At 40.8% G+C, this 52,778-nt stretch carries 54 protein-coding genes, 2 tRNA genes and 2 rRNA genes; 1 reads left to right on the top strand and 57 read right to left on the bottom strand.

Features of this window, described 5'->3' with window-relative positions:
* The 46 genes from PQ511_RS21975 to metG form a co-directional block, all read right to left on the bottom strand.
* A 16S ribosomal RNA gene (locus PQ511_RS21975) occupies positions 1 to 101 on the bottom strand; the annotation flags it as partial.
* A 434-nt stretch (positions 102 to 535) separates the two neighbouring features.
* Positions 536 to 2,029 (bottom strand): lysine--tRNA ligase, encoded by a 1,494-nt coding sequence (gene lysS / locus PQ511_RS21980; RefSeq protein WP_273854075.1) that lies wholly within the window; start codon positions 2,027 to 2,029, stop codon positions 536 to 538.
* Between the two features lie 369 nt (positions 2,030 to 2,398).
* Positions 2,399 to 2,611 carry a helix-turn-helix transcriptional regulator gene (locus tag PQ511_RS21985; protein WP_273854076.1) on the bottom strand — a complete coding sequence of 71 codons (213 nt, stop codon included), beginning with the start codon at positions 2,609 to 2,611 and terminating at the stop codon, positions 2,399 to 2,401.
* Positions 2,563 to 3,087, bottom strand: a complete 525-nt coding sequence (gene folK / locus PQ511_RS21990) for a 2-amino-4-hydroxy-6-hydroxymethyldihydropteridine diphosphokinase (protein WP_273854077.1) — start codon at positions 3,085 to 3,087, stop codon at positions 2,563 to 2,565. The genes PQ511_RS21985 and folK overlap by 49 nt, the downstream gene beginning before the upstream one ends.
* Positions 3,080 to 3,445, bottom strand: a complete 366-nt coding sequence (folB, locus tag PQ511_RS21995) for a dihydroneopterin aldolase (protein ID WP_273854078.1) — start codon at positions 3,443 to 3,445, stop codon at positions 3,080 to 3,082. The genes folK and folB overlap by 8 nt, the downstream gene beginning before the upstream one ends.
* A gap of 16 nt (positions 3,446 to 3,461) precedes the next feature.
* Complete coding sequence (gene folP / locus PQ511_RS22000; protein WP_420541748.1) at positions 3,462 to 4,277, bottom strand: dihydropteroate synthase; 816 nt, start codon at positions 4,275 to 4,277, stop codon at positions 3,462 to 3,464.
* Between the two features lie 75 nt (positions 4,278 to 4,352).
* Positions 4,353 to 5,207, bottom strand: a complete 855-nt coding sequence (gene pabC, locus PQ511_RS22005) for an aminodeoxychorismate lyase (RefSeq protein ID WP_273854079.1) — start codon at positions 5,205 to 5,207, stop codon at positions 4,353 to 4,355.
* Positions 5,198 to 5,782, bottom strand: coding sequence for an aminodeoxychorismate/anthranilate synthase component II (gene pabA / locus PQ511_RS22010; RefSeq protein ID WP_273854080.1), 585 nt, complete (start codon positions 5,780 to 5,782; stop codon positions 5,198 to 5,200). Before pabA ends, pabC begins: the two co-directional genes overlap by 10 nt.
* A gap of 18 nt (positions 5,783 to 5,800) precedes the next feature.
* Complete coding sequence (locus PQ511_RS22015; RefSeq protein ID WP_273854116.1) at positions 5,801 to 7,189, bottom strand: anthranilate synthase component I family protein; 1,389 nt, start codon at positions 7,187 to 7,189, stop codon at positions 5,801 to 5,803.
* A gap of 240 nt (positions 7,190 to 7,429) precedes the next feature.
* The gene (cysK, locus tag PQ511_RS22020) at positions 7,430 to 8,356 is read right to left on the bottom strand and encodes a cysteine synthase A (protein ID WP_273854081.1); all 927 of its coding nucleotides are present in this window, start codon (positions 8,354 to 8,356) and stop codon (positions 7,430 to 7,432) included.
* An 87-nt stretch (positions 8,357 to 8,443) separates the two neighbouring features.
* Entirely contained in the window at positions 8,444 to 9,325 is an 882-nt protein-coding gene (gene hslO / locus PQ511_RS22025; RefSeq protein ID WP_273854082.1) for an Hsp33 family molecular chaperone HslO, read from the bottom strand.
* A 198-nt stretch (positions 9,326 to 9,523) separates the two neighbouring features.
* Positions 9,524 to 10,309, bottom strand: coding sequence for a type III pantothenate kinase (locus PQ511_RS22030; protein ID WP_226660118.1), 786 nt, complete (start codon positions 10,307 to 10,309; stop codon positions 9,524 to 9,526).
* Positions 10,310 to 10,501: 192 nt separating this feature from the next.
* Entirely contained in the window at positions 10,502 to 12,445 is a 1,944-nt protein-coding gene (ftsH, locus tag PQ511_RS22035; protein WP_273854083.1) for an ATP-dependent zinc metalloprotease FtsH, read from the bottom strand.
* 70 nt (positions 12,446 to 12,515) lie between these two features.
* Positions 12,516 to 13,055, bottom strand: coding sequence for a hypoxanthine phosphoribosyltransferase (gene hpt, locus PQ511_RS22040; RefSeq protein ID WP_098445932.1), 540 nt, complete (start codon positions 13,053 to 13,055; stop codon positions 12,516 to 12,518).
* 21 nt (positions 13,056 to 13,076) lie between these two features.
* Entirely contained in the window at positions 13,077 to 14,462 is a 1,386-nt protein-coding gene (gene tilS, locus PQ511_RS22045) for a tRNA lysidine(34) synthetase TilS (RefSeq protein WP_273854084.1), read from the bottom strand.
* 91 nt (positions 14,463 to 14,553) lie between these two features.
* Positions 14,554 to 15,528, bottom strand: a complete 975-nt coding sequence (locus PQ511_RS22050) for a protein kinase domain-containing protein (protein ID WP_273854085.1) — start codon at positions 15,526 to 15,528, stop codon at positions 14,554 to 14,556.
* Positions 15,497 to 16,225 carry a VWA domain-containing protein gene (locus PQ511_RS22055; protein WP_273854086.1) on the bottom strand — a complete coding sequence of 243 codons (729 nt, stop codon included), beginning with the start codon at positions 16,223 to 16,225 and terminating at the stop codon, positions 15,497 to 15,499. The genes PQ511_RS22050 and PQ511_RS22055 overlap by 32 nt, the downstream gene beginning before the upstream one ends.
* A 60-nt stretch (positions 16,226 to 16,285) precedes the next feature.
* Positions 16,286 to 18,745, bottom strand: a complete 2,460-nt coding sequence (gene spoIIE / locus PQ511_RS22060) for a stage II sporulation protein E (protein WP_273854087.1) — start codon at positions 18,743 to 18,745, stop codon at positions 16,286 to 16,288.
* A gap of 492 nt (positions 18,746 to 19,237) precedes the next feature.
* Positions 19,238 to 19,312 (bottom strand) — tRNA-Glu (locus PQ511_RS22065).
* A 12-nt stretch (positions 19,313 to 19,324) separates the two neighbouring features.
* Positions 19,325 to 19,401, bottom strand: a tRNA-Met gene (locus tag PQ511_RS22070).
* Positions 19,402 to 19,613: 212 nt separating this feature from the next.
* Complete coding sequence (locus PQ511_RS22075; protein ID WP_273854088.1) at positions 19,614 to 20,093, bottom strand: S1 domain-containing RNA-binding protein; 480 nt, start codon at positions 20,091 to 20,093, stop codon at positions 19,614 to 19,616.
* A gap of 74 nt (positions 20,094 to 20,167) precedes the next feature.
* A complete protein-coding gene (locus tag PQ511_RS22080) occupies positions 20,168 to 20,551 on the bottom strand; it encodes an FtsB family cell division protein (protein WP_273854089.1) in 384 nt (127 codons plus the stop codon).
* A 12-nt stretch (positions 20,552 to 20,563) separates the two neighbouring features.
* A complete protein-coding gene (gene yabQ / locus PQ511_RS22085) occupies positions 20,564 to 21,154 on the bottom strand; it encodes a spore cortex biosynthesis protein YabQ (RefSeq protein WP_273854090.1) in 591 nt (196 codons plus the stop codon).
* Positions 21,151 to 21,459 (bottom strand): sporulation protein YabP, encoded by a 309-nt coding sequence (gene yabP / locus PQ511_RS22090; protein ID WP_273854091.1) that lies wholly within the window; start codon positions 21,457 to 21,459, stop codon positions 21,151 to 21,153. Before yabP ends, yabQ begins: the two co-directional genes overlap by 4 nt.
* A 126-nt stretch (positions 21,460 to 21,585) precedes the next feature.
* Positions 21,586 to 21,846: an RNA-binding S4 domain-containing protein gene (locus PQ511_RS22095; protein WP_098445923.1), complete on the bottom strand. Its 261-nt coding sequence runs from the start codon at positions 21,844 to 21,846 to the stop codon at positions 21,586 to 21,588.
* A 15-nt stretch (positions 21,847 to 21,861) separates the two neighbouring features.
* On the bottom strand, positions 21,862 to 23,319 hold the full coding sequence (yabN, locus tag PQ511_RS22100) for a bifunctional methyltransferase/pyrophosphohydrolase YabN (RefSeq protein WP_273854092.1): 1,458 nt from the start codon (positions 23,317 to 23,319) through the stop codon (positions 21,862 to 21,864).
* 3 nt (positions 23,320 to 23,322) lie between these two features.
* Positions 23,323 to 24,915 carry a putative polysaccharide biosynthesis protein gene (locus tag PQ511_RS22105; protein ID WP_273854093.1) on the bottom strand — a complete coding sequence of 531 codons (1,593 nt, stop codon included), beginning with the start codon at positions 24,913 to 24,915 and terminating at the stop codon, positions 23,323 to 23,325.
* 196 nt (positions 24,916 to 25,111) lie between these two features.
* Positions 25,112 to 25,642, bottom strand: a complete 531-nt coding sequence (gene spoVT / locus PQ511_RS22110; protein ID WP_226660107.1) for a stage V sporulation protein T — start codon at positions 25,640 to 25,642, stop codon at positions 25,112 to 25,114.
* A gap of 151 nt (positions 25,643 to 25,793) precedes the next feature.
* On the bottom strand, positions 25,794 to 29,327 hold the full coding sequence (gene mfd, locus PQ511_RS22115) for a transcription-repair coupling factor (RefSeq protein ID WP_273854094.1): 3,534 nt from the start codon (positions 29,325 to 29,327) through the stop codon (positions 25,794 to 25,796).
* Positions 29,328 to 29,536: 209 nt separating this feature from the next.
* Complete coding sequence (gene fin / locus PQ511_RS22120) at positions 29,537 to 29,767, bottom strand: anti-sigma-F factor Fin (RefSeq protein ID WP_273854095.1); 231 nt, start codon at positions 29,765 to 29,767, stop codon at positions 29,537 to 29,539.
* 58 nt (positions 29,768 to 29,825) lie between these two features.
* Positions 29,826 to 30,383, bottom strand: coding sequence for an aminoacyl-tRNA hydrolase (gene pth / locus PQ511_RS22125; RefSeq protein ID WP_273854096.1), 558 nt, complete (start codon positions 30,381 to 30,383; stop codon positions 29,826 to 29,828).
* A gap of 121 nt (positions 30,384 to 30,504) precedes the next feature.
* Entirely contained in the window at positions 30,505 to 31,155 is a 651-nt protein-coding gene (locus tag PQ511_RS22130) for a 50S ribosomal protein L25/general stress protein Ctc (RefSeq protein ID WP_273854097.1), read from the bottom strand.
* A 77-nt stretch (positions 31,156 to 31,232) separates the two neighbouring features.
* The gene (locus PQ511_RS22135; protein ID WP_226660102.1) at positions 31,233 to 32,183 is read right to left on the bottom strand and encodes a ribose-phosphate diphosphokinase; all 951 of its coding nucleotides are present in this window, start codon (positions 32,181 to 32,183) and stop codon (positions 31,233 to 31,235) included.
* 105 nt (positions 32,184 to 32,288) lie between these two features.
* A complete protein-coding gene (gene glmU / locus PQ511_RS22140) occupies positions 32,289 to 33,656 on the bottom strand; it encodes a bifunctional UDP-N-acetylglucosamine diphosphorylase/glucosamine-1-phosphate N-acetyltransferase GlmU (protein ID WP_273854098.1) in 1,368 nt (455 codons plus the stop codon).
* 194 nt (positions 33,657 to 33,850) lie between these two features.
* Positions 33,851 to 34,141: a septation regulator SpoVG gene (gene spoVG / locus PQ511_RS22145; protein ID WP_098445913.1), complete on the bottom strand. Its 291-nt coding sequence runs from the start codon at positions 34,139 to 34,141 to the stop codon at positions 33,851 to 33,853.
* Positions 34,142 to 34,340: 199 nt separating this feature from the next.
* Positions 34,341 to 34,715 carry a RidA family protein gene (locus PQ511_RS22150; RefSeq protein ID WP_273854099.1) on the bottom strand — a complete coding sequence of 125 codons (375 nt, stop codon included), beginning with the start codon at positions 34,713 to 34,715 and terminating at the stop codon, positions 34,341 to 34,343.
* A complete protein-coding gene (purR, locus tag PQ511_RS22155) occupies positions 34,712 to 35,566 on the bottom strand; it encodes a pur operon repressor (protein WP_273854100.1) in 855 nt (284 codons plus the stop codon). The genes PQ511_RS22150 and purR overlap by 4 nt, the downstream gene beginning before the upstream one ends.
* Positions 35,567 to 35,627: 61 nt before the next feature.
* Entirely contained in the window at positions 35,628 to 36,497 is an 870-nt protein-coding gene (gene ispE, locus PQ511_RS22160; protein ID WP_273854101.1) for a 4-(cytidine 5'-diphospho)-2-C-methyl-D-erythritol kinase, read from the bottom strand.
* Positions 36,498 to 36,658: 161 nt separating this feature from the next.
* Positions 36,659 to 36,841 carry a small, acid-soluble spore protein, alpha/beta type gene (locus PQ511_RS22165; protein ID WP_098445909.1) on the bottom strand — a complete coding sequence of 61 codons (183 nt, stop codon included), beginning with the start codon at positions 36,839 to 36,841 and terminating at the stop codon, positions 36,659 to 36,661.
* Positions 36,842 to 36,975: 134 nt separating this feature from the next.
* Positions 36,976 to 37,233, bottom strand: a complete 258-nt coding sequence (gene veg / locus PQ511_RS22170; protein ID WP_098445908.1) for a biofilm formation stimulator Veg — start codon at positions 37,231 to 37,233, stop codon at positions 36,976 to 36,978.
* Positions 37,234 to 37,499: 266 nt separating this feature from the next.
* Positions 37,500 to 38,378 carry a sporulation peptidase YabG gene (gene yabG / locus PQ511_RS22175; RefSeq protein WP_224591293.1) on the bottom strand — a complete coding sequence of 293 codons (879 nt, stop codon included), beginning with the start codon at positions 38,376 to 38,378 and terminating at the stop codon, positions 37,500 to 37,502.
* 169 nt (positions 38,379 to 38,547) lie between these two features.
* On the bottom strand, positions 38,548 to 39,423 hold the full coding sequence (gene rsmA / locus PQ511_RS22180) for a 16S rRNA (adenine(1518)-N(6)/adenine(1519)-N(6))-dimethyltransferase RsmA (protein WP_273854102.1): 876 nt from the start codon (positions 39,421 to 39,423) through the stop codon (positions 38,548 to 38,550).
* A complete protein-coding gene (rnmV, locus tag PQ511_RS22185; protein WP_273854103.1) occupies positions 39,420 to 39,977 on the bottom strand; it encodes a ribonuclease M5 in 558 nt (185 codons plus the stop codon). Before rnmV ends, rsmA begins: the two co-directional genes overlap by 4 nt.
* 145 nt (positions 39,978 to 40,122) lie before the next feature.
* Entirely contained in the window at positions 40,123 to 41,394 is a 1,272-nt protein-coding gene (locus PQ511_RS22190) for a G5 and 3D domain-containing protein (protein WP_273854104.1), read from the bottom strand.
* 162 nt (positions 41,395 to 41,556) lie between these two features.
* Positions 41,557 to 42,327: a TatD family hydrolase gene (locus tag PQ511_RS22195; protein ID WP_273854105.1), complete on the bottom strand. Its 771-nt coding sequence runs from the start codon at positions 42,325 to 42,327 to the stop codon at positions 41,557 to 41,559.
* A gap of 279 nt (positions 42,328 to 42,606) precedes the next feature.
* Positions 42,607 to 44,547 carry a methionine--tRNA ligase gene (gene metG, locus PQ511_RS22200; RefSeq protein WP_273854106.1) on the bottom strand — a complete coding sequence of 647 codons (1,941 nt, stop codon included), beginning with the start codon at positions 44,545 to 44,547 and terminating at the stop codon, positions 42,607 to 42,609.
* A 513-nt stretch (positions 44,548 to 45,060) separates the two neighbouring features.
* Here metG and abrB point away from each other — a divergent pair.
* Positions 45,061 to 45,339, top strand: a complete 279-nt coding sequence (gene abrB / locus PQ511_RS22205) for a transition state genes transcriptional regulator AbrB (protein WP_098445902.1) — start codon at positions 45,061 to 45,063, stop codon at positions 45,337 to 45,339.
* Between the two features lie 51 nt (positions 45,340 to 45,390).
* Here the strand turns inward: abrB and rsmI are convergent, their stop codons facing one another.
* From rsmI to rrf, 11 genes are all read right to left on the bottom strand, one after another.
* Positions 45,391 to 46,257, bottom strand: coding sequence for a 16S rRNA (cytidine(1402)-2'-O)-methyltransferase (rsmI, locus tag PQ511_RS22210; RefSeq protein ID WP_273854107.1), 867 nt, complete (start codon positions 46,255 to 46,257; stop codon positions 45,391 to 45,393).
* Positions 46,178 to 46,519: a GIY-YIG nuclease family protein gene (locus PQ511_RS22215; protein ID WP_273854108.1), complete on the bottom strand. Its 342-nt coding sequence runs from the start codon at positions 46,517 to 46,519 to the stop codon at positions 46,178 to 46,180. The genes rsmI and PQ511_RS22215 overlap by 80 nt, the downstream gene beginning before the upstream one ends.
* A complete protein-coding gene (locus PQ511_RS22220; protein ID WP_273854109.1) occupies positions 46,506 to 47,243 on the bottom strand; it encodes a tRNA1(Val) (adenine(37)-N6)-methyltransferase in 738 nt (245 codons plus the stop codon). Before PQ511_RS22220 ends, PQ511_RS22215 begins: the two co-directional genes overlap by 14 nt.
* A gap of 87 nt (positions 47,244 to 47,330) precedes the next feature.
* Entirely contained in the window at positions 47,331 to 47,675 is a 345-nt protein-coding gene (yabA, locus tag PQ511_RS22225; protein ID WP_098445898.1) for a DNA replication initiation control protein YabA, read from the bottom strand.
* Positions 47,676 to 47,691: 16 nt separating this feature from the next.
* Positions 47,692 to 48,519, bottom strand: coding sequence for a PSP1 domain-containing protein (locus tag PQ511_RS22230; protein ID WP_098445897.1), 828 nt, complete (start codon positions 48,517 to 48,519; stop codon positions 47,692 to 47,694).
* 4 nt (positions 48,520 to 48,523) lie between these two features.
* Positions 48,524 to 49,510, bottom strand: a complete 987-nt coding sequence (holB, locus tag PQ511_RS22235; protein WP_273854110.1) for a DNA polymerase III subunit delta' — start codon at positions 49,508 to 49,510, stop codon at positions 48,524 to 48,526.
* A 22-nt stretch (positions 49,511 to 49,532) separates the two neighbouring features.
* Entirely contained in the window at positions 49,533 to 49,862 is a 330-nt protein-coding gene (darA, locus tag PQ511_RS22240) for a cyclic di-AMP receptor DarA (protein ID WP_273854111.1), read from the bottom strand.
* Between the two features lie 30 nt (positions 49,863 to 49,892).
* Positions 49,893 to 50,534, bottom strand: a complete 642-nt coding sequence (gene tmk, locus PQ511_RS22245; protein WP_273854112.1) for a dTMP kinase — start codon at positions 50,532 to 50,534, stop codon at positions 49,893 to 49,895.
* Between the two features lie 4 nt (positions 50,535 to 50,538).
* On the bottom strand, positions 50,539 to 51,978 hold the full coding sequence (locus tag PQ511_RS22250; RefSeq protein ID WP_273854113.1) for an aminotransferase class I/II-fold pyridoxal phosphate-dependent enzyme: 1,440 nt from the start codon (positions 51,976 to 51,978) through the stop codon (positions 50,539 to 50,541).
* A gap of 153 nt (positions 51,979 to 52,131) precedes the next feature.
* On the bottom strand, positions 52,132 to 52,329 hold the full coding sequence (locus PQ511_RS22255) for a sigma factor G inhibitor Gin (protein ID WP_273854114.1): 198 nt from the start codon (positions 52,327 to 52,329) through the stop codon (positions 52,132 to 52,134).
* Positions 52,330 to 52,653: 324 nt separating this feature from the next.
* Positions 52,654 to 52,770: ribosomal RNA gene (gene rrf / locus PQ511_RS22260) — 5S ribosomal RNA — on the bottom strand.
* Positions 52,771 to 52,778: the final 8 nt, after the last annotated feature.

Raw genomic sequence — 52,778 nt, forward strand, 5'->3', positions numbered from 1 at the left:
CCGCTAAGATCAGGGAGCAAGCTCCCATCTCTTCGCTCGACTTGCATGTATTAGGCACGCCGCCAGCGTTCGTCCTGAGCCAGGATCAAACTCTCCGATAGAAAGCTTAATCTAGCTTTTAAAACATTTTGTTTCCGTAGAAACAACTACTTACATGGCGTTTCGTTCAGTTTTCAAAGAGCAATTCGTTTCTTTCAATGTCGTTTTCAGCGACTTTATTAATATAACATATTAACTCAGTTGGCGTCAACAACTTTTTTGAAATTGTTTTTCGTGTTAACCGCGTTGTTGCGGCGACCTATATAACTATATCAGGCTCTTAATCGTTATGCAACCCTTTTTTAATCTTTTTTTAAAAAAGATAGATAACCCATTATTTCTGTTTTTTATGCTGTTTAACCATGACTAATCAATTTTAACTTCAATCTCTTCTCTACTAATTAGCCCCCCTACTGCAGCATTACTATATGGCCCCTGGATAAGAAAGAAACAAAAAAAGAATGAAGTTCGATAAACGAACTTCATTCTAAGTCTTCTATCGTTCTGTATTTCTCATTTGTGGAAACAGAAGAACGTCTCTAATAGAAGGAGAATTAGTAAGAAGCATTACGAGACGATCAATTCCAATACCAAGCCCGCCGGTTGGTGGTAGTCCATATTCCAGCGCTTCGATAAAGTCGTGGTCCATCATATGGGCTTCGTCATTTCCTTGCTCCCGCTCTACAAGCTGAGCTTCAAATCGTTCTCTTTGATCGATTGGATCATTAAGCTCTGTAAATGCGTTAGCGTGCTCACGAGCTACAATAAATAACTCAAAACGATCGGTGAAACGACCATCTTCAGGGTTTTTCTTGGCAAGTGGAGATATTGCTACCGGGTGACCATAAACAAAAGTAGGTTGAATCAATGTATCTTCTACTTTCTGTTCAAAGAATTCATTTACCACGTGACCAAACTCCATTGTCTCTTTCACGTCCACTCCATGCTCTTTGGCAAGGCTACGTGCTTCTTCATCCGACATTTCTTTCCAGAAGTCGACACCTGTTACTTCTTTAACCGCATCGACCATATGCACTCTCTTCCACTCTGGTTCAAGATTGATTTCCTCATCACCATACTGGATTGTTGTAGATCCTGTTACTTCTTTTGCGATATGAGCAACCATTTCCTCGGTTAAGGTCATGACATCTTTATAGTCAGCATAAGCTTCATAAAGTTCAAGCATTGTGAACTCAGGGTTATGTCTTGTCGATACGCCTTCGTTTCTAAACACGCGCCCGATTTCATAGACACGTTCCATGCCACCTACAATCAAACGCTTGAGATGAAGCTCAATAGCAATACGCATGTATAGTTCCATATCAAGAGCGTTATGGTGAGTAACGAAAGGACGAGCTGAAGCCCCACCTGGAATAGAATGCATCATTGGTGTTTCTACTTCAAGAAAACCTTGATCATCCAGGTAGCGTCTCATTGATTGGATGATACGACTTCTTGCAATAAACGTTTCTTTTGATTCTGGGCTCATAATTAAATCAAGATAACGCTGACGATAGCGCTGTTCTACATCTTTTAAGCCGTGAAATTTATCTGGTAATGGACGTAGTGATTTAGATAGCAAATGTAGTTCACTAACTTTTACAGAAAGTTCTCCAACTTTTGTTTTAAAAGCCTCACCGCTAACGCCGATGATGTCACCAATATCCATTGAATCAAAAAGTTCGTATTGCTCATCACCCACAGTATCTTTTCGGATATAAAGCTGGATTTGACCAGTTAAATCCTGAATATGTGTGAAACCAGCTTTTCCTTTTCCGCGCTTAGTCATAATTCTACCAGCTAACGAAACAGTCTTATTCTTTTCAGCTAGTTCTTCTTTAGTAAAAGAATCAAATTCTTCTAGCATTTTGCTCGCAGTATGAGAACGATCAAAACGGTGTCCAAACGGATCAATATTGTTCTCTTTTAGAACGTCAAGCTTTTCTCTTCTTACTCTTAGAAGGTCATTTAATTCAAGCTCCTGACTCATCTCTATCACTCCTGTCAAATCTATGTTTATCCCGCTATAACTTTATCGGAAAGCACTATGAATAGCAAGCATTCCCGTGTAGAAACCTGTATGACAAATGCGCCGGGTGTATCATTATAAATATGAAGAAAACTGCCAGTAACCATTACTGACAGCCCACTATTTCCTAGATGTAGTATAGGAAATGCTAGTTAGAAAGTCAAACCGCCTGTTTCAATATACTTAAATGTATAATACCCGCGATCCTCTAGTTGCCTTATCTACTCATTTCACCATTTTGATGGTCTTTAGTCGCGTAATAAAACGAACCGCTAGATGACAAACACCATTGGGCTTGTACACTCATTCAATATACCTTACCTCTATTTTTTATTTGTGCTCTAATGGAAAAAGTTCTTCTAGTGATACCTTAAGCTTCTCTGCTACTGATTCCATTAATTTTGTAGTAGGCTTTCGGTTCCCTCGTTCAATCTCTCCTAGCACAGAAACCGATACGCTTAATTCTTTTGCAAGTTGTTCTTGCGTATAACCTTTTAACTTTCGAAAAGCGCGAATACGTCTCCCGTAGATTTCCGCTTCCATAGACGTACACCTTCTTTATCTTCTATATGATTAAAATAGGAATCAATTCTTTTATTTGTGGTAGGGATAACAATATCCGGACTCAGTTCATGAAGAGGAATCAGGACAAATCCTCTTTGAAGAAGCCGAGGATGTGGGACAACCAGGCCCTCAGCTACAATATTTTCATGATTAAAGAGCAAAATATCAAGGTCTATGGTTCTTGGCCCCCACCTGATATCACGCTCTCTTCCAAGAGATTGTTCAATTCCCTGGAGAATCTCAAGTAGCTGAAAAGCATTCATCTCTGTTTCTAGCAAAGCGACCATATTAAGAAATGCATCTTGCTCTGTCATACCAATAGGGGCTGTTTCATATAAGGAGGATGTTGAAGTAATCTGTACTCCTGGGTACTCTTGCAACCTTAATAATGAGGTGTGAATATAACTCTCTCTATCTCCGATGTTAGAACCAATCCCAATATATACACTATTCATTTCGTTCCCTCTTCATTTCGATCGCAACAGAGTCATAATGACCATCTATTGGGGGATCTGGCTTAATCACTTTAATTGTACATGCACGGACGATTTCAAATTGTTGAAACATCTTACCTGCGATTTCCTCAGCTACTGTCTCAACTAATTTTCGAGGCGTTCCTTCTACAATTCCTTTAATGACATTGTAAGCATCTGCATAATTCACTGTATAGTTTAAATCATCTGATTGACTAGCTTTCGAGAGATCTGCTTCTAGCGTCAGATCTACATAGAAACGTTGTCCGAGTTTGTTTTCTTCAGGGAACACACCGTGGTACCCGTAGAATTTCATTCCGTTCAGGTAGATTTTATCCATCTTATTCACTCTCCTATCAATTGAGATGTGGTTTAAGCATTGCATCCATCATCTGGGCCATTCGCGCCATCGGCTTTACGTCGTGAACTCGAATGATTTGTGTGCCTCTCTCAATTCCGAGACAAATCGTTGCTCCAGTCCCTTCGACCCGATCATCTGCTGGCGTGTTTAATGTTTTGGCTACGATAGATTTTCGCGAGGTACCAAGTAACACTGGGTATCCTAATGCAGTAAATTCATTTAATCTCCTCATGACTTCAAGGTTCTGCTCATGTGTTTTTGCAAACCCGATGCCAGGATCAAGGATAATATTTTCGTCTTTTACGCCTGCTAAACGAGCAATTTCTATACTTTCTTCCAAATCAGCTTTTATATCCATCATAATATCACGATAATTCGTGTTATCACGATTATGCATCAAGATGATAGGGACCTTATGTTCTGCAGCTACTCGAGCCATATCAGGATCTGCCTTTGCTCCCCAAACATCATTAATAATGTCAGCTCCAGCTAGAAGTGCCTGATGAGCTACCTCGGCTTTATACGTATCTATAGAAATAGGAACCTCCACAGCGTGACGAACTGCTTTAATAACCGGGATAACGCGTCTGAGCTCCTCCTCCAATGGGACAGAGACAGCACCCGGACGAGTTGATTCTCCACCAATATCAATGATATCAGCGCCATCTTCAACCAGTTGAATAGCATGAGCAACTGCCTGTGATGTCGTATTGTATTCTCCCCCGTCGGAAAATGAATCTGGAGTTGTATTCAGGATACCCATAACCCAGGTTTTATCATTCCAGTTAATAAACTTATCTCGCCATTTCATCGTCATCGGATGGGCTTTATGCTTATCAATTACCGTTACCAAGCGGCTCACTCCTTTTCGTACATATGATCTTAGTTAGTATTCCTCTCGACTCATTAACGATGTCCGATGTTGTTCATATTGAAGGATGAGCTCGTTCGTCGCAGGGCCATGAAGACCCGGCAATGGTTTTTGTTCAATTTGAAACAACGGAACGATTTCTTGAACGGAATTTGTCACAAACGCTTCATCTGCTTCCAGAAGTGCTTTTTCTTTAAAGCTACCTTCTTGAACAGCAATCCCCATTTTCTTTGCAACATGCACAACAAACTGTCTCGTAACGCCATTTAAAATTCCCGTCGACAGCTCCGGGGTAAAAAGCGTACCGTTTTTAAACCAAAATAAATTCGAGACAATTCCTTCAGCAAGCATGCCGTTTTGTGTTAAGAAAATGCCTTCCACCGTAGGGTCGCTGCCTACTTCTCTTTTGGCAAGAATATTATTTAAATAATGATGTGACTTTAACCGATACTCACCCTCGGGTGAGTTACGCTTATGTGATAGAATGACACCACGCTTTGCCTTTCGAGAAGGGCTGCCGATTGCTTTCACAAAGATAATCACAGTTGGTTCTACGTAAGCATCAGTTTTAAGCCCAATTTCTCCCTCTCCGGCTGAAACGTTCAACCGGACATACGCATCCTTCATATCATTTGCTTGTATGGTTTGCTTTACCTGACAAAGAAGTTCATCGTACGTATAGGGAAACTGAATTTGAAGCATTTCAAGCGATTCACGCAGACGCTTGTAGTGATCGCAGAATAAAAAAGGATGACCTTCATAAGTTCGAAAGGTTTCAAACACACCGACACCGTATAAATAACCATGATCATATGCCGAGATAACTGCCTTTTGATCGTCAATTAGCTCCCCATTAATTGTTAGAAACATGGTTCTCTTCGATGTGTTTCAATAAAGTTTTTCAAAAGTGTTTTACCCGTGTTGGTCATAATGGATTCAGGATGAAATTGGACGCCTTCGATGGCAAGGTCTTTGTGACGAATCGCCATAATCTCACCCTCAACTGTCCATGCACTAATCTCGAAGCATTCTGGCAATGTTTCTTTTTTTACAATCAATGAATGATACCTCGTGGCAGTAAAGGGATTATCAAGGCCTTGAAAAATTGTTCTTCCGTCGTGATGCATCGGCGACGTTTTTCCATGCATAAGTCGATCGGCTTTTATAACATCTCCACCAAAAACCTGGGCAATGGACTGATGACCCAGGCATACCCCGAATATAGGAATGCTTCCAGCAAAATGTTTAATCACCGCCATGCTAATTCCCGCTTCATTAGGGCTGCACGGTCCAGGAGATACCATAATAAAGGATGGGTTGAGCTCCTCAATTTCTGAGATGGTTATTTCATCGTTTCGTTTTACGACTAGCTTTTCACCCATTTCTCCAAGATACTGCACCAAGTTATACGTAAACGAATCATAATTATCAATCATTAAGATCATTCTTTCTCCTCCTCTAAGCTATTCTCTGCTCGTCTCTTTTTCTTCACTTAACTCTTTTGCTTTCCATAGAGCCCTTGCTTTCTTTAATGATTCTTTGTACTCAGCTTCTGGATTAGAGTCAATGACAATACCAGCACCAGCTTGTACATGTGCCACGTTATCTTGTATCACCATTGTACGGATCGCGATGTTCAATTCCATATCATCATTAAAACCAATCCATCCAATAGAACCAGTGTAAACCCCACGGCGCACAGGCTCAAGTTCTTCAATGATTTCCATCGTTCTAATCTTTGGAGCTCCTGTAATCGTACCACCTGGAAAAGTAGCTTTAATTGCATCAAAAGCGGTTGCCTGCTTTGTGGAAATGCCACGTACATTTGAAACAATATGCTGCACGTGTGAGTACTTCTCAATCACCATAAATTCATCTACTTCAACCGTCCCATATTCACAAACTCGTCCAAGGTCGTTTCGCTCAAGATCCACAAGCATGACATGTTCAGCACGTTCTTTTTCATTTTCAATAAGCGTGCGCGCAAGTTGCCGATCTTCTTCATCATTTTTTCCGCGTGAACGCGTACCTGCAATTGGGCGTGTACTTAACGCTACACCCTTCTTCTTAATCAGAAGCTCAGGAGATGCACTGACAAGATCGAATGCCGCTGTATGAATAAAGGACATGTAAGGAGAGGGGTTAATGGTTCTAAGCGTTTCATATATCGAAATAGGTTTAGAGTGAAGTGTTCTGGATTCTCTAAGTGACAGGTTTACCTGAAAAACATCTCCAGCTGAAATATAGGTTTGTATCTTTTTAACGGCTGCTGAGAAAGCGTGCTGGTCCATTGAAAAAAGCCGACTCTCTTCTTTAGAAAAAGAAGAAGATTGGAATGGTTCGACTCCATATGGATCCATCCACTGCTGCTTATACGTTTTAAGGCGCTTCTTAGCTTGTTTTTCCTCACCTTGTTCCACCTGAGAAATGAACCAGAGTGTTTCTAATGAATGATCATAGACACCAACATCTTCATATACAATAAAGAAAAGTTCTGGAAGCTCTAAATCATTAGCAGCTAGCCGAGGTATATTTTCAATTTGACGAACGATATCATAACTAAGATACCCCATCGCACCACCTTGAAAGTCTGGCAAAGAGTCATCATTAACTGCCACATGGCGTTGCATCCATTCTTCCATCAACTCCAGCAAGTTACCTTCAAATGATTCAGACTCCTTTCCCTCCTCTTTAATCGTAAGAGAAGTACCGGATCCAATCAGCGAGGCAATCGGCTTAATTCCAAACATACTATACCGGCCACCACGCGTACTATCTAATAAAATATGCTCTTCGCGTTGTTCGGCGAATGACTTGTATCGTAAAAACCACTCATCTGCCTTAACATTCATGTTTTCATATAACGTATGACGTGCGATTTTCTCTAGTTGTTTTGGCAAACTTTTCACACCCTATCAAAAGCTTAAGCATAAGCTACTGCTCAGTTTATGCCTCTATTCTACATGAAGTTAACAAACGCTTCACCTTTTTTATGTTCCCCTAACATTTTAGAATACCCAATTAGAAATTCTTCCCTTCTCTCTTCCTGAAAATAGAAAAGCAGCCCATTGAAGGACTGCTTTTACGCTTTCTTATTCGTCGTCAAATTGAAATAGTGGTGTACTTAGGTACCGTTCTCCGTTACTTGGAATCACAGCAAGAACTTTCTTACCTTTGCCGAGTTTTTTAGCCACTTCGAGCGCTGCAAAGATTGCAGCACCTGAAGAAATACCGCCAAGAATCCCTTCTTCTCTCGCTGCCTTTCTTGCCCACTCAAAGGCTTGCTCGTTTTGAACTTGAATCACTTCGTCATAAACATCCGTATTCAGAACGGCTGGCACAAAACCAGCACCAATCCCTTGAATTTTATGGGGCCCTGGCTTACCGCCAGATAAAATAGGGGAGTCAGTTGGTTCTACTGCATATAGCTTGACTGATGGAAAGTGCTTTTTCAAAACTTCACCCGCACCGGTAATCGTTCCCCCAGTTCCAATACCTGCAACAAAACCATCAAGCTGATCCATCTGCTCAACGATTTCTTGACCCGTTGTCCGACGATGAACTTCAGGATTTGCTTCATTTTTGAATTGTTGGGGCATGAAATAACCATGTTCTTTTGCTAACTCCTCGGATTTGCGAATGGCTCCGCCCATTCCTTCAGATCCAGGAGTAAGAACAAGCTTTGCTCCGTAAGCTTTTAACAAGTTGCGTCGTTCCATACTCATCGTATCTGGCATAACAAGAACAGCCTGGTAGCCTTTTGCTGCTGCAACCATTGCAAGACCAATTCCCGTATTACCACTTGTAGGCTCAACAAACGTATCTCCCGGCTTTAATTCGCCTTTTTCTTCAGCCGCTTCAATCATTGCAAGTGCAATACGATCCTTTACGCTGCTTCCAGGATTCATAAATTCAAGCTTTAGATATACCTCTGCATGGTCCTCATTAGTGATGCGGTTAAGTTTCACAATAGGTGTTTGACCGATTAGATCTGTAATTGAATTTGCTACTCTCATCATCGCGCCTCCTCAAACCCGAGTGTTTTTATAGGGATTATCTTACTAAAAAGAATATCACCACTGAACTTAACTGTCAATTTGAACCTTTTATACCTTGCTTTCAGCGTATAATTCTTGAAGCTCTTCTTTTGAGAAATGATAGTGCGCATTACAAAAATGACAAGCTGTTTCCGCTTCTCCATCTTCCTCAATCATATTGCTGATTTCTTCTTTTCCAAGTCCCATAATTCCATTTGAAAAACGCTCTTTTGAACAGCTACACTCAAATTGTACAGGCATATTGTCGATGACTTTAATATTTTCTTCCCCGAGGAGGGCATTTAAAATCTCTTCTGGTGTTTTACCCGCTTCAATCAATTTGGAAATCGGCGGAATGGCTTCAATGCGTTTCTCGATAAAGCGAATGGTTTCCTCACCGGCACCAGGGAGCAATTGAATCATAAATCCTCCAGCTGCAAGGATTGTATTATCTGGATTCACAAGTACACCAACACCGACTGCAGAAGGAATTTGTTCGGATGTAACAAGATAATACGTAAAATCTTCGCCTAATTCACCGGAAACAATGGGAACTTGCCCTGTGAATTTCTCACGCATCCCAATGTCTTTCACTACAGATAGAAATCCATCGCGTCCTACAGCTTGCGCCACATCCAACTTCCCGTGTTCATTTAAATCAAAGTGAACGTGTGGGTTACTAACATATCCACGTGTTTCACCTTTTGCATTCGCATCAACAATGATGGCGCCAATCGGTCCGCCACCTTCAATTTTTACGGTGATTTTTTCCTCACCTTTTAGTCCAGTCGCGATCATTGTCGATGCTGTCATGGCACGACCAAGCGCAGCCGATGCAGTCGGCCAAGTATTATGACGGCGCTGTGCCTCTGCAACCATTTCGGTACTAGATATCGCATAAGCTCTCACATTGCCATCGAACGCAAGTGCTTTAATTAAATAATCATTCATTACTATATAGCTCCTTTCACTAGTGGGCCATTGCCCTCTTCCACGATACATCATTTTTTCATGAACTTCCATTATGAGAAACTAAGAGAAGACTCAAGGTGAACTATTGTGCGATAGAACACTCTTTTTTTATCTACAACTAAGTACCATTTACATTTTAATTTCCCCAAAAACTCAAAATGAAAAACGCATCCCGTTTTATCGGTATGCGTTTAGCTCTTCTTTGTTCTTATTATATATAAAATGTAGACCTTTCAAAGTTAAGAACGGATCAACAACATCAATCAGATCACATTCCTCTGCAATGAGGGAAGCCAGTCCTCCTGTCGCTATAACAGTAGGCTCTTTAGGAGAATGTTTTTTCATACGAGAAACAATTCCTTCAACCTGACCAACATACCCGTACAGCGTCCCACTCTGCATTGCACTCACCGTATTTTTCCCAACAATATGGTTTGGCTTTGCAATTTCAATACGAGGAAGTTTCGCTGCATGCATGTAAAGCGCTTCTGTTGATATGTTAATGCCCGGCGCAATCGCTCCACCAACGTACTGTTTTTGTTCATCAATATAGCAATAGGTTGTCGCCGTACCAAAATCAACAATAATAAGTGGCGCACCGTAAAGATGAATGCCAGCTACTGCATTGACGATCCGGTCGGCTCCCACTTCTTTTGGATTATCATACTTTATATTGAGGCCTGTCTTAATTCCAGGACCAATCACTAATGGTTTGTGATGGAAATATTTCTGGCACATTCGCTCAAGAGCGAACATGATCGGAGGCACAACGGATGAAATGATAATGCCTTCTACGTCATCAAACGAAAGTTCTTCATGAGAAAAGAGGCCTTTAATAACCATTGCGTATTCATCTTCTGTCTGCTTCCGGCTTGTCCCCATTCGCCAGTGATGCTTTAACTCTTCACCTTCATACACACCGAGAACAATATTTGTATTTCCTACATCAAGCACAAGTATCATATTATCACCTTATTAAAAAAATTTAACTTCAGTCATGCTCTCTATAGTTATACCACACATTGGAATCAAAAACGAAGAACTTTTTTGAGAGCGTTTACTTTAAGGTGGTAATGGAAAAGAGATTTAGCCTCCATCCCTATAAAGAGATAAAAAAGCAGGATGTCATTAATGACATCCTGCTTTACCAACACGTTACTCTTGCTCTTCCTTTGTTTCAGGGTTCTCAGGAGTTTCTTCCTTCTTAGAGATGTTTACTTTCACATCTTCAGAGCTACCAGTTGCATGGTGACCCTCAGGAAGTTTTCCATCTTCAACAAGCGAGCGAATCTGTTCAGCATCAAGCGTTTCAATATCTTTTAGCGTTTCAGCAACAAGATTTAACTTATCCTGATTTTCTAAAAGAATGTCACGACAGCGAGCATACGCTGATTTGATGATACTTTGAACTTCTAAATCAATTTCATTGGCAAATGAATCACTATAGTTCTGATCATTTTGGATATCACGACCAAGGAATACATTTCCTCCTTGACCTGAACCAAACTGCATCGGACCTAGCTTTTCACTCATGCCATATTCCGTAACCATGCTACGGGCAATGGCTGTTGCACGTTGGAAGTCATTACTTGCGCCGGTACTTGCTTCACCGAATGTAATTTCTTCTGCTACGCGACCACCGAGTAAACCAATAATTTTATCAATCAGCTCTGGTTTCGTCATTAAGTAACGATCTTCCTTAGGAAGTGTTACAGCGTAACCACCAGCCTGTCCTCGAGGAACAATTGTAACTTTATGAACAATATCGGCATTATCGAGCTGTGTACCGATAATTGTGTGACCTGCTTCGTGATAAGCAACGATGTTTTTCTCTTTTTCGGAGATCACGCGGCTCTTCTTAGCAGGACCAGCAATAACGCGGTCTGTCGCTTCATCAATATCGTTCATATCGACCTTTTTCTTATTATGACGAGCAGCCACTAGAGCAGCTTCATTCAATAAGTTCTCAAGGTCAGCACCAGAGAATCCTGGCGTACGCATCGCGATTGTTTTCAAATCAACTTCATCGCTTAGCGGCTTGTTACGCGCATGGACGCGAAGGACAGCTTCACGACCATTTACATCTGGACGGTTTACCGGGATTTGACGGTCAAATCGTCCTGGACGAAGAAGCGCCGGATCCAGAATATCAGGACGGTTTGTAGCTGCAACAATGATAATACCTTCATTAGCACTAAACCCATCCATTTCCACAAGTAGTTGGTTAAGCGTTTGTTCACGCTCATCATGACCACCACCAAGACCTGCGCCACGTTGACGACCAACTGCATCGATTTCATCGATAAAGATAATACACGGTGCGTTCTTCTTCGCATTTTCGAATAGGTCACGTACTCGAGAAGCACCAACACCTACGAACATTTCTACGAAATCAGAACCAGAGATTGAGAAGAACGGTACGCCTGCTTCACCAGCTACTGCTCGTGCAAGCAATGTTTTACCTGTACCCGGAGGTCCTACGAGTAGAACACCCTTCGGAATACGAGCACCGACTGCAGCGAACTTTCGAGGATCCTTTAGGAATTCGACAACCTCAACAAGCTCTTGCTTTTCTTCATCAGCACCTGCAACGTCTTTAAATGTAACTTTCTTTTTCTCTTCGCTGTATAACTTCGCTTTACTCTTACCAAAGTTCATCACACGGCCACCGCCGCCTTGAGCCTGGTTAAGAAGGAAGAAGAACAGAATGAAGATGATTACGAAAGGAATGATACTTGTTAGAAATGTAACCCACCCGCTTTGTTCAGGGGCTGGCTCTGTTGTTAACTCTACATTTCCTTCGTCAGCTGCAGTTAAAATATTCTCTACAGCTCTTTCTGAGTCAGGTACATTCGTAACGAATGTATTAGCATCTTCGCTATCTTCACCGCCACCAGCTAATTTACCAGTAACCGTGTAAACCCCGCGCTCAGGTTGTAACGTTAATTCTTGAATTTCACCATTATTCAATTTGGACTGAAATTCGCCGTAATCGAGGACATTCGTGTCATTATTTGTTCCATTAAAGAAACTGACAACACCTACTACGACGAGGAAAATTAACAAATAAAATATTGTATTTCGGAAGATACGATTCATTCCTTACCTCCTCCCACGAACAGGAAACCATAGATTATCTTACCATACTGGCACAACTGACTACAACAAATTAACCTTGATAAATCTCGGGTTTGAGAATCCCGATAAACGGAAGATTACGATACCTTTCAGCGAAATCAAGACCGTATCCAACAACGAACTCATCCGGAACAATAAACCCTGCCACATCAGGCTTCAGATCAACTTTTCGTCCAGTTGGTTTGTCTAGAAGTGTTACAATCTTAATCGACTTTGCTTTACGGTATTTTAGAAGGTCGATCAGATAGCTCAACGTTAACCCGCTATCGATAATATCTTCGAGAATGAGGACGTCTCGTCCTTCTACCGAAGTATCTAGATCTTTAATGATCTTTACTTCTCCAGAAGAAACCGTTGAGTTTCCATAACTTGAAACATCCATAAAGTCCATCTCAAGGTGACAAGTCATACGCTTTGTTAAATCACCCATAAAAGGCATTGCACCTTTAAGGACGCCAATTACAAGCGGAAAGCGATCCTCATATTCATCCGAAAGCCGTTTCCCTAACTCGCGGCATTTCTCTTGAATCTGTTCTTCACTAATTAATGTTTCTTGAATTTCGTTTAACATCAGTAGTATTGCCCTCCCAACCTATGTAAGTGTTTTTTTCTCATAGTGCAGATGCACAAGCTGATTCTTTCTTGCAGACAGTGTTGCCTTTTCAGAACGGGTAACTCCAGCGACCCAGATGATTTGACCCGTTACATCCTCAACAATTGGCCAGACATCTCGTTCTGAACGGTCTATTTTACGGTCGATAAAAATATCTTTTACCTTTTTCGTCCCTATCATGCCTTTTGGCTGAATTCGATCACCAGGACGCCTTGAGCGCACCACTGCTGGAAGCAGCTGTTCCTCGATAATGAGATCATTTCCCGTTAGTGATTGTGGAACTGCCTCAATTGGAACGGCCGTAATCATTCCATGTGGCGTATCCACAGAACCCCATAAAGGGAGATGATACGTATACGGTTCTGGTGGCAAAAAGGTTTCAAAAGAAAAATAACAGGTGGTATAAGATTTTACCGCCCTCAATTCCAGGGGTAAATTAAGGGAAGCAGAAGGGTGCTCAGAATCGAGCATTAACCGCAAATCCTCAATATGTATAGAAGAAAAAGGAGCATTGCCTGTATAAAGATAGTTTAATATTAGATGAATCACTCTTCTTTGTAAAGGAATAGGGAGGCATTGGTACGCCTTGTTGTCCATCTTCACAAATTTGTCATTTTGATCAAGGATGACTTTGTTTAATTGTTGCTTAGCTAACTCCATTAAAAACCGCTCATCATCTTGCGTTCGTTCGCTATAGAGTTGATATCTCTTGTGAACATTTGGGTTCTCTTCTTTAAGAAAAGGGAGCACGTGATGACGGAAGCGATTCCTCATATAGTTATCCCTTTTATTGGAAGGGTCCTCTCTATAACCCAACCCGTAATCACTACAATAATGCAAGAGTTGTTCTTTTGTTACACCTAAAAATGGTCGAATGATAGAACCAGTTGAAAACGGACGTCTGACAGGAATGCCCGCAAGTCCTGAACCGATACTTCCATGAACTTGTCTCATAAGCATGGTTTCAATTTGGTCGTCTCCGTGATGAGCAAGTGCAAGAGCATTTGCCTGATAGGTACTCATCACCTCTTGAAAAAAGTGATAGCGACATTCTCTAGCCGCTACTTGTGTTGAAACCTGATGTTGCTCTTTATACTCGTTTACATCAATCGATGAAGCTTCAAAGGTGATACCTTCCTGCTGGCAGAAGCGCTTCACGAAAGCTAAATCTTGAGCCGATTCCTCACCACGGAGATTATGATCGACATGCGCAGCAACAATTGTTAGTCTGAAAGAGGGCGCAATTGTGCCCAAATAGTGAAGCAACGCCATTGAGTCTGGCCCTCCAGAAACTCCCACAACAACTGTATCCCCACTGTTAATTAGTTCATGCTTATGAATAAATTGGTCGACATCTTGCAACAACCTTTGTCTTCCTCTCACTTCCTGCTTGAATTAAACAGTTTTTCATTTTAGTACTATTAACCTAACCCAAATGATTTCAAACATTTCTTTTCTAAAAAATGTGACCAACTAAGTATAAAGTATAGAAGAATAGAAGGAAAGCAACGAGAAGAACGGTTTCAACCCATCCAGTACGCTTTTTCTTTGCTTTTGGACGAGTTTGACGTGCAGCAACTCGAGAATGACTAGAGTTTACCTTATTTTTACGCACATTTGTTTTCTCTCCTTGTAGGAGTGCAAAAAGTTCCTGTCTCATTTCAGAGGCATAACCGTACTTTCCAAGCAAAGCCTTTCGAAGAATTGGTTTATATTCCTTTAATAGTTGACTACTCTCAATCTTATTCATCAAATAATGTTCTGCGTCTTTTTTTGGACGATCAAAGCGCTTCGGATAGCCCGCATTCAGAACAATCATGGCTACCGAAAACAAATCATAAGAAGGCTCTGCTACACGATTGCCTAGCCCCCAATAACCGCGGTCAAAAAACTCCGTAAACTCCTTAACAGACCTTCCCATTGGGGTCGTTCCTCCCACATCCAGCCACCTCACAGTAGGGGGCGAGCCTTCCACTAGAAGATTGTCAGGCTTTAGATCGCCGAATACCCACCCTTCTCGATGAAGGGCAGAAAGATCGCGAAGCAATTGAAGCATTAGGATTCCAATCCACTCTTTCCCTCTTCGATTAATAAAAGTAAAAAGTGGCTCCCCATCAATATATTCCATCACATAGAAAGGAAATTTCTTTCCACTCCTTTCCCAATCATCGATCTCATAGAAAAACGGCCCAAGAACTGTTCCCTGGACCATTGAAAGCTGTTTTAGAACATTTACCTCTGACGTAATGGACATACTGTCAGTACCGATCTTTAAAGCTACTCGTCCTTTAACGGAGTCTGCTAAATAGACAGTACCAAGAGCTCCACTCCCTAATTTTTTCATAATTTGATAGGTTTGCTTATTCCATTTCCCGCTAATGGTTGTTCCACGGGGAACATCAGCTACTTGATTCTTCGATGTACCCGTCATCTAATAGCCCTCTCTTTGAACGTTTTTTCTGATAAGCATCAATGGCTTCTTTTAATGCGGGACCAGTTGGGGTAATACCGCCAGTTGTTAGTTTCGGGAAAATGGTGTGAATATCCTTGAGTATCGGTGTCCAATCCATCAGACGTTCTACTTGCTTTCGTTTCCCGGGAAATGCATAAAGTGCATACTCATTTTCACCAATTCTTGAATGTAAACTAATGGAAAGATCGAGCAGGGCATCTTCTACCGTTGGAAGCTTATGCTGCATACTCGCACTTGTATCAATCATAATTAACACTTCCAGGTCCATGGTTTCCCCCAGTTCGTCAACCACTTCGACTACCTGCCCCCGTTTATCAGGTGGTAAGTCTTCTATCTCTTTATCATGACCCAAAATCGACTGTAGTTCTTTGTGAATAAACCCTTGAATTGTCTGGGTCATTGCTTTACGTGTTACCATTTGCACCGTATGCGATAGCTGTTTCGCATAAACTAGCTGGTGGATGCCCCCGCCAGATAAAGCAATATTTTCAATTTCCTTCAATCCTTCTGTCCGCTCATTTTCATCAAGTACCCCTATTACATTAACAGTCATTCCATGTTCTCTTGCAAGAGCTGCCATAGCAACCGGATCTTCCCCCTGATTCGAACATCCATCTGTTATTAAAAGTATTTGCCGTAGTGTTCCTTTCTTCATCTGGACTCCTCCTTTTTTGCTGTTACAAGCATCGCCTTTAGGAGGAGAGTTTATACTTACCTACTGCGCCTTTTTCTTTCTGAAAGATGGGGCTGAATAAATTGGAATCGTTGACCATTTAGGGATGTTTCGCTTAATTCTTGCAACGACAATTGTCATATCGTCGTCAATTCTGCCATATTCCGTTCGGATCACCTCTTCCATAATAAGGTCCGCAATTTCCTGAGGCTTATCAGTGTCAAGCTCTCGAATCTTGCGTTTCATCCAGAATTCAGGGTTCTCTATATTTTTGACTCCTTCGTAAATACCGTCGCTCATCATAATTAGTAAATCGCCAGCTTTTAATTGCTCACTCACGACCTCAACATCAAATTCAGGAATAATCCCCATTGGTAGATTTCCTGATTCCACCATCATCACACGATCGCCTCGCTTAATAAAGCTCGGGATAGAGCCAATCTTGAGAAACTTAGCAGATGCATCTTGTAAATCAATCATCGCTAAATCTAGTGTAGAGAAAATTTCATCGGTATTTCGTAAAGATAGAACAGAGTTAACCGATTTAATCGCAACTGTTTCATCAATTCCAGAATGAAGAATTTTTTGGAGAAGTTGAATCGTTTCGGTACTCTCTTGGTGTGCTCTCTCCCCATTTCCCATTCCATCACTAATGGCAATGGCATATTTCCCTGCACCTAATTCAATGGTAGAATGACTATCTCCTGAAATCCAAGCTCCCCCTTTAGCTGCGTTTGCAACACCCGTTTCAATAACAAAATCTTTTGCAGATCCAAAGTAAAGGTGACAAGTATCGTGTTCGTGTTCAGCACAAATTTCTCTTTTAACAATGATGTTCTCCTTCAAAATGTCTGATAGCATTGGCGCAATTACTTTTTCTCCTTCTCCTCTTCCGCCACATGCTGGTATCTTCATCTCAATGTCTACATTTCCCTCATCTAGACTATAGATTTCTACCTGTCCTACTTCTAAACCCATACTTTGAATCGCATCCATAATTTGCTCTTCTTGTTGATGGAGATTATCACGCTCTTTTTGAATTTCTCTCGCAAAATCACCCATCACATGTGATACACCGCGCAGCTGATCTGCCACAATTTTTCGACTCTCACGAACCTGCTTTTTTAACAAGCGATTTGCGTGATAATGGCTCATCTCCTTCCCGATAATTTCAATGACTTTATTCGCCTTAATACAGTGTTTATCAAAGTCCCTTTTTAAGCTATAGTTTGTTAATTCAGTCGTTTGCTCAAGCTCTTCCATAATTCCTGTCATATACCCATAGGTAGCATCAAAATTCTTGGCCCAGCACGTTTCCTTCTTAAAACAGTTTTGACACGTTTTTTCCGTTACGTGGCTGAGAAAATAATCAACCTCGCGCTCAGACTGATCATCTGCTTGGAGGTCAGAATCTGTGAAACTACTTGAAAGCGCTTGAAATAAGCTTGAAAACTGTTCGACTCGATTGGCTGTAACGTCACGAACTTTACGTAGGTACTGCTGTTGTTCATTGGCATGCTCAACAGTGCCAGGAATGTATTTTGAAAGTTGGGAAGTTACTTTAGATGGGGTAAAGAAAAAGAGCAGTACAGCAATAACGGATTCCATTAGATTTGGATACAAAAATTCAGGACCGCTCCCGTACAGCGCAATTAATAATGTTCCAATCAGTAACCCCATCCCAACGCCAACTTTTCTCCCATCTTTCAGTAAACCACCTAGTAGTCCTGAAAACGCGAGCATACTCATTTGATAGAGGCTAGCTACATTAGCAAGTGCCAGGATCAATCCCGTTACGACCCCCACCGTTGATCCAATTGCCGCTCCTCCCACATAAGCGAAAATCAATACGAGGTACCGAGAAAGGATATTTTCAATCGAAAACCCATAAACCACCCAACCAATCGTTCCGGTTAACATCGTTGCAAGCAAAATAATAAAGCTAATAATCTCCTCATTCTTGAGAGCCTGCGTTCTTTTCTTAATAGAAAGAACCGGTATACTTTGAATAAAAATAATTGTTAGAATCATTCCAAGCGCACCTTCGACCACTGCTAAAATCCAATTTGTATTAGCTAAGGTTCGCTCTGTAAGTAAACTTAAAATCAACCTTCCAAGCATACTCGTAATAAATACAAGGACTGGCAACGTCTTTACGAGAGAAAGGGAAGATAATTTCACAAATCGATTAATAATAAGAAAAACAAGGATGCTACACATAATAAAAGCTGTGTTCTGCAAATTTGACGTAGAAACGGCTCCAGCTAGCAAGGCGGCGATAATCATAGGCGCACGTTCACGTCTTAGAAAAAATACAGCTCCAAAGAAAGGAATGGCGAAAGGGGTTACTTGTGTAAGAATGACGGCTCGTCCAAGCAAAAATCCGATGACAAACAAGAGTAGACCACGTTGAAAAAGAATCGTTTCTAATTTAATTTTTATACCATGAACCCATTTTCCCACCCTTGATTTTGACCTCTCCATGACTAATTCGCTTTGCATTCCCCCACCTGCTTTCATTCATTCTATTTGTTCACCGATCTGCTTGAAGCGGTTTGTGTAAATTATTAAACCACAATCAAATTTCGCTTTTTGTCAAAAAAAAGAAGTGATATGTTAAAAACTTCTCGACTTCTTTCAGGGAAGCTTGTCAATCAAATGTAGACAGAAGAAGAAATCTGTAATCAAGGTAGTGAATTCTTTCATCAAGATTGCGAAATTAATATACGAAAAATATAGCTTCATCCCCTTTTCCTTCATCTTTGAATCCAGAAAGATAAAAAGGTCGAAATGTTACAGATAAAAAAGAAAAGAAATGCGATAAAAGAGATAAAACGATGTACTTTTCTTCTTTTCTGCCACATATGGAAAGCATGATTTTCCAATTTGCCTAAACAAACTTAAAAAAGGCCCGACATTTAGATCATGTCGGACCTTCTCAGCAAACTTTGTATATTCTCAGCATTTATATGTATAATCATTAAATTTATAAGTTGGTGACCCGTACGGGATTCGAACCCGTGTTACCGCCGTGAAAGGGCGGTGTCTTAACCGCTTGACCAACGGGCCAATTTATAAAAATGGTAGCGGCGGAGGGGATCGAACCCCCGACCTCACGGGTATGAACCGTACGCTCTAGCCAGCTGAGCTACACCGCCATATGACTGTTGCTTTCTTAAGCACAAGTTATATAATACATTGCAGAAAAGTATGTGTCAACTTCTTTTTTATATTTTTTGCATATAAATTTGCAAAAAGGAATATGGTAAAAAGTTTCGAATGAGTTGCATGACTTGTTTTCCTTATCATAAACAAAACCAGCGTGTGCACGCTGGTTTTGTTTATAAATATCATTAGTAGACAACAAGCTCTAGCCGCGACGAGCGCCGCGACCACCTCGTTTTGACTCTGTTTGTTTCTTCAAAGTTGAAAGGCGGTCTTCACTGTCTTTAAGGAACTTGCTCATTTTATCCTCAAATGACTCTACCTGTGGACGTCCACCTCCGCGAGGCTTACCTTTGTAACCGCCGCCACCAGGTCTGCCACCGCCTTGCGGACGGCCTCCACCCTGTGGGCGACCTTGAGGACGACCCTGCGGGCGCTCAGTTGCTGGTCGATCTTTTGCTTTCTTAATCGATAAACCAATTTTACCGTCGTTTTCAACCTGGATGACTTTTACCTCAACCTGATCGCCAACTGAAAGAAAATCATTAATATCTTTTACGTAATTGTCTGCAACTTCACTAATGTGAACGAGACCTGTTTTGCCGTCTGGTAGTTCAACAAACGCGCCAAAATTTGTAATACCTGTTACCTTTCCCTGTAACTTGCTGCCTACTTCGATTGCCATGTAAAAAAAGCTCCTCCTTAAAATCTTTAAAAGATCAGTCGTACGCTAATTATACCCCTTCAAAAAACAACGTGTCAATTTGAGGAAGAGGGAAGCTTAAAGATTGTCTCGCCGGGTTTTGACATAAAGTAGTCTCTTCTAGCCAATTCACCAATATAATCAAGGTCATTAAGTTTCTCGATTTCTTCCGTTAAATATTTTTCTTGCTCTTTCAATTTCGTCAATTCTTCTTCAGCCTGCTTTTGCTGTACGTTTTTTTCTTCGATCGTTGCTGCCTGTGAAGTGAATACGGAGATAAATAGAATAGCTATGGCTAAAGCAGCTACCGCGAATGCAGTAAGACGTCGAACAAGACCTCTTTTTCTACGTTCCTTCACTTTATCCTGTAGCTGTTTCTCTTGATGGTATTCCGAATGAACTTCTGTAACTTTAGGCTTGTGCTTATTCGCAGTAACCAAGCTTTTCCCTCCTCACTTTCGTATTTTAGTTAACCATTGGTATATGTAGTTCTTTATTGTATCGGCAACTCCTGCTAATTTTGTTAGTGATGTCTGCACCTGTTGCGGTAGTAATCTCCATACTAACGAAATTACCCACTTTAACGGTACCCAAAAAACCTTAAAGATAAACCAAAAAATGGTTGTCATCATACTTACTATCATCATACATAAGCTAAATAAAACTTTCAATATCAACCTTATAGGCTTGTAGATTAGATAGAAAAACAGTGATCGGATCATCCGACTGGTTGCTAGAATCACTAAAATGATTCGTTCTAGCAATCGTCGATATAACGGTTGAAAAAGAGCCCTATAGGCTGAATAGCCACATAATATGGCTAAAAAGACATAAAACCGTATTGCCCCTTCATTAACAAGGTATAGAACATAAAAAATCAGAAGTCCTTGTAATAACCAGAAAACAACATCATTCGCATAAAGCCATACGTTTTTTTTTCTATTGGGATGAAGAAAACGGCTATAGGTATCCATGGCTATACCAAGCCACACTCCCATAGCCACCATGGCAACCATCGTATAGAATTGCACGGATAATGTCATTTGAATAGTTTGCTAAAGAACCCTTTAGCTTTTTCCCCTTCATGATGGTCGAGGTAGCTCAGATCAAAGATTTTCCCTTCAATTGAGACACGTCCTTGCTCCACATTTAAGTTTTTCATTTTCAAGTGCTGTCCTCTTATTGCAAGAAAGCCCATGGTGGTCTCTAGAAGAAATTCTTCATTATCAAAGCTATCGACATGCTTTACTCCTGTAATTTCAAGCGACTTACGTGACTTCATCACTAAATCATGTTCAGGTGTGTTTGAAGTTTTATCATATGTGCCGTACTCATAATAATTATCCATCGCTCTCCCCCTCTTCTCGATACATGTCTATGAGGAGGAGGTCTCTTTTAGAACAAGCCATGTTATGGGAAGAAACGTTGGCAAAAGACACCTCTTCCTAACAAAAAAAGACCCAATCGGGTCTTTTTATTCACCGGCTGCTTCTTCTTTTAAAATCGTAAACATGTTGTTGGCTTCTTCTTTCTTTGTTGTTTCTTTGATTTCATCCACTCGAGCCGTTACTTTTTTATGTCCGAATGAGATCACTAGCTCATCACCCGCTTTAACATTTGTCCCTGCTTTCGCTTTATTGCCGTTCACTTCAATACGACCCTTGTCGCAAATTTCTTTTGCGATAGATCGGCGCTTAATTAATCGTGATACTTTCAAAAATTTATCTAGTCTCATTTGTTTCAACGCTCCCTATTTAATTCCTTTTTGCTTTGCTTCCTCCCAAAATGAATCGAGTTCTTCAAGAGATAACTTCTCGATCTCAAGCCCTTTTTCCTTTACTCGCTCTTCAATATATTGAAAACGAGCAACAAATTTATGGTTTGTGCGGTGAATGGCTACTTCTGGATCAACTTTATAGTAGCGAGCTAAATTAACGAGGGCAAATAATAAGTCTCCAAGCTCATCTTCCTGATCACGAAACGTCTTATCATTGACAGCTTCTTTGAATTCAGCAAGCTCTTCTTGAATCTTCTCCCAAATGGGATCAACCTCATCCCAATCAAAACCTACTTTCGCAGCGGATTTTTGTAATTCATTGGCACGCATAAGACCAGGAAGACCCTTTTGAATCGTTTCAAACTGTGATGGTGTAGCATCCTTTTCCTGCTTTTTCACTTGATCCCACAGTCCGACTACCTCTTCAGCCGTTTGTGCTTCTTCATCTCCAAATACGTGTGGGTGTCGCCGAATCAACTTATCACTTAACTTCTCGATGACGTCATCGACTGAAAACATTCCTTCATCTTCACCGATTTGAGCATGTAAAAGGACTTGAAGTAAGACATCCCCTAACTCCTCAGCAAGGTGCTCATCATCCTGGTCGTCAATTGCTTCTAATACTTCATACGCCTCTTCGATTAAATATTTTTTTAAAGATTCGTGTGTTTGCTTTTGATCCCAAGGACAGCCTCCTGGACCGCGCAGCCTTGCGATGACATGCCGCAGCCATTCAAAATCCTGATATAAAAGCTTTTCATCTTTTACAGGTGGAACGTACACTGCCGTCAAATTATTGACTTCCATGGAACGATCCAATTCGAATAATGGGACAGACATTAGTTTCTCTTCCTGACTTCCCGCTGCTTGCAGGATAGTCACCTGGTAATCATCAGGTAGAAGATCCATTAACGTTAATTTTACACTTGAAGCAGTAAACTGGTCATAAACTTGTACAAAAATTAAATGATTCCGCACTTGAACCTCAGATTTTGTGAACCGTGTGGCATCAAGAATCTGACATCCTTCAATTGGATCAATTCGGACGGCAGTAAATAGAGCATCTAGAAAACTTTGCCCTCCTGCGACACTCACTTCGACGTCGTGCTTTGCTTGTTCCTCTAACAGGAGCTGTACAGTTGCCTCAGCCATCATCGGATGGCCTGGCACAGCATAAATAAGAGAGCCATGCTGTGCCTCCTCGAAGAGACGATCCACAATCGTGCGGTACGTCTCCTCGAAAGAATCATTCTTTTCATAAACATCATCAAAGCCCGTCACGATAAGTCCCTCACTAATTAATTCCCTAAGGACGGGATGGTCAATCGTTCTCGCAAAAATTCGTTCAGCTGTCTGAAGCTGACGATAGCTACCGAGAGAGAGCTGAGTAAGGTCACCCGCTCCTGTGCCAATAATCGTAATTTTAGTCATCACTCAGGCTCCTTTCTTTAATTTAGTTTGAAATAACGAAATCTTTTCACCTTTAGGTAACTGCATCAACTCTTTTTCTGTAAATACTTCCAGAAAGATTGCTGCGATACCAAACGTAAGCCCTCCTGCAATCGCTCCCGCAAGAGCCGAGATGCTCGACAACCCTCTTGAGAGGAACGACGGAATAAAGAATTGCAGAAGCATGACAGTGACACTCATAATCAATACAGCCGCTACAGCGCGCATTAAATAGAAAGGATATGGCATCAGTCCGACTTTAAGATGCACAGCAGAAATAGTAAGCCCTGCAACAACTGCAAAGCCAATGACTGTAGCAACTGCAGCCCCATTAATGCCTACTAGCGGAATCAGAATGAGATTTAATAGACCTTTCACCAGAATGCCAATGACTGCATAACGAGCAGCATTTCTTGCTAAACCAACCCCCTGCAATACTCCTGCTGCCGTCATTGAAAGCGAACTAAAAAATATGGCAAATGCAAGGACACTAAGCGTAGATGAAAGGGACTGATCTTTAAATAACATGACATTTGTTTCCTTCATAATGATAGCAAGCCCAGCGGAAGCTGCAAGCCCAATAACAAAACTAATTTTTAGAGAAAGGCCAGCCTTATTTCGAATGAAATCCTTTTGGTTTTCAGCTGATGCTTTCGAAATTACCGGTACGATTGACAATGAAAGCGAGGTGGCAAGCACCGTTCCCACCTGCATGAGCGGCTGGCCGCGATCAAATATTCCCTTTGTCTCACGAGCCATTATAGAGGAAAGGCCATGCTCCATTAGTCCGGGCACGATCGTTAAAGCATCCATTAGCTGAAAAAGCACCATGACAAGGGCGCTGACACAAATCAGCGTCCCTTCCATTAAAATTCTACGCGCGACGCCAAAAAAACGAACGAAGTGGGTTTTCATTGAGTGCAAACGGATTGGCTCATGTCGATAGCGAAGAACCACCAGCAAAATAAATGCTGAAATCCCTCCTATTAATGAACCAAGTGCAGCCCCTGTACCTGCAGCGTATGCGTCTGCACCACCAGCAACGAGACTGATGGATATGGTAAGAATAGCAAGCACGCGAACAGATTGTTCGGTCACTTGTGACCATGCGGTAGGCACAACATTTTCTTGCCCTTGAAAATACCCTCTAATTGACGCAATTCCTGGCATAATTAGAAAAGAAAATGCTGTCATCCGCAGTGGCCCAATTAATTGACGGTCCTCCATTAATAGTGAAAGTAAAGGAGCGACTGCATAGAGAAGAAGAAAGCCAGTTAAACCAAGCAAAGCAAGTACGTAAAAGCTATAACGGGAAAGCTCTTTTGCTTGATCATAATCGTTTTTGGCAAGCTTTTCAGAGATAAGTCGTGAAATAACGACAGGAAAACCATATGTAGCGAGAATGATGGCAATGGAGTAAAACGGATAAATTTGTTGATACACATAAAAACCAATGTCACCGGTAATATTCTGATAAGGGATTCGGTACCCAACGCTCAGCACCTTCATGAAAAGAGCAACTGCAGTAAGCAAGAGCGCGCCGTGCCAGAACCCTTTGGGATTTTCTTTTATTTTCATACACACCTGCCGAGTATACCTATTTATGTACGAATTATATCATATGAAGAAAGATGGGAAACTTTTGAAATACGATAAAAGAAGCTCACGCACCTAGTACACACGGGAAAAGCGGAGGACCTCGGATGGAGCGGTGGTTGACGTTCGCTTTTTATTTTTAAACAGAGAAAAATGGAGGCAGCTGCCTCCATTTTCGTTACTGTTCCATTTGCCTTGCAAGAAATCCTGCTGCTGTTTCGGATAGCTTCTGTTCCAATTCCGTCACCTTTTCATCTTCTTTTGCAAGTAAGATGACCGTACCAATTGGGTCGCCATTCGCTATTATCGGAGCAATCACATGTCCTGTTTCAACAGGCACTCCTTCAATGAGTTCAGACTTACTTTCATTTAGTAAACATCTTCGTTCATTCATCGCTTTTTCGACAGAGTCGCCAATGCTTTTATTTAAGTACTCTTTCTTAGGACCACCCGCAGCTGTAATGTAAACGTCACGATCAGAGATAAGGGCAATATGCCCAGAGTGCTCCGCAAGAGACTCTGCATATTCTCTTGCAAAATCGCCAAGTTCACTGATTGGTGAGTACTTTTTGAGAATAACCTCACCTTCACGATCAACAAAAATTTCTAGTGGATCGCCTTCTCTAATCCTGAGTGTTCTGCGAATTTCTTTCGGGATGACAACACGCCCCAAATCATCAATACGACGCACGATACCTGTTGCTTTCATCTAAGTTGCCTCGCTTTCTGGAAGTTGTAGGTGATTGCTCCAATCACTTTTTCTATTGCATGTTCTACAATATGTTTCCATTAGTATCGTTTCGACGTATGAGTTCTATTCACAAACCTGTCAAAATTATGAGTTTCCTCCAAAATCGACTTTAATTCGCATTCATTGGCTGCTTTTTTGCTCCTTTTACTTTCTTTAAGACTTTTTCAACAAGCTGAAGATGCCCCTTTGTTTCAAGGCCTCTTCCCTTCACAACTACCTTTACTTTATTACCATCTGCACCCAGGGAAAGCTTATTTCCAAATTCATTCGCAACCTCAAAGATCGTTTCTCCCCCAATTGCTTCTCGTGCCGATTCATGGAATAGCAGCTGTATATCTTTCTTACTTCTACCTACTTTTTCAACCTTTACTTCTTTGGCCAGTTCTTTCATTCGTGAAACCTGGAAGAGATACTCGACCTCCTCTGGGAAATCTCCAAATCGATCCATCATTTCATCTTGTAAATCCATAATGTCTTTCAGTGATTCGATTGAGCGGAAACGTTTGTACATATCAATTTTCTGCTTCTCATCGTTAATATACGTACCGGGGATATAAGCATCTACCTCAAGATCGATCTCAACGCTGAACGCCTTCTCTTTCGGTGCATCCCCTTTCCTTTCTTCAATCGCGTCTTTCAACATTTGCGAGTACAGATCAAACCCAACTGAATCGATAAAACCATGTTGCTCTGCACCTAGGAGATTACCAGCACCTCGAATGGAAAGATCTCGCATCGCAATTTTAAATCCTGAGCCTAGCTCGGTAAATTCTTTAATTGCTTGAAGGCGTTTCTCCGCCACTTCGGTTAGCACCTTATCTCGTTGATAAGTGATATAAGCATAAGCCACTCGATTCGAACGCCCAACCCGACCACGAAGTTGGTAAAGTTGAGAAAGTCCCATTTTATCTCCATCATACACAAGCAGTGTATTTACGTTTGGAATATCCACTCCAGTCTCAATAATCGTTGTACTAACAAGCACATCATAATTTCCATCAAGAAAATCAATCATGACTGATTCTAGCTCAGTTTCACTCATTTGCCCATGAGCAAAGCTAACTCTCGCTTCAGGTACGAGAGTTCGAATTTGATCTGTCATGTACTCAATGGACTCCACTCGATTATAAAGAAAGTAGACCTGTCCTCCTCGTGCAAGCTCCCTTTCAATGGCTTCTCGTACAAGCGTGCCGCTGTATTCAACAACATACGTTTGTACGGGGAAGCGATTCTCTGGTGGCGTCTCAATAACTGATAAATCGCGAACACCTAACATCGACATATGAAGCGTTCTAGGAATTGGCGTTGCTGTAAGAGTTAACACATCAACGTTCGCTTTTAATTTCTTGATTTTCTCTTTATGCGTTACCCCAAACCGCTGCTCTTCATCGACAATAAGCAAGCCCAGGTCCTTATACGCAACGTCTTTCGATAAAAGTCGGTGTGTGCCAATCACAATATCAACCGTACCATTCTTCACACCTTTTAACGTCTCATTCTGCTCTTTCCTTGAGCGGAAACGGCTTAATAAACCAATGTTAATCGGGTGATCCGCAAAACGCTCCTGTATCGTTGCAAAATGCTGCTGAGCAAGAATAGTCGTCGGTACTAGAAAAGCCACCTGTTTGCCATCCATGATGGCTTTAAATGCAGCTCGAATACTAACCTCAGTTTTCCCATAGCCAACATCACCGCACAGCAGTCGATCCATTGGACGCGTTTTTTCCATATCTTCTTTAATTTCTTGTATCGCTCTGAGCTGATCATCCGTTTCTTGATAAGGAAAAGCAGCTTCAAACTCTCTTTGCTCTTCTGTATCTTTTTCAAAGCTATGGCCAACACTTGCCTCACGTTCGGCATACAACTTAATTAAGTCATCTGCAATGTCTTCAACAGAAGATTGTACTTTCCGCTTCACTTTCTTCCATTCTGTTCCGCCAAGCTTGTAGAGCTTTGGTTCTTTTCCTTCAGAACCGACGTATTTCATGACCTGATCAATTTGTTCAACCGGTACATACAAATTGTCATTCCCTGCGTAGCTCACATAGAGGTAATCTTTATGAATGCCACTTACTTCTAATGTGCGTATGCCTAAATATTTGCCTATTCCGTGGTTCACATGAACAATGTAATCGCCCACCTTTAATTCCGAATAGCTTTTGATTCGTTCGGCATTCGACATTTTTTGAGAACGTCTTGGCTTTTTCGATTGTTTTGTGAACACTTCTGCTTCTGTTAGCACAGCAAGTTTCTGCATCGGAAGTTCAAATCCACCGTTCAAGCTGCCGATTAAAATCTGAGGCTGCTGATGGGAGATCGGCGTATCCTGTTCCACCATCATCGCATTGATCTCATAATCTTCTAGAACTCGCTCAAGTCGCTTTCTTCGCTCCTCAGTTGCGGCTAGAAAAACAATCGCTATCCCACTTTTTTTCCATCGTTCGATTTCGCTGCTTAATACTTTCATTTGCCCATGGAAATTCTGCATCGCTTTACTTGTAACATTAATGATATTCTGTGGGTTGGTATATGGAACGTGTCGTAAGAAAATGGATAAGTATATGGTGGAGTGCACCGGCTTCGCAAACAACGTATCGTAAGATCTCGATAAGGAAACAGATGAAACAATTTCTCCCTGGTTAAGGAGCGCGGTTTGCCACTCTGCTTCTTCCTTATCCAAATCAGATGACATTTCTTGGATTCGGCTTACTTCATCGAAAACAACAAGGCCATCTTCTGGTAAATAATCTAGTAAACTTGCAGGCTGATCGTAATAATAATCCATATACTTGATCATACCCTGGAAATTTTGCTCATTTTTAAGCTGATCAATTTCATGCGTAATGTTCTCGTGCATCGCTTCTTTTACTTTCTGATCTTTCACTTTTTTTAGAGATGCCTGCAACTCTTTTTGAAGACGCTCTGCCCCTATTTTATAGTTTTCAGGAAATAACACGACTTCGTCTGCAGGACCAATTGTAATACGGTCTGTTTTATTTGCAGATCGTTGTGACTCAATATCAAAAAAACGAATGGAATCGACTTCTGTATCAAATAATTCAATTCGAATTGGACTGTTTTCCGTTAACGGATAAATATCCATAATACCGCCTCTAACACTGAACTCACCTGGTGAAGAAACCATTGGTACACGTTCATAGCCCATAGCTACAAATGTGGAGAGCGTTTCCTCTAGAGGAATATCGTCGCCGACAGTAAAGGAGATCTGGCTTTTCTCCCAGATGTTTTTTGGCGGAAGGTACCTTCTAACGCCCGAAATCGGGGCAATAACGATACCGTTTTTATTTTTCATCCAATAATTTAAAGCTTCCATTCGTTGCCCTCTTAATTCAGGACTTGCAATGGCAATTTCTGACGAAATGAGTTCATTTACCGGATATAAGTAAACTTCCTCTTGAGAGACAAGCTCACACATATCTTCATAGAGCTTCTGAGCTTGATACAAATTGTGGGTAATAATGAGTTGAGGACGCTTCGTTTCATGATAGAGAGAGGCCATTAGAAGCATCCGAGCAGAACCAGCTAGCCCTGCAACAAGTTGTTCTTTAAGCCCCTCTTTCACCCCGGCGAAAACGGACTGAAATTCATCGCCCTTACTAAAATATTCTCTTAAGCCTAACATCGGTAAGTTTTTCTCCCCTCTCACTATGAAAAGTGCAAGCGTGTCGTACAACGTATTCAAACACTAGCACCGCTTTAATATGCAAAAAGACGATAGTAGTGCGTAAAAAACGTCTTACAGAAGCTAACCTTCTCTAAATCCTATTTTTCTATAAATCGATCGGTTCCTTTTTTAACGCAAAAATGCTTTGGACGCACTCCCAAAGCTTCTTACTGAATAAATGTATCAAGCTCATGAAAAGATGGCGTTCGCTCCATGGCTTCATGACAGTCTTCACAAATGGCTTTTACTTCAATTGTTCCATCAGGATGATAATGAACCATTGCCTGGCGCTCCTTCTCAGTGAGCTGTTGAAATCCTAGTTCGTCTACTGTGTGGTTTTGTTGAGACAATCTCCCAATCTCCGTTCCACAATGACGACATACGTAATGAATATCCATAAAGAATCCTCCCTGTCCCTTATCTTTTACTAGTATGGACGGAAGAATAGCAGGATATTCAAGCGTTGTACTGATTCATTACTTCTGGAAATGAGGATGTTGTCCAGGCTTCACAAGCTTTTACAGTCTGTTCGATAGCAAGTTGAATTGGCTCTGCTTCTTCTTTTGAAAAAGGTTTTAATACATAGTCAATCACCGTTTGGCGTGCCGATCGATCAATTCCAATGCGTACTCTCTTAAATTCCTGAGTATGAAGGTGCGTAATAATCGACTTCATTCCATTGTGTCCACCAGCGCTACCTTTTTGACGGATACGGACTTTACCAGTCGGAAGGTCCAGATCATCATAAATGACGAGCAAATCTTCTACATCAATATTAAAATATTCCATCAAAGGACGCACTGATTCTCCAGATAAGTTCATAAAGGTTTGCGGTTTTAAAAGGTAAACCGCTTCTCCATTCACCATTCCTTTACCGTATATACCTTGAAACTTTTTTTGATCTAAAGCAATTCCCATCTCTTTTGCAAGCTGGTCAATTGCCATAAACCCTACATTATGTCTTGTATTATCGAATTTCTTTCCCGGATTACCGAGGCCAACAATTAATTTCAACGGATGATGCCCTACCTTTCATTGCTTTTCTTCTATCGTATCAAAAATCCATGTACTTATTCACCTGTAGTTTCTTTATCTTGAAAAAAAGACGTAACCCGTTCGGTTACGTCGTTGAAAATTATTCGGTTTTTGTTGTTTCGTCTCCAGCATCTTCTTGCTCTGCTGGTGGCTCTTCTGCCACTTCATCAGCTTCTTCTTCGTCTTCAGCAGGTTCTTCTGTTGGAGGAACGATGGAAGCGATTGGCTCTTCAGCATCAAGAAGAATTTCGTACTTATCACCTTTTGGAAGATCTCCAGCTTGAACAGCATCACCTATGTTGAGTTCAGAAATATCAACATCAATGCTGTCAGGGAAGTCATTCGGCTTAGCTTTCACAAGAATTTCATGAAGCATCTGCTGAACAACGCCGCCTTCTTTACTTCCTGCAGCTTCACCAGTTAAGTGAACCGGAACTTCCGCTTCCACTTCTTTGTTAAGGTCAACTGAATAGAAGTCAACGTGAAGTACGTGATTTTTAATCGGATCAACTTGCATGTCATATACCATGACAGGATAAGTACCCTGTCCTTCGAAGTTCAATTCAATAACGCCATTTTTTCCGACCTGGCGATATACCTTAATAAATTCAAGAGCGTCAACCTGTACCGGTGCGCTTTTGCGGTCTTTACCATAAAGAACGGCTGGAAGACCTTCTTCAGTTTCACGAAGTGTTCTTAGTTCGCTTCTTTTTGTTGTATTACGATCTAATGCTTTCAATGTTGCTGCCATTATTAATCACCTTCCTGATTAGGTTTTACTCTACTATTATGAATACCCATAATCAGGCGGCAATAAACGTATTTCATTTAATCAAATAATTTACTTACCGAAAGCTGCTCATGAACACGGATGATTGCTTCTCCTAAAAGAGGCGCTACAGAAAGCTGAGTTATTTTATCAATTTGCTTCTCGTTCGGAAGCGGGATCGTGTTTGTGATAGCAAGCTCTTTAATTTTAGAATCATCAATTCGTTCAATTGCAGGGCCTGATAAAACAGGATGTGTACAGCAAGCAAAGACTTCTTTTGCTCCATTTTCAATAAGTGCGTTTGCTGCTAGCGTAATCGTACCGGCGGTATCAATGATATCGTCAATAATAATCGCGGTTTTGCCTTCAATATTACCAACAATATTCATTACTTCAGCGACATTCGGACGCGGGCGACGTTTATCAATAATCGCAATTGGTGCTTTAAGGCGCTCAGCAAGCTTACGAGCACGGGTTACACCACCGTGGTCTGGTGATACAACGACAATATCCTCAAGATTCTTTTCTTCAAAATGCTTCGCGAGTGTAGGTACACCCATTAGCTGGTCAACTGGTATATCAAAGAAACCTTGAATCTGAGAGGCATGTAGATCTAGCGTAATAAGACGAGTTACACCAGCTACTTCAAGAAGGTTAGCTACCAACTTTGCCGTAATCGGTTCGCGAGATCTTGCTTTACGATCTTGACGAGCGTATCCATAATATGGGAGAACGATATTGATTGTTTTAGCAGAAGCTCTCTTTAATGCGTCAATCATAATTAAAAGTTCCATAATATTTTCATTAACAGGAGCACACGTTGATTGAATGACATAGACATCGCAGCCACGAATACTTTCTTCAATGTTAATTTGGATTTCTCCGTCACTAAAACGTACAACAGAACATTTTCCCATTGGAACCCCAATGTGTTCTACAATCTCTTCTGCAAGATCAGGATTCGAATTTAAACTAAACACCTTCAAATTTGGATCTAAATAATTAGCCATCGGCCGGTACCCCTCCATTTATTAATAAGAAAAGCACAATCGTCTTATCTTCTCCTCAAAACTGGAGAAACGTCACAATTTTCATACTTTCTTATCCTTTGAAAATCAGTTATCCTTCTTTTTTGTTACGTAATCTTCTTTATTCGTTTGACGAGAGCGAGCAATTGATAGAGCCTGTTCAGGAACATCATCCGTAATCGTAGAACCAGCAGCTACAGTGGCACCTTTTCCTACTGTGACAGGTGCGATCAAATTCACATTACAACCAATAAAAGCTCCATCTTCAACTTTCGTTAAGTACTTTTTCTGACCATCATAATTGACAGTAATGGAACCACAGCCAAGGTTCACATCTTTTCCGATGTCAGCATCGCCTACATAACTCAAGTGAGATGCTTTGCTTCCTTGCCCCATAACGGCTTTCTTGATTTCAACGAAGTTTCCAATTTTCACCTCATCACCAATTTGTGAGGCTGGTCGAATATGAGCAAACGGTCCAATATTCACAGCATTTCCTACTTCGCTGTCATGAATAACCGATTGTTTCACAACAGTCATACTGCCAACTTTACTATCTTTAATTTCGGTATTGGGTCCGATTTTAGCTTCTTCACCAATGGTCGTATTGCCACTAATGGTCGTTCCAGGATAAATGACCGTGTCTTGCCCAATCACCGCATCCGGAGAAATGTATGTTGCAGCAGGATCAATCAAAGTTACACCATTACGCATATGTTTCTCATTAATGCGTTTTTTCATTGCAACTTCTGCTTTAGAAAGCGCAACACGATCGTTTACTCCCATTGTTTCATCAAAATCTTCTGTTTGGTATGCAGCTACAACTTCACCTTGTTTTTGAAGAATCTCAACAACATCCGGTAGATAATATTCTCCCTGAGCATTTTCATTTTTTACTAACTGAAGCGTTTCAAATAGAGTTTTGTTATCAAAACAGTATGTACCAGTATTTATTTCTGTGACTTGCTGTTCATCATCAGTTGCATCTTTTTGTTCAACTATTCGTTGAACACGTCCATTTTCATCACGAATAATTCGTCCATAACCAAATGGATTATCAGCGTCTGCCGTCAGAATCGTGGCTTTTGCACCCTTCTCCTCATGATATGTCAAGAGAGCATCCATTGTTTCTTTCGTAATGAGAGGAGTATCACCGCATACGACAAGCGTCACGCCTTCATTGTTGGCTAATGTTTCCTGCGTTTGCATGACAGCATGAGCTGTTCCTAATTGTTCTTCTTGGAGGACATAATTGACTCGACTACCAAGTTGATCACGCACTTTCTCAGCACCATGACCGACAACAGTGACAATGTTCTCGAGCTTAAGCTCTTCAAGTTGATCCACAACATGTTCAACCATCGGCTTCCCACAAACGGGATGCAGTACTTTATAAAGCTTTGATTTCATCCGTGTACCTTGACCTGCTGCTAATACAACTGCAAATCTATTCATGTATATGGTTCCTCCATCGCATCCTATTTTTCCACTTTGACTATATCTCAAAAACCCCTCATTTTCAAGGAAGTTCCTTAAATACTCACCATATATGAGGCTGGAAAAGAAAGGTTGGTGAACATTTTGATCATAATCTCCCTTTCCATTTACAACACAAAAAAAGCCCGGTCTATTGACCAGGCTTTTCTCAATTAGGAAGCACCCGCTTCTTCGTAAGCAGCTTCCATTTCACCAACACGATGATATTCAGCTAAAACAGCTGTTTGAATCTTTTCCCTTGTATTCGAGGAAATTGGATGAGCGATATCGCGAAACTCTCCATCTGGAGTTCTTTTGCTTGGCATCGCTACAAACATGCCGTTATTCCCATCAATAACACGGATATCATGAACAACGAATTCATGATCCATAGTGATGGAAGCGATTGCGCGCATGCGTCCTTCCGTATTCACACGACGTAGGCGAACATCTGTAATTTCCAACTTGAGTGCACCACCTTTTTCCATTAATTAGAGCATATATGCACTATTCAACTTTTAGGCAATAATTCCTTCTTCTAAATATAAAAAATGTTATAAAAATTCAATATTAACCGTTTACATATTCCATGTTCGACACTAGACGAAGAATTCAAACAAGGAATAAAAAAGACGCACTCAGTGAATGAGTACGTCTACTTGGTTAGCCAACTAAGGCAATCACTTCAATTTCAACAAGAGCATCTTTAGGAAGGCGCGCTACTTCAACACAGGACCTTGCTGGCATGTGTGTATGAAAGTATTCGCCGTAAATTTCATTAATCGCTCCAAATTGCTCCATGTCTTTAATATAAACAGTGGTTTTTACAACGCGATCGAGTGATGTTCCAGCAGCTTCCAGAACGGCCTTCACATTTGAAAATACTTGGTGAGTCTGCTCTTCGATTGCGCCATCAACGAATGTACCATCTGCTCGTAATGGAATTTGACCTGAGCTGTAAAACAGGTTATTAACAATCATCCCCTGTGAATAGGGACCAATGGCTTCTGGTGCTGATTTCGTGTAGACAGTTTTCATTCCTTCTCCACTCCTTCAGTTAATCGCGTAAGAAACTCTTTATAATTGCCTGGTGCTACCTGAATTGAACGCTCTTTCATATCAACTCCACCCAGGTTCATCATTGAAACATACTCTTCAACTAGACGTTCTTCTCCTTCACCCTCTGCTTCTACAAGAACGCCGATTCCGGCTACGTCAGCCTGAAACTCTTCAAGGAGATTCACCATTCCTTGTATGGTTCCACCAGCTTTCATGAAATCATCAACGATTAAAACGTTTGCGCCAGGCTTTAAGCTTCTACGAGCAAGCGCCATTGTTTGAATACGTTTGGATGAACCGGATACATAGTTGATGCTTACCGTTGATCCTTCTGTTACTTTGCTATCTCGTCTAACGATGACCACAGGGACGTTGAGATGACTGGCAGCTGCATACGCAAGGGGGATTCCTTTCGTTGCAACAGTCATCACACAATCAATTTTACGATCAGCAAACACAGATGCAAAGAGGCGCCCCACTTGATTCATAATTTCCGGATTACCAAGGATATCGGTTAAATACAAATACCCTCCCGGAAGAAGGCGGTCAGGGCTTTCTAGAAAGTCACACAGCTCTCCAACGACTCTGTCAGCTTCTTCATCGCTAATGAGTGGCATATAGCGAACGCCACCAGCTGCACCTGGAACCGTCAATAATGAGCCAACACCCTGCTGTTCAAAATTCTCTTTAATAATAACCAAATCTTCGCTAATCGATGATTTAGCTGCGCCATAGCGCTCTGAAAAATAAGTTAGTGAAACTAAGCGGTGTGGATGCTCTAACAAATATCTTGTCATATCCACTAGCCGAGAACTCCGTTTCATCTTCATAGAAGAACCTCCAAAAAATCCGAATAATTACTCATAATATATCACTAATGTACGGATTTATTCAAGGGTTCTTCTCACCTAACAGTCGAACTGCATAAACTTGACCACAAAAGCCTCGTAATCCATTGTAAATTCGCTGCATTCTGGATTCATGACGTGTAAGTCCAAAGACGGTTGGCCCACTTCCACTCATAAGGACGCCATCGGCCCCTAGACTTTCCATTTTCTCTTTAATTTGACGCACTTCTGGATGGAGTTTTAAAGTCACATCTTCTAAAACATTTCCAAGTAGGTCACAAATGCCTTCATAATTTTTATCTTCAATCGCCTGCATCATTCCTCTTACATCAGGATGATTCATTTCATTTGTTCGTAGTCGACGATATACCTCTGCTGTCGATACGCCTATTGATGGTTTTGCGAGAATCACCCAGCACGGTGGAGGGGCATCAATGGGTTGTATAATCTCGCCTCTTCCCTTCGCAAGGGCTGTACCACCATATACACAAAACGCTACATCTGAGCCAATCTCAGAACCAATATCAGCAAGTTGATCATAAGAAAGCCCTAATTCCCAAAGTTCATTAAGACCTCTTAACGTAGCGGCCGCATCGCTACTTCCCCCAGCTAGACCAGCAGCCACAGGGATTTGCTTATCGATTTTAATCGCAATGCCCTGGCGAATGTTAAATTTCTTTTTTAAAAGGGCAGCCGCTTGAAATGCTAAATTTCTTTGATCATCTGGCACAAAGCCACTGGTGGATTCAATAATAATTTCATTTCGTCTTAGCTCCGTTAACTCAAGACGATCGGCCAGATCCACATTCGTCATAACCATTTCCACTTCATGAAAGCCATCAGGTCGTTTATGAAGCACATCAAGTGCTAAATTGATTTTCGCCGGGGCTTTCACACTCAATTTTTTTCTCATCTCGTTCACCTACATTTTCGTCCTACCGTTCGACATTTTAACTTACTGTGAATTATTGTAACACAATAAGCCTAAAAGAAAGAAACAGATTAAGAGTAGCCTTTGTCCCTCCCAAAAAAAAAGAACCCCGGCTATTCACCAGGGTTCAATCGTCACAGGGTTCAGTGTTTTTGTTGGTTTCCAAGTTGCTCTTCCGCTAGTTGAATGGCACGCTTCACGATGTTACCTGCATCGCGAGCTTTTATTCCACCCCAACCTTCTTTCTGAACCGTATCATAAAAGCCAAGCTCTTTCGCAATTTCTTCCTTCAAATGATCAGACATAATCCCTCTACGTCTCGCCATGCGAATCAAGCTCCTTTCTATCCTGTGACACACTTAGTGTGAGGATTGAAAGCAAGCAATATACGATGAATATGTAACCAACTAAGGGAATAAATCTTTCTCAAGAAAGCAAAAAAGCAGTTAGACTGATTGCCTTAACCGCTTACTGCCGCTTGTTCTTCATTAAATGTAATTTGTACTGTATCTGTAAGAATATCTGTGTAGCTGTACGACACACGCTCAAATGCGTTGGTGTCCTGATCCAGCTTAACTATGAACACTGCCGGGTAGGTTTCTTCAAGGATGCCTGAACGTTGAATTGTCTTTCTGCGACCTCCGTTTGCCTTTAAGGTCAACCGTTTGCCAACCTGAGATTGTAACGTTTGTTTGATCTCAATAATCGTTTTTGCCATCGGAACCTCCACCTCACTTAGACAAATTATAACATCTTTTGCATCATCTTGTCAAATAAAACTTAAATTATAACAACGAAGCAAAAACAATGTCAATTGTTATTTACTAATGATGTGCATTTTTATTATTTCTTAATTTGTCGAAAAATATGTATTAGTGATGAAACCTGTTTATTTAGAAGCGTTTTCTTCGTGAAATGCAATACGCTTTTTAATATGGCCTAACAAAAAAAGAAAACGGATGAGGTTCGTTCCCATCCGCTCTTTCACTCTGAATAATCCTCGTTTTCTTTCATTGGCATACCAGTCCGCAGTATTCCTTTTGTTTCAACGCCTCCCAGCCCATCTTCACCGGTTAACGTATTTCTTAAGGCGTCCCACACGTTTACATGGTCTGTAAATGATGTAAGGGCGATTTTAGATACAATAAAAACAGGATCAAGCATATGAATGTTAATACGTGAAGGCGAACTTGCAAAATTCGCACCAGCTCGTATTAACGATTCAAAGTGAGATTGGCACGCTCCTGCAAAAATAACAAGATGATCAAGATTTGGAAAAACGCTTCTCACTTCTTTTACAGCACGAACAAAGTAACGTGAATTGCGATAAGACTGCAGATCTTTCTTTTCACCTTTATGCTTCATGTAAGCATCATGTCCCGTAATCACTAAAATATCTGGCCTTACATTGTTAACTAATTTAATGATATTCTCAGGAATTTCACTTTCTTTCATGTACAACCCATAGACCGGTACCCCTAGCCGTTTATACATCTCCAGACATTTGCTTAGGTAAAGCGGATCGCCATCAATGTGAAGAATTTTACCAGGCAGTTCAAAAAAACTCGTTTCTTTCTTAAAGTGACTGGTAGCCGAATATTCACGCTTCATTCGTAACAGCTGATAATCTTGCCTGAATAAGCGAAATGAATAGTCCTCTTTTTCTTTCGACTGCTCTCGCCTCATTTTATGTTCACTCGAGTCAATTAATACAAGATCATCGAATGGGGCATCCGCAATGAGCCTCATATCTTCTCCCACAAGTTCTGCTGACTTGTTCGACTCATTTAACCTTGTTACTCGAAAAATTAAATCACAGCCATATGAACGTCTGGCAACGATATCTCCTTCTTTCATCGTCATCTCTTCCCTCCACGCCGCTTGACCTTTAGACAAAACGTTAGCTCCTTTTTCTACTATATGAGAAGTTTTTGAAAAGATGATTTTTCTAGACTTGATTGGAGATCCCTAGAGTTATTTCACTGCAAAAATGTAATTGGAAATAAAAAAACACCAATCGGTGTTTTTTACATTAGCTTTTTCTTTTGTAAAATGCATTGCTCAATGCCGCAAATTCTTCCATCGAAAGTGTTTCGCCACGACGTCTTCCATCAATCCCTGTTTCCATTAATACTTCTTCAATCATTGGCTTCTCTTCTTTGCTCAATAAATTATTCTGCAAGTTATTCAATAAGGTCTTTCTTCGCTGACCAAAACTTGCTCGAATCACTTCGAAGAAATAGGCTTCGTCTAATAGGTCAACAGGGGGCTCGTTACGTAATTCTAAGTGCAGAACCGCTGAATCAACATTTGGTTTAGGAACAAACACCGTTTTTGGTACAGTTAAAGCGGTTTTTGCTACTGCATGATATTGTACAGCCAGCGAAAGAGAGCCATACTCCTTCGATCCCGGCTTGGCAGCTATCCGCTCAGCTACTTCCTTCTGAATCATAACGACAATCCCACGAACCGGAAGCTTCTCTTCTAATAACTTCATCAGAATCGGAGTGGTTACATAATAAGGGAGATTCGCCACCACCATTAAATCCTGACCCTCTTCGAATTCTTCGGCAATCACTTGATGGACATCCGCTTCTAACACATCCGTATGGCGAATATGAACGTGTGGATAAGGGGACAGCGTATCATCCAGGATTGGGAGAAGTCGCTGGTCTATTTCAAAGGCAACTACCTTCTTTGCTTGTTTCGCAAGTTTCTCAGTTAATGCACCAATTCCGGGACCAATTTCAATGGCCCCAGATTCAGGCGTTAAATCAGCCTGATCGACAATTTTAGTTAGAACATTTGAATCGATAAGAAAATTTTGGCCAAGGCTTTTCTTAAAAGTAAATCCATATTTCGCTAATATTTCTTTCGTTCTAACGGGTGTGGATATTTCTTTATTCATTTCTCTTCCTCCTGTAACACTTCTTCGAGTGCTTCACGAAACTCTTCTCGTGATATTTGAAACATTTGAAGTCGCTTGAACAGCTGTTTTCCATTCATATAACCCATCTGTAACTGCTCACCAAGGGCTTTTCTTCTCTCCTTGGCACGATCCCCCACCACTAGTCCTGCGGCGATGAGATCTTCCCATTCAATTAATACGTCCGGTGTCTCAAACTCTTCTCTAACGGAAAGAATGGCTTCTTGAATATCTTGAATAGAAGCATGCTCAATCCCAACCTTTTTCCCATTTGATGAAATCGCAAGCTTTTTATTCAGAAAAGCATGCTTACAGGATGGAAGACGCTCGCTTATAATCTGTCTTATACGCGTCCCAGGATAGTCAGGATCTGTAAACACGATGACGCCCCTTCTCTTCCAAGCCAGTTCAATTCGTTTGAGCGTGTCTTCACTAATTTCAGATCCATTTGTTTCAAGCGTATCAGCATCTACAGCACGTTTCACGGCCAGTGTATCGTTCTTACCCTCTACGATAATAACTTCTTTTACTTTCACTCTATTTCCTCCATCAGACGCAACCGAATCTATTTATACTACTTTAATTTTTTTAGTTTTCCTCATTGAGCTTTTCTTTATCATACAAAAAACACAGAGGGAGATTTGCCTCACTCTGTGTTAATAGCATATCATAGATCGATCACTAGTCGAGAATCGTTATTTGAACAGTCTTATTTCCCCAAGCGTAAGCCGCTGACTTCGAGGAGAAAAAGACGTCAATTTTGTTTCCTTTAATTGCCCCTCCTGTATCCGCAGCAATCGCCGTTCCATATCCCTCAACGAACACTTTTGAACCAAGGGGAATAACGCTTGGATCTACTGCAATCACTTTCGCATTTGGGTTTGATTTTAAATTAAACCCTGTCGACGTAATCCCTGAACAACCTGCACAATTTGCAGTATAAGCGGTTGTTGATACGTTTAAGACTTTACCAGACGGTTCACTTTTAGGTTTTGACTGGGCTTTCTTTGTTTCAGGCTTGCTAGATTTCGGTGATTTAGAAGATGTCGAAGGCTCATTACTTGTCTTAACGGCCGTTTGCGTAATCACTTGTGTGCCAACTGCAACGATTTGGTCACTGCTTTCTTTCACTACATCGGTTTTCACTAGTTCACGAGAAACTTCTTTGCCATTTTCTAAAACCACTTCATAATGTTTCTCTTGCTTGCCTTCTTGTCCATTTTCTACTACTTTTTCAGTGCCTCTTTGCATGGAGCTATCATTCTTTTTAACAGTTGCATAGTCGATTGGTTCTTCCACTACATCGGTGACCTTTTCTACTCGAATCACGTTAATTTCCGAGTTCGCTTTTACATCCTCATCTTTGCCCGGTTCTACGCGATCAAGTTCTCCAAGTTGAATGTTCTGCTGTTCTAAAAAGCCAGCGACCGTAGTCGAAGTTGTCCAAAGATCTTTTCTCTTTCCACCGTCATTGACTGCGACTTTAAAAGCCTCATCAACGGCAATCGTCATATTTTCCTTTAATTTATCTTCAAGTGAAACAGACATTTCGTCATGATTACCTAGTTCAATATGCTGGTCTTTCAGAAAGTCTTCAACTGTATCTTCTGTCGACCATACCTTTTGGGTATTACCATTAACCGATAATGTCACTTGAGTAGCAGGTTTCCACTCAATTACGTCGCCTGCATTCAACTCTGCTGATAAGTCATGACTTAAATAATCATGAGTCTTAGGGCTTAAATCCTCATCACTTAATAACTCCGCAACTGTATCTGCATGTGTATCTACTAACTTCTCTTCCCCATCAAGGACAAGTGTTACAGAAGCTTTTGTAGTTTCAAACACGATAAAGCCGGAGACTAATCCTAGTACAATTACACTTAAGCAAATCATGAATACATTCTTTCCGCCTTTTAGACGAGCAAAAAAGTTTTCCATGTTCGATTTCATTGTCATAGATCCTCCTTGAACCGACTGTGTTTCTTAAAGAAAAGCTTCTCACTTATCCCTTTTGCAAGATTAGTAGTTATACGATCTACTATTCCTTATACAGGGAAGATGTTTTTTTCCAAAAAGCTTAAGATCAATTCTTTTTAACGACAACGGTTTTAATTAGCGATTAATTCCGAAGAGGTTCATCGCATTTTCAGATGTTCTTTTTGCTAATTCTTCATAGTCCATTTCCTTTAATTCTGCAATTTGCTCTGCAATGAGCTTCACGTACGCAGGTTCATTACGCTTACCACGGTTTGGGTGTGGTGCAAGGAAAGGGCAATCTGTTTCAATCAGCAAACGGTCAATCGGTATTTCTTTTGCAACTTCTTTAGGTAGTTTCGCATTCTTAAATGTCACTGGGCCACCAAGAGAAATGTAGAAATTCATTTCAAGGCACTCGTTTGCCTCTTCTACAGTTCCAGCGAAACAGTGCATAATGCCGCCTACTTCTGCAGCATTTTCTTCCTTCAATACATCAATGACATCTCTCGTCGCTTCACGATTATGTATGATGATCGGTAAATTCACTCGTTTCGCAAGCGCAATTTGCTTACGAAAAACCTCTTTTTGTATGTCATGAGGTGACTTGTCCCAATGGTAATCAAGTCCCATTTCGCCGATTGCAACGACTTTTGGATGACCCGCAAGTTCTTCAATCCAATCAAGGTCTTCCTCTTTCATGTCAATTGCATCAACAGGGTGCCAACCTACTGCTGCGTAAAGAAAATCATACTTTTCTACAAGCGCCATAGCCTGTGTAATGGTTTCACGATCAAAACCAACCACAACCATTTTACTGACTCCTGCTGATTGAGCTCGCTCAATCACCTCTTGTTGATCTTCGGAAAATTGTTCAACATTCAAATGTGTATGCGTGTCGAATAACATGTCAAAACTCCTTCTCCGCTCTAGTACGATGCTAGTGTACCAAACGTCCTAGTTTTTTTCTAAGTCTAAACAGTTTCATTTTAATTACAATTTGTTTACAACGAACACAAAATAAGTTAGAATATTCTGTATATTATAGTCTTTTGTGTGATTTCTCTTCCCTTTTATGATGTTCATAGAAAGGAAATTGACTCATCTCATCTGCATTTATTTACAGGGATAAATTGTGAAATAAAAAGTAAAAAAGACCCGGTCTGAATAAGACCGAGTCTTAAGTGATTATTTAATTTGTGTTCCATTCGGCAAGCTTTCAGCAATGGTCGACAATTTTAGTTCACCATCATGCTCACCTGCTAAAATCATACCTTCAGATAATTCTCCTCTAAGTGTTACTGGCTTAAGATTCGATACACAAACGACCTTTTTGCCAATGAGATCCTCTGCTTTATAGTGTTTTGCAATTCCTGAAACAACTTGTCTTGTTTCATAACCAAGATCTAACTTTAATTTCAAAAGCTTATTTGCTTTTTTTACCGGTTCCACTTCAAGTACTTGAGCTACTCTTAAATCAACCTTTGTAAAATCATCAATTGTTATTTCATCTAAATCTGGTTTTTCTACGGCAGGTGCTTCTTTTACAACATTGCCGCCCATCTGTTCAACGATATAAGCAACCTCTTCTTCACGATCAAGACGCGGGAAAAGTGGCGCATCCTTTTGAACAGTTGTACCACCGTAGCCTTTTTTGAATCCTAGTGAATTCCAGGTTGTTTTCTCACCTTCTGCTATACCTAGCTGCGCCCAAATCTTTTTGGGTGTTTGCGTTAGGAAAGGCTGTAAGAGAATACCAACTTGTCTTAACGATTCGGCAAGGTGAACCATTACAGCTCCAAGTTTCTCCTTATTAGCCTCATCTTTTGCTAGAATCCAAGGTTCCGTTTCATCGATGTACTTGTTCGTACGACTAATGAGCTGCCAAATGGATGCTAGCGCTACTGAAAACTCCATATTTTCAAGAGAGTTTTCCACTTTCGAAATGGTGGAATTGACCATCTCAACAAGGGTGTCGTCAAATGCAGTAACAGACCCTTGATAAACAGGAACTTCACCGTCAAAGTATTTTGCAATCATGGCTACTGTACGATTTAACAGGTTACCAAGATCGTTCGCTAAGTCGTGATTAATTCGTTCAACAAAACTCTCTGGTGTAAAGACGCCATCTGAACCAAAAGGCACTTCGCGTAACAGATAGTAACGTAACGCATCCAGACCATAACGATCAATTAATGTTACCGGATCAACGACGTTCCCTTTTGATTTCGACATTTTTCCATCTTTCATTAATAACCATCCATGAGCAAACACTTTCTTAGGAAGCGGGAGATCAAGAGACATTAACATAATCGGCCAGTAAATCGTATGGAAACGTACAATTTCTTTCCCAACAAGATGAACATCAGCTGGCCAGAACTTGTTATAAAGCTCATCATTTTCAGTTCCATACCCTAGGGAGGTGATGTAATTGGACAACGCATCAATCCATACGTAAATGACGTGTTTTGGATCGCCGGGAACTTTAACACCCCAATCGAAAGAAGTTCGCGATACGGCAAGATCTTCAAGACCAGGTTTGATAAAGTTATTGATCATTTCATTCTTTCTAGATTCCGGCTGGATAAACTCAGGATTATCTTCGTAAAATTTCAGTAGACGGTCTGCGTATTTACCCATTTTAAAGAAGTAAGATTCTTCCTTCACTTTTTCTACTTCACGTCCACAGTCGGGGCACTTGCCATCAACTAACTGGCGCTCAGTAAAGAAAGACTCGCACTGAGTGCAATACCATCCTTCGTACTGGTCAAGATAGATATCGCCTTTCTCGTACATCTTTTGAAAAATGGTTTCAACAATCTCTTCGTGTCGCTTCTCTGTTGTGCGGATAAAGTCATCGTAACTAATGTCTAATTTATCCCAAAGGTCTTTTATACCTGCAACGATGTCATCAACATAGGCTTGAGGGGTAATCCCCTGTTCCTGGGCTTTCTTTTGAATTTTTTGTCCATGCTCATCCGTTCCAGTTAAGTATTGAACTTCAAATCCTCTTAATCGCTTGTAACGAGCCATTGCGTCGCCTGCTACTGTGGTGTAGGCATGGCCAATGTGTAACTTACCGCTAGGGTAATAAATCGGTGTTGTGATATAAAACGTCTTGTCACCCATGTTGCTTCCTCCTTGATTAAAACAGATATAAGTGGAACGTCATAATTTTTCTTTAGAAAAATGAATCCCCAAACTTAACGCCAAATGAGACTGGCGTTTTGAGATGGGGCTACTAGATAAAAAGCTCCCGTCCCATATTGGACGAGAACATTAGCAACTTTTAACTACAGCCTGCAATAGCGTACCGCTATGTACGTCACTTCTTCATCAAAATATAACTAATTTAAGGAATAATTGCAAGGAAGCGAGGCTTAAATCCCTTTTACCTACACAAATTTACAATTCATGTCGAAGGATTTACAAGAAAATTGTCGAATTATTAATATAGGCAAGTCAGGTTTTGACAATTTTATAGTACTATCAATCCCTTTAAGGTCCCTTTGTAGGAAATATTTACCCATTCAAAAGGATTGACGCTTATGGGAAACACTGGTATTATATAGAACATAAATAGAGAAATTTGTCGAATCCTGACGTAATTAATAAAAAATTGGGAATAGGGGAGTATAAAACATGAAATCTACTGGTATTGTACGTAAAGTTGACGAGCTTGGCCGTGTTGTTATTCCGATCGAACTACGCCGTACTCTTGGCATCGCAGAAAAGGACGCTCTTGAAATCTACGTTGACGACGAGCGCATCATTCTTAAGAAGTATAAGCCTAACATGACTTGCCAGGTAACTGGTGAAGTTTCCGATGACAATTTAGCAATCGGTAACGGGAAGCTTATTCTTAGCAAAGAAGGCGCAGAGCAAGTATTGGAAGAAATTCAAAAAGCTCTTGCAAAATAATGATCATATAGAAAAGCTCCTGCCGCAGGCAGGAGCTTTTTTTCGACATCGTTATTCGACATGATACGCTTGATACACATCTCTTTTGGAAATCTCTCTTTCCACAGACACTTGTTTAATAGCGTCCTTGCTTTTCATTCCTTCATTAACATAGTGCTCCACGTGTTCTTCTAACGAAACGTTTGTCCACCACTGTTCTTCACTAGTCACTTCTTCGTAACCACCATCGACAATAACGCAGAATTCGCCTCGAATCTCTGACTGCTCACACCAGACGAGGACTTCTTCGACTGTTCCACGAATAAACTCCTCGTATCGTTTCGTTAATTCTCTTGCTATAACAATCTCTCTGTTGCCAAGTACTTCGTGAATAGCTTTCATCATTTCTTTTAAGCGATGAGGAGCTTCATAGAACATAATTGGTGAAGGAATACTTCTTAATTCGGATAGTTCTTTCTTCCGCTCTTTCTTTTGTCGTGAGAGGAAACCATAATAATAGAAATGCTGGGTTGGTAAGCCTGATGCAACGAGTGCAGTGATGGCAGCATTTGCTCCTGGTAACGGGATAACAGGAATATTTTCAGCGAGACAAGATGAAACAATTTCATATCCTGGATCGGAAATGGCAGGCATCCCTGCATCACTAATCAGAGCAATGGTTTGCCCTTCTCTTAACCGTTCCAGTAACTTAAAACCACTCGACTCTTTATTATGTTCGTGATAGCTAATTAACTTTGTTTCAATGTCGAAGTGATTGGTTAATTTTTTTGATTGTCTCGTGTCTTCTGCAGCAATAAGGTCAGCATCTTTTAATGTCTGAATGGCTCGAAAGGTCATATCATTTAAATTGCCGATTGGGGTCGGGACGAGATATAGTTTTCCTGTCTCGCTCTCTTTGTAACTCTGTTGACTCCACATGATTTTGCCTCTCTTCTTTAATAATCTTTTCTTTTTTTTCGCGGGACAATTGTTTGATTTGATATTCTACTTGCATCGCTTCACGCTTCGTCTCGAATTTATCTTGATAGACGAGAGTCAGTGGCCCTCTGCCTCTTGTATATTTAGCCCCTTTTCCACATTCATGTTGTGCTAACCGCTGTGATATATCCGTTGTGTAACCAGTATAGTAGGTTCCATCTCCACACTCCAATATATACACGAAGTGATTAGAGCTCTTCATATAAGCTGCTCATTTCATCAGTATATTGATTATCGTTTTGATAAACAGTAAAGGGGGGTAACACTTTTAAATCAGGTTTCCCATCTTTTATTCCTTCTATCAAAAGCGTGTTGGCTTCTTTACCAGCTTTCGGATAAACAAGTTGCATTCTTTTTGGTTCAATTCGATACTTTCGCATTAACGTCATAATATCCAGTAATCTTTCAGGACGGTGGACAAGAGAAACCTTTCCGCCCTGCTTAACTAATCGGCTACACGATTGAATAACATCTTCAAGGGTACACATCACTTCATGTCGAGCGATCGTTAGATGCTCGTTTAAGTTTCGCTGCTCCTGTCGCTGACTTTTGAAATAGGGGGGATTACACGTGACAGCATCATAAGACTCTTGTTTAATACTTACAGGTAACTCTCGAAGATCTGCATGGTGGAGAGTTAATTGATCACCTAGTCGATTTAATTCAATACTTCTTTTTCCCATATCAAAAAGACGATCTTGTATTTCTACCCCTTCAATTGGCACTTCGCTTCGACGTGAAAGTAGTAATGGAATAATCCCGTTTCCCGTACACAGATCAATCATCTTTCCCCGCTTAATTGGAACCCAGGCAAACCTCGCTAGTAAGATGGCGTCTAATGAAAAGGAAAAAACGGTTGGACTTTGTATAATACGAAGTTCGTTTTCAATGATGTAATCAATTCGTTCATCACCGATTAATTGCATGATGCTGTTCTCCTATCTGTATCAATTGTTTATCTATTCTCTTAAAAGTGTAAAAAAGGTCTTTCCCTTTGCGGAAAGACCAGATCACTACTTCTTATTTAAGAACGACAGGCAGAAGAGGCAATCTCCTTCTGTCCGAATACTCCCATAGTGGAGGTTACAAATATGAAAACCTTCCTGGTACAACCTGGCCAGATTATCATACCCTTCTCCAACTTCTGGTTTACCACGCTTCTTCTTGCCAGATGAATGACTCTTCGGCTCTGAAGTTTGTTCTAACCGCTCTCGCAAGTGGTGATTCTCAATTTCGAGATGGTGATTTTCTTCCAGAAGTCCTGCAAGATGTTCTTTTAGTTCGCCTAATTGTTTGTATAAGTCACCAATCTGTTCTTCCATTGAGCTTACACGTGAAAAAACTTCTTTTTTCTCCACTTCCGTTCCACCTCAATCAATCTGTGGCTTGCGTAGATACTGCGCCGTCTTGTATTAATTCATCAAGCGTATATTCTGTCACGCGGTTAAGTTCGAACAATTCCACCTGCACAAGACGCTCCAATATATTCAACCCAACAACTTTCCCTTTGCCCTGTCCAGTATGAATCGTCTTCCCAACGTCTGGAAGCTCTTTTTTACCGGATTCATAAGCATCGTTTTCATACTTTAAGCAGCACATTAACCTGCCGCATAGTCCAGATATTTTAGCAGGATTTAAGGAAAGATTTTGATCTTTCGCCATCTTAATCGAAACAGGTTCAAAATCGCCAAGCCACGTTGAACAACAAAGCATCCTGCCGCACGGTCCAATACCGCCAAGCATTTTCGCTTCATCACGTACTCCAATCTGACGAAGTTCAATTCTTGTCCGAAAAATGGATGCGAGCCCTTTCACAAGTTCGCGAAAATCGACTCTTCCATCTGCTGTAAAATAAAAAATAATTTTATTTCGATCAAATGTATATTCAACATCAACAAGCTTCATATCAAGCTTGTACTCTTCAATTTTAGAAACGCACACATCAAAAGCTTCTTCAGCTGCATGTTTGTTATCTTCCACCGCAAGGCGATCTTTCTCATCCGCAATGCGAATCACTTTCTTAAGAGGAAGAACAATATCTTCTTCATCCACTTGCTTGTTAGCTAAAACTACTTTCCCAAATTCAACCCCTCTGGCAGTCTCCACGATCACAAATTCTTTGTCGGACACCTGGAGGCTACTCGGATCAAAGTAATAGATCTTCCCCGCTTTTTTAAAGCGAACGCCAACTACTTCATACACAAACTTATCCCTCCCGTAATCTGAGCACTAGCTGTTCCATCACAAACTGCGGGTTTGTGTTTGCACTCAGACGTCTTTTGGCATCGAGTATCGCCATCATATGCTGACTTATCTTCTTTCTTCCGAATTGAAGGGCATAACGTTCGAGCTTATCCTTCTGATCTGCATAGACAATTCGATTATCCTGCAGTTGTATTTTCATTATATCCTTATACCAAAAAAGCATAAGGTTAAGGCCCATATCCTGCTGCGTTTTATCCTTAAAATGTGCTAGCCATTTGTCATGGATCGTTAGGAAAACCTGATGAGGTCTTTCCTTCAACTCTTCAGTCAATTGTATCACTATCGCTCTTGCCTGTGCAAACCACTCATCAAGCGCAAGCTCCTTTGCTGCACGCTGGTCATTTGTTAGTTGAGCAGCCGTTTTAGCAAGGTATGATGTGACTCCTTCATTTGTAAGTGCTTCTTCTACTCCACTCATTGAAAGAGGTTGAAAGGTGATAACCTGACATCTTGAATAAATTGTAGAAAGAATATGCTGCTTTTGTTCTGTTAATAAAATGGCCATCGTCATTTGACCTGGCTCTTCTAGAAATTTAAGTAAGCTATTTGCTGCCTGAGTGGTCATCCGATCAGAATGATTCAAGATATATACTTTTTTACGCGACTCAACTCCAAGATAGGAGAATTCTTTTTGTAGTTTTCTAATTTGGTCAATTTTAATCGATTGGCCATCTGGTTCAATAAGATGAAGATCTGGATGATTACCTGAATCAACTCTTTTGCAGTCTTTACACTGTTGACACGGATCAATTCCTGTTCGCTCCTGGCAAAAATAAGTTTTCGCCATATGAATGGCAACGTCTTTTTTTCCAGTGCCTGCTCCACCATCAAATAAGTAAGCGTGAGACAGACGTTCTTTTTTAAAACTGTTGATGATCATCCTAACGACTGTAGGCTGGCGTTCTTCTAATTCAATCCAATCTGTCATTTCTATCCCTCATCCTACTAGTTTAAAAATGATGGAAAGCCTCTACAGGAAGAACAAATACCGTCGCTCCTCCCACCGACACTTCAACAGGATAAGGGACATAAGAATCCGCATTACCTCCCATTGGCGATACCGGTGCTACCATCTGCTCTCTGCTCTGGCAATTGTCTTTAATGATATCAAGAAGCTTTTGCACACGATGATCTTCAGTACCAACTAGGAATGTTGTATTCCCAGCGCGCAAAAATCCACCAGTCGTGGCAAGTTTGGTTGCCTGAAAATTATAGTCGACCAGGGCATTGGATAAGCGATTGCTATCTTTATCCTGCACGACAGCCATAACTAACTTCATAATTATCCTCCCCGGGGTGCATGAACCCGTTTATTCGTTATTAGTAGAATAGTTATCCCAAAGGACTTTAAAATCCTCTATTATTGCTGAAAAAATCTCATCAACTTTTTTCTCGCCATTGATTAAATGGATTCGTTCATTATTCTCTTTATATAATTCTAAAAAAGCTTCCCTTACCTTTTCGTGATAAGCTGTACCTTTCTGTTCAATACGATCCAATTGATTCCGAGCAATCATTCTTTCTTTTCCAACCGAAACAGGAAGATCAATCATATAGCTCCGATCTGGCGTAAGACCTCCTGTTGCAAAGTCATTAATCACCCTTACTTTTTCAACATCTAATCCCAGGCCAACTCCCTGATAAGCAATCGATGCATCAACAAAGCGATCACAAAGCACAAGGTACCCTTCATTTAAGGCCGGAATAATCTTCTCTCTTACGTGCTGTGCACGCGATGAAGCATATAGAAGAACCTCTGTCTCATCCACCATCTCTTTATGCTCCGGGTTTAAAATAAGCGATCGAATTTGGTCACTTATCGCAGTACCCCCTGGCTCTCTTGTATGAATATATGGAATACCTTCTTCATTTAAATAATCGGCTAATTTCTGAACCTGGGTCGATTTACCCGCCCCATCCGGTCCTTCGAATGTGATAAATAATCCTTTCAATGCCCTACTCCTCTTCTATTGCAATCTCAATCATCTCATCATGTATTCCCTGTATATGTCCCCCAGAAAGTAGAATTGATTCTAATCGTTTTACCTTTTCCATTGGAATTCGTTCACCCGGTAGCACAACAGGAATTCCTGGCGGATATGGAATTAACCCTCTTGCAGCTATCATACCAGTAGCCTCCGTTAACTTTACTCTCTTTGTCTTCATCGTCTCCAATTTTTCAAAAGAATAAGCAGGAAAAGTCATATCTTCATGGTTCAACTCATATAGAAATTCATGAAAGTTGTCCTCATTTCTATGAAGAGCAATCTTTTTAAATGCCTGTATCGTTCTTATATAAATTTCTTCATTAATAGCCATTGGGCAAACAAGTAAGACATTTAATGGATCACTCAGCTCAACGAATATACCTTCATTTTCAAGTTTCTTTGCTAGTTCATATCCTGACGCCCCAGCTAGCTGAACCGTTATTTTGAGTGGATCAAGCTGATGATACGCACGACTTACATCGCCAATAACGTTTATACCAGGTACTTCACTCAATTGTTTCTTAAACTGACGAATCTCTTCTAAAATGTGACCTAGCTGCTGCTCTGTAAGAGAAGATAGATAGTGTCTTGCTAAATCGAGGGAAGCCATAATTGGATAAGAAGGACTACTTGATTGAAAGACTTGTAAATAGTCATTTATGGCACTCTTATATTCTACATTCCCTAGATGTAAGTAAGCCCCCATCGTCATAGCAGGAAGTGTTTTATGAGCAGATTGAACAACAACATCGGCTCCTTGCTTTAAAGCACTTTCAGGGAAAAAACGCTCGCTTATAAAATGTGCCCCGTGCGCTTCATCAACGAGTACCGCCACCCCGTGCTGATGGGCATAATTGATCATTGGCCTTAAGTCCATAGTCATTCCATAATAATTTGGATTTGTCAGGACAACCGCTTTAATATTGCTATATCTCGAAAGGGCTCGTTCGATAAGATCAACCGAAACTCCAGTTGCCACCTGGCTTGCTTCATCAATAAACGGAGTTAGAAATACTGGTTGTGCTTTCGCTAGGCGAAGTCCATTCAAAACCGATTTGTGACAATTTTTTTGAACGAGAACCACATCTCCCTCAGAACAAACTGCCATTAACATCGCTAGATTACCAGTTGTGGAACCACCTACCAAGAAGTGAGTTTCAATACTTCCATAGAGCTCCGCTGTAAGCTGCTCTGCCTCCTTAATGGGACCTTCAGCATGATGAAGGTCATCTAACCCCGGAAGCTCTGTTGCATCTATTTTCAATAAGTCTTTGTACAAATGATCTGCACGTTTATAAGAAGAAAAAACCGTTCCGTTTTTATGTCCTGGAACATGATACGAAAGAGGTTTCTGAGCCTTCCACGCTGTCAGAGCCTCGTATAATGGTACTTGATCTTTTTTGCTCATTAAACCCACTTCTATCTATTGAAGATTCATTTACGTATACTCATATTCTATCATTTTCTAGACTTCTGGAGAAGTAAAGGGGTATGCTAATTCTTCTAGCTAGTCTTTTCTAGAACATGTAAAAAGCAGATAGCTTATGAAGCAGCTATCTGCCTATGCTAATCGACTTAGTCGTAGTTTGCGTAATTTTTCAAGATAAAATTGATAGTTCTCATGACTGGTATCTGTTTGTATCACCTTACGTTCACAATCATAACAAATAAAACGATCACAAATATGGATACCTTTGAAACTATGCTCCTCACAAACAAGACAACACTCACTAAAAATCTCCTTGATTGCCTTCTCCATCTTCCCACCTCCATGGTAAAAGCATTGCCCAATTATAGGGGATCTATACAAGTTCCATTTAATTCGAGCTGACTTTTCACTTCCTTTTAAGGATATGTGCCTGTAACTTATCCCGTGTCTGTGATTTACGAAAAGAAAGTAAATTTCCAAGGCATATTAGCATTGTAACTGAAGGAGTGATTTAAAGGTATTAAGCTTTTTCCGCGATTTCCATGTCTAATTCCTCGAACGTAAGACGTGAGGACTTTCAGCTAGTAAAACCTTTTTCATAAAACCATACAAAAAAAAGCGAGAAACCCTCAGGTCTCTCGCCTTTCTTCATTTGCCCAGCGACGTCCTACTCTTGCAGGGGGAGATCCCCCAACTACCATCGGCGCTGAAGAGCTTAACTTCCGTGTTCGGCATGGGAACGGGTGTGACCTCTTCGCCATCGTCACTAGACTTATCAG

This window comes from Guptibacillus spartinae, assembly GCF_028610625.1.
GTDB classification, from domain to species: Bacteria; Bacillota; Bacilli; order Bacillales; family Guptibacillaceae; genus Guptibacillus; species Guptibacillus spartinae.

Bases quoted from the DNA above. Each gene is read 5' to 3' on its own strand.
- lysS (WP_273854075.1), bottom strand. From the start codon at position 2,029: ATGAGTCAGGAGCTTGAATTAAATGACCTTCTAAGAGTAAGAAGAGAA.
- PQ511_RS21985 (WP_273854076.1), bottom strand. From the start codon at position 2,611: ATGGAAGCGGAAATCTACGGGAGACGTATTCGCGCTTTTCGAAAGTTA.
- folK (WP_273854077.1), bottom strand. From the start codon at position 3,087: ATGAATAGTGTATATATTGGGATTGGTTCTAACATCGGAGATAGAGAG.
- folB (WP_273854078.1), bottom strand. From the start codon at position 3,445: ATGGATAAAATCTACCTGAACGGAATGAAATTCTACGGGTACCACGGT.
- folP (WP_420541748.1), bottom strand. From the start codon at position 4,277: ATGAAATGGCGAGATAAGTTTATTAACTGGAATGATAAAACCTGGGTT.
- pabC (WP_273854079.1), bottom strand. From the start codon at position 5,207: ATGTTTCTAACAATTAATGGGGAGCTAATTGACGATCAAAAGGCAGTT.
- pabA (WP_273854080.1), bottom strand. From the start codon at position 5,782: ATGATCTTAATGATTGATAATTATGATTCGTTTACGTATAACTTGGTG.
- PQ511_RS22015 (WP_273854116.1), bottom strand. From the start codon at position 7,189: ATGAATGTTAAGGCAGATGAGTGGTTTTTACGATACAAGTCATTCGCC.
- cysK (WP_273854081.1), bottom strand. From the start codon at position 8,356: ATGATGAGAGTAGCAAATTCAATTACAGATCTAATCGGTCAAACACCT.
- hslO (WP_273854082.1), bottom strand. From the start codon at position 9,325: ATGAATGATTATTTAATTAAAGCACTTGCGTTCGATGGCAATGTGAGA.
- PQ511_RS22030 (WP_226660118.1), bottom strand. From the start codon at position 10,309: ATGATACTTGTGCTTGATGTAGGAAATACAAATATTGTTCTCGGTGTG.
- ftsH (WP_273854083.1), bottom strand. From the start codon at position 12,445: ATGAATCGTATCTTCCGAAATACAATATTTTATTTGTTAATTTTCCTC.
- hpt (WP_098445932.1), bottom strand. From the start codon at position 13,055: ATGTTAAACGAAATTCAAGAAACATTAATTAGTGAAGAACAGATTCAA.
- PQ511_RS22050 (WP_273854085.1), bottom strand. From the start codon at position 15,528: ATGACGGGTACATCGAAGAATCAAGTAGCTGATGTTCCCCGTGGAACA.
- PQ511_RS22055 (WP_273854086.1), bottom strand. From the start codon at position 16,225: ATGAAGAAAGGAACACTACGGCAAATACTTTTAATAACAGATGGATGT.
- spoIIE (WP_273854087.1), bottom strand. From the start codon at position 18,745: ATGCAAAGCGAATTAGTCATGGAGAGGTCAAAATCAAGGGTGGGAAAA.
- PQ511_RS22075 (WP_273854088.1), bottom strand. From the start codon at position 20,093: ATGGCAATCGAAGTAGGCAGCAAGTTACAGGGAAAGGTAACAGGTATT.
- yabQ (WP_273854090.1), bottom strand. From the start codon at position 21,154: ATGACATTATCCGTGCAATTCTATACGATGGTTGCCATGGTGGCTATG.
- yabP (WP_273854091.1), bottom strand. From the start codon at position 21,459: ATGGATAATTATTATGAGTACGGCACATATGATAAAACTTCAAACACA.
- PQ511_RS22095 (WP_098445923.1), bottom strand. From the start codon at position 21,846: ATGAGACTAGATAAATTTTTGAAAGTATCACGATTAATTAAGCGCCGA.
- yabN (WP_273854092.1), bottom strand. From the start codon at position 23,319: ATGACTAAAATTACGATTATTGGCACAGGAGCGGGTGACCTTACTCAG.
- PQ511_RS22105 (WP_273854093.1), bottom strand. From the start codon at position 24,915: ATGAAAATAAAAGAAAATCCCAAAGGGTTCTGGCACGGCGCGCTCTTG.
- spoVT (WP_226660107.1), bottom strand. From the start codon at position 25,642: ATGAAAGCAACAGGTATCGTGCGTCGTATTGATGATTTGGGGCGTGTT.
- mfd (WP_273854094.1), bottom strand. From the start codon at position 29,327: ATGTTAGGCTTAAGAGAATATTTTAGTAAGGGCGATGAATTTCAGTCC.
- fin (WP_273854095.1), bottom strand. From the start codon at position 29,767: ATGGATATTCATTACGTATGTCGTCATTGTGGAACGGAGATTGGGAGA.
- PQ511_RS22130 (WP_273854097.1), bottom strand. From the start codon at position 31,155: ATGGCAGCAACATTGAAAGCATTAGATCGTAATACAACAAAAAGAAGC.
- PQ511_RS22135 (WP_226660102.1), bottom strand. From the start codon at position 32,183: ATGGCTAATTATTTAGATCCAAATTTGAAGGTGTTTAGTTTAAATTCG.
- glmU (WP_273854098.1), bottom strand. From the start codon at position 33,656: ATGAATAGATTTGCAGTTGTATTAGCAGCAGGTCAAGGTACACGGATG.
- PQ511_RS22150 (WP_273854099.1), bottom strand. From the start codon at position 34,715: ATGAAAACTGTCTACACGAAATCAGCACCAGAAGCCATTGGTCCCTAT.
- purR (WP_273854100.1), bottom strand. From the start codon at position 35,566: ATGAAGATGAAACGGAGTTCTCGGCTAGTGGATATGACAAGATATTTG.
- ispE (WP_273854101.1), bottom strand. From the start codon at position 36,497: ATGAGAAAAAAATTGAGTGTGAAAGCCCCGGCGAAAATCAATTTAGCA.
- PQ511_RS22165 (WP_098445909.1), bottom strand. From the start codon at position 36,841: ATGGCGAGACGTAGAGGGATTATGTCTGATCATTTGAAGGAAGAAATT.
- veg (WP_098445908.1), bottom strand. From the start codon at position 37,233: ATGGCAAAAACGATTATTGAGATCAAACAAACGTTACAATCTCAGGTT.
- yabG (WP_224591293.1), bottom strand. From the start codon at position 38,378: ATGACGATGAAAGAAGGAGATATCGTTGCCAGACGTTCATATGGCTGT.
- rsmA (WP_273854102.1), bottom strand. From the start codon at position 39,423: ATGAATAAAGAAATATCCACACCCGTTAGAACGAAAGAAATATTAGCG.
- PQ511_RS22190 (WP_273854104.1), bottom strand. From the start codon at position 41,394: ATGAAATCGAACATGGAAAACTTTTTTGCTCGTCTAAAAGGCGGAAAG.
- PQ511_RS22195 (WP_273854105.1), bottom strand. From the start codon at position 42,327: ATGTTATTCGACACGCATACACATTTGAATGTTGAACAATTTTCCGAA.
- metG (WP_273854106.1), bottom strand. From the start codon at position 44,547: ATGGGTGACAAGACGTTTTATATCACAACACCGATTTATTACCCTAGC.
- abrB (WP_098445902.1), top strand. From the start codon at position 45,061: ATGAAATCTACTGGTATTGTACGTAAAGTTGACGAGCTTGGCCGTGTT.
- rsmI (WP_273854107.1), bottom strand. From the start codon at position 46,257: ATGTGGAGTCAACAGAGTTACAAAGAGAGCGAGACAGGAAAACTATAT.
- PQ511_RS22215 (WP_273854108.1), bottom strand. From the start codon at position 46,519: ATGAAGAGCTCTAATCACTTCGTGTATATATTGGAGTGTGGAGATGGA.
- PQ511_RS22220 (WP_273854109.1), bottom strand. From the start codon at position 47,243: ATGCAATTAATCGGTGATGAACGAATTGATTACATCATTGAAAACGAA.
- holB (WP_273854110.1), bottom strand. From the start codon at position 49,510: ATGACAGATTGGATTGAATTAGAAGAACGCCAGCCTACAGTCGTTAGG.
- darA (WP_273854111.1), bottom strand. From the start codon at position 49,862: ATGAAGTTAGTTATGGCTGTCGTGCAGGATAAAGATAGCAATCGCTTA.
- PQ511_RS22250 (WP_273854113.1), bottom strand. From the start codon at position 51,978: ATGAGCAAAAAAGATCAAGTACCATTATACGAGGCTCTGACAGCGTGG.
- PQ511_RS22255 (WP_273854114.1), bottom strand. From the start codon at position 52,329: ATGGAGAAGGCAATCAAGGAGATTTTTAGTGAGTGTTGTCTTGTTTGT.